This is a genomic window from Protofrankia sp. Cas8 (genome assembly GCF_963555845.1).
GTDB lineage: Bacteria > Actinomycetota > Actinomycetes > Frankiales > Frankiaceae > Protofrankia.
Window position 1 is genome coordinate 1 of record NZ_CAUVXI010000016.1, and the last position, 43,792, is coordinate 43,792.

Here is a 43,792-nt window from a genome sequence, read left to right on the forward strand (position 1 = left end):
GTTGGGGGCGTAGCAGCTCGTCCGTGGGCCGCCACGTCGGCACCTGGACCAGGCCGGGATCGAGGAGATCGGTTCCGTCGAAAAAGTTCGCGATCTCCGCCTTGGCCCGCAGGGTGAGTGGCACCGCAGCGTTGCGGTAGGTGGACACAACGTCATCCGCCGCCATGGGACGCAGATCGGCGGTCGCATGGGACAGAACGAGGTAGCTACCCTCGGGGAGAGCGTCAAGCAGGCTTTTCACGATGGTGCCGGGGTTCTCCTCGTCGGTGATGAAGTGCAGGATCGCGACGAGGAAAAGACCGACCGGCCGGGTAAAGTCGAGGGTTTCGGTCATCTCCGGCGCGGACAGGATGCGGTCGACATGGCGCAGGTCTGCGTCGAGATAGGCGGTAACGCCGTCGGGGGTGCTGGTGAGCAGGGCACGGGCGTAGGCCAGGACGAGCCGATCGTTGTCGGTGTAGACGACCCGGGACGCTGGGGCGACATCCTGGACGATCTCATGAAGATTCGGGCTGGTGGGAATACCGGTGCCGATATCGAGGAACTGGCGGACACCGCACTCGGCCGCGAGGAACCGGGCCGCGCGGGCCAGGAAACGTCTGTTCTCCCGTGCCATGAGCCGGGCCTCGGGTGCGGCGTCGAGGACCCTTTCCGCCGCTGCACGGTCGGCGGGGAAGTTATCCTTCCCGCCCAGGTAGTAGTCGTACAGGCGGGCGGGATGGGGAACGCTCACGTCGATACCGACCGGAGTCTGGTCTCCCTGGTCCTCGGGCATGGGATGGGGTTCCGTTCACTACGGGACGTCCTCGCAACCCTCATCAGGATTGTGGACCGTCCAGGATGGCAGGGACAGGCAAGGTGGTGTCACTGTCCTGGATGAACGTCTGCGGGTCATTCCCTCCCGTGGGAAGCTTCGATTCGGCCTCGCCGAGGGCCGTGACCTGTGACGACGCACCCCAAGAAGGAAGATTATTCCGCCTGGATGGTCAGGTTGGTTGCACGCCAGGATCGTGCCGCGTCGCGTGATCGCCGGTGGTCGACGAAGGGCACCCACGCATGATCGCCATTTCTCCATCGGCCACCCGCGCACCGGACGGTCCCCTTGGGCAAGCGGACGACGGTCCGCAGTTTCTGTATCAACGGCGACGGCATCAGACGAATACCACCAGGAGCTGTATCCGCAGCCTCGTGTGGCGATGGGCGTCTCCGGCGGCAGGTTGTCAGCAGGCATCGACAACCTGGTGACGACGGTCGCGTGGACGATTGCGGTCCACATAGTGAGAACGGCGGCGAGTCATCCTCGCGCGGTCCGTACTCCCCACGGTGTGATCGAGCCGCTACTGTTGACGCGTCCCGCAGGCGCGGATCCGACGCCAGGCCCGGTGGCCGGGGACGAGGAAGGAGCGTTGCGCGTCGTCATGGCCAGGCCGGGTCTGAAAGCCGAACAGGACGAGCTACGTGCCCGGATGCGCCGGGCTGGGATGACCCACGGCGAGATCGCCGTCGAGTTCGCCCGCCGCTACCGGCTGCGCCCGCGGGCCGCCTACCGGGTGGCCCACGGCTGGACCCAGCAGCAGGCCGCGACTCAGATCAACGCCCACGCCGCCCGCATCGGCCTCGATCCGGATGGCACCGCCGTGGTGACCGCCCCGCGGTTATGTGAGCTGGAGCACTGGCCGCTTCCGCTCCGACGACGCCCCAGCCCGCAGATCCTCACTCTGCTCGCCGAGGTCTACGGCACCGACATCCACAGCCTGCTCGACCTCGACGACCGCGAACATCTCACCCCCGCCGACCGGCTCCTCATCAACAGCACCCGAAGGATCGGGCCGGCAAGGCCAGCGCACCCGCCAGCCGCGCTTCCGTCGGAGACCACGATCGTCCGGAACGGAGTCGTCCCATTCGAGCCGCCCCTCGTCGCGGCGGTCACGGGCGATGCCGAGGCGGGTGGCGGTCAGAACGACCAACTTGGTGAACTGCTCGACGTGGGACTGCGCTTGCGGTATTTCGCCGCGCCGACCGTCCACACCAGCCTTCTTGACTATCTCGATAATTTCATCGGAGTTTGTGTCCACTCCTATGAAGCGCGCGGCCCGGCGGCGATGATGCTTCATGTCACCCGTCAGCGGCGGTGGGTACAGACCCTCGTCGAGGGTTGGCAGCTGCCACGGGACCGCCAGCGGTTACTCGGGATCGCGGCACGGCTGTCGGGACTGGCGGGATACATGGCCGTGAATCTCGGCGATTTTCCTCTCGCGCGGGCGTACTGCGCGGAGGCGTTCACGATCGCGGTGGCCGTGGACGACAGCGATCTCGCCGCCTGGGTACGCGGCACGGAGAGCCTGTGCGAGTACTACGCCGGCGACTATCGGCTGGCGCTGGCACATGCTCGTGATGGACAGAACTATGCCGCGGGCGGCCCGCAGGCGATCCGGCTGGCGGTCAACGGAGAAGCGCGGGCCCTCGGCCAGCTCGGTGACCGTGGGGGTGCGCGGGAGGCTGTCGGCCGGGCGTTCGACCTGGCCGAAGCGACCCGGCTGCCCGACGGCATGTCACCGTGTGTCTCGTTCGGCCCGTACAGCCTTGCGCGGATCGCGGCGAACGCCGCGACAGCTCACGTCGGGACCGGCGAAGCCGCTCTGGTCCACCACTACGCGGAGATGACCAGCGACGTGCTGCGTACCGCCCAGTCACCCTGGAGCGACGTGCTGGTAGCGCTCGACGTCGCCACCGCGCTGACGGCCGGTGACGATCCTGATCCCGAACGCAGCGCGGCTATCGGCGTCGAGGCGCTGGCTCACGCCGGTTCTAACCCGATCGAGTCCATCCGCCAACGCGGACGGGAACTCGTCCGCCGTACCGCGCCGTGGCGCTCCCTGCCCCGCGTCACCGAGCTGGCCGAGGCGTCCCGGGCGCTCACCCGTGGGCTCCGGTGAACGAGAACGACCCGGTCCACGACGACTGGGAACGGTTCCGCACCGTGACCACGATGAACAACCACTGGGACCGACCCGGCTGGGCCCCCGGCCGAAGCTCTTATCACTGGTTCCTGACCTTCGACGACGCTGCTCTCTGCGACCTCGCGATGGCCTGCCAACGACATCTGCTCGACTTCGACTGCCTCGACCCCGTGACCGGCGACGGCCTGCACCTCACCGTGCGCCGGCTCGCGTTCGTCGACGAGATCGATACCGCCGACATCGACATCATCACCGCGCAGGTCGCCGAGCGTTGCCGCACCCTGCCGGCGTTCTCCCTGCGGGTCGGGCCACTGGCAGGGTCAAGCGGGGCCGTCCGCTTCAGCGCCACACCCTGGGAACCACTGCTCGAACTACGTCACATGGTCGACGACGTGGCAACCGCGTGCGGTCTGCCCGCCATCGACCGGCGGTTCCGTCCGCATGTCGGCATCGCCTACTGCAACCGCAGTGTCGCCACCGAGCCGATCATCCGCCGTGTCGCCATGCTGCGAGATCTGCCACCCGTCGACGTCCCTGTCATCGATCTACGGCTGGTCCGGTTGTACCGCGACGGCCGCTCCTACCGATGGACCCCGCTGTTCGTCGCTCCCCTGAACGTCGTCCGTCTTACGCCACGAACCGACCCGCACATCATCGGGCCCTGCTGATGAATGGACCAAAGCACCCCACCCACACACCATGTAAGGAGAGCTGTGTCGGAGCGTTACCGCAGCATCGTCGACGTGTACGTCCTGCTCCGACGAGGCGGCAAGATTCTTCTCGTGGAGCGCGCCAACACCGGATACGCCGACGGACAACTCTGCCCACCCAGCGGCCATCTCGAACAGGATGAGTCCGTCGTAGAAGGCGCTATCCGTGAAGCTCGTGAGGAAGTAGGTGTCTCACTCATTCCGGACGACTTTCATTGCGTGCACGTGGTGCATCACCGTAACTCGGATGGGCAGGGCCGCATCGGCTTCTTTTTCGCAGCAACGTGTTGGGAAGGCGAACCGCATAACCGTGAGCCCCACAAGTGTGCCGGTCTACTCTGGGCCGACCCCGATGACCTTCCGCTGAACACCGTCGGCTACACGGCTGCGGCCGTCGCGCAGATCCAAGCTGGACACGGATTCTCGATTCATGGTTGGAACATGACTTGATCGAGGTCGAACTCGCAGAACGCGGATCTTCGGACCTCTGCGCAGATCAGGTGCGGAGCCTTCCGTCCTGGTGCGTCCAGGCGTTACTGGACCTGGCGAACGTCGGCTGCATAATAGAACTCGAGCAGGAGGGTGTTCGGGCGCTGCTCGGTCAGACCGACGAGGTGTTCCGAGCAGCCTTCAGGATGAACCCGATCGACTCGGCGACCTGCCTGCCGTCGCCCGGTGCCGGCTACTGCCCCAGACACACTTGGTTTTCTGATCACCGCGCTGGTCGCGGACGCTGTTCGCCCCGCCAGCCGGTGAACGCCCGGCGTGCAGGGGTCGGGTGCAGCTGGCCGGCACATCCTCGTCGGCGCCCAAGGGTCGTCGCTGACCGTGGTGTGACACAATCGACGTGTCGAAGCGTATGTCGCCAGGTATGGGTGGACATCGGCGCGCGGCGACCGCAGGTGGCACGATCACGGGGGGCGTAGATGAAGGAGCTCGAACTCGCGGAGACGGTGCGGGCGCTGCGCGCCGAAATCGTGCGCGCTGCTCCGGCGGCCGAGGGCGCCGACTTCTACTTCCCGGTGAAGGAGATCCAGATCGAATTCCACGTCGGGGTGACCAAGTCCTCCGAAGGGGAGGCCGGGGTGAAGTTCTGGGTGGTGGAGCTGGGTACCTCGGGCGCCCTCGCCAAGGAAGAGATCCAAACCGTCACGGTTACCCTGGGCGCGCCGGTCGACAAGGACGGCAACCCGGTCCCCGTCAAGGTCGCTGGTGGCTCGGCGAAGAAGATTTGATCGGACTGCCGGCTCTTTGGTGTCGCTGGTATGACGATCAGTCCGATCATCGGCCCAAGGCGCGCGGTCGAGGTTCTCTTTTACCGTGGACCGTCGTACAGGCCTGCTGACGAGTGTTGGATGCTAAGTTCTGGCTATCTCATCGGCGGCATGACTGACCCGATCGTCCTGACGAGCGCGCACGGCATCGACTACCATCAAAGGCTCCGCCCCGACCAGGAGCTGTCGATCCGCACCATTGAGGGCGCCGAGTTCAAGGCCCGGCCTCTGGTCGTCTGTGACAACGCGTCCCAGGTTGACCTCGCGCTGCTGGCTGTCACCGACGAGCGCATCAACGGCGAGGGCTTTTTTGAGGATCTGAAGAACCTCCCCCCTGTCTCCTACGCCCGGGTGGAGCGGGACCGCCCCGACGTGGTAACGGGATGCTGGGTGGTGGGGTTCCCCGGGTTCAAACAGCAGGCCGAACCGGTTCTACCTGGGGGGCGTCGCCGGGACACAGCCCAGGCAAACGGGACGATTTCCCCCGGTGCCGACCAGGTGAGGAATTGGCTGACGCTGGACGTGAAGGAGACGCCCAATGGACTTCATGGCGGGGGGTCCGAGTGGGAGGGTATGTCTGGGTCGGTGGTCTTCGCGCCTGACGGAGACAGCCCGCGGGCCGTTGGTGTGGTCGTGGAACATTACAAACCGCAGGGAGTGTCGGCGCTCACCGTCGTACCGATTATGGCTCTGTGCGCGCTTGACAATGCTGCGGAGTGGTGTGACCACTTTGGCGTTACCACCCTGAGTGACCTACCGAGAGTGCCTCGGCCTGCGAACCCGATGGTGTTCCGACCATTACGTCCTGGCGCCACACGGTTCCCGGACCTGGAGGACTACGTCGCCGACCAGCTCGCCGACTTCATCTCGTTACGGACGGTGGCGAAATATGTCGGATGTCCGCCCATGGGCGACGAGGAGCCCGACGACGATCGCCGCAGGAAGGTGGTCGCGAGAACGATCGCCAGCCGGATGTACTCGGGCGACACCGACCTGAACCGCGTCGCCACTGCGTTGAGCAGAGCACCCGCGATCGGCCGTGCGCGCGCGGACATCGCCGACCGCCTGGTCCCCTTCAAGGAGACGGTTCCGGACGGAGCCGCCGCCCGGCTCGCGTCCCTGGTCAAGGGTGGCTGCATGGTCGCCGCGGATGGCGAGCGGGCACCGGCCGTGATGATCCGGGCGGACGAGGTCCCGTTCGCCTTCTGGCATTTCGTGCGCGCTCGCGAGGAAGCGCTCCTTCCTCGCGCCATCCATGTGTCCGATGAGCGCCCCCCGGACTCCCCGGTCTCGGTCTCCGACTTCGTCGGGGACCAGATCAGGGCGCGTATCCTCGCGGAGGCAGGCTGGTTGGGGTCCAGCACGTCGGACGGTTCCGACCAGGATCTGGACGACGCATTGGACAGCTTCGCCGACGACGACCGCGGCCCGATCGTCGTGATCTGGCCGGCCGGATTCGACATCAGCCACGTCACCGAACTGCGGGCGAGATATCCACGCTTGTTGTTCGCGATCGTCGTCGGGGCGGACGAGACGGGACCAGACGACGCTCCTCTGCTGGAAGTTCTCCAGAACCCCAGGGCCGAGCACCACTTCTACCGCCAGTACCGCACAATGACCGGCGGCGTTCCGCCGAGAATCGGAGCGTGGCAGTGAACGTGCCGGATGTCGACTGCGACTTCACTTACGAGAAGATATTCGACTGCGGCGATGCGGGTCCGCAACCGGTTGGGGTCGGGCACGATGCCGTCACGGATGTCGCGGCGCAGGTGGCGCCCCTCGCGGCGACGGCACTCGGCGACCAAGTGCCGCCCCTGGGCTACCGTTTCACGGCGGACACCGAACTGGCCATCAACGTGGCCTTGGCGGCCCGGCGCCCGCTGCTTGTCCGCGGCGAGCCGGGCTGCGGCAAGTCCACACTCGCGCCGGCGGTCGCAAAGGTCGCTGGATGGGACTTCCTGTCCGTGACCGTCACCTCGCGTACCCGCGCGCAGGACCTGTTGTGGACCTTCGACGCGATCCGCCGACTGCGTGACGCCCAAGCCGGGCAGGGCCGTGTCGGCCGTCATCCCACAGGAGCGCGCTTGGTCGGCACGCAGCGGTCAGGTCCCGAACGGTCGAGCTCACCGCGGTTGAAAACAGGGGGATTCGGCGCTGCGGCGATCGAGAATCTGCGGCGCTACGTCCGCCCGGGGGTGTTCTGGTGGGCGCTCGCGCCCGAGAACGCGGCAGCGGTGCACGGTGGCATTCCACCAACGGGGCCACGCGACCGGGCTGTCCTCCTGCTCGACGAGATCGACAAGGCCGAGCCGGACGTCCCGAACGACCTGCTCGCTCCTATGGGCACCTTGTCGTTCGAGGTCACGGACTTGGACGGCCACACCGTCCGACACGAACGCGCGTACGCGCCGCTCATCGTCGTCACCACCAACGAGGAGCGTGACCTCCCGCCTGCCTTCGTCCGCCGATGTGTGGTCCTGTCGCTTGAGTTTCCTACGGAGGACGGGCTGGTCGACATCGGGCGGCGGCACTTCCCCGGCGTGGACGAGGACCTGCTTGAACAGGCCGCGACGGTCACCGGCACGGCACGCAAGGAGGCACTGGCCGCGAGCGCCCAGCCGCCAGGGACCGCGGAGTACCTTGACGCGGTCCGGGCCGCTACTGGACTGGGCGTCACGCCGGGCGGCACCCCGCGAGAGTGGGAACGGATCAGGCGGTTGACGCTGGCGAAGTGGGCGAGGCCCGAGCGCGCATGACCGACCTGTCGCCGGAGATCTTCATTGCCGACCTGGTCCGGGTGTTCGGCCGGTTGGGGTGTGCCGACGCTGCCACCGAGGGCGCCGTGGCGCGCCTGCTCGGCTTTGCCCCGTCCGCAGCCGACGACAAGATTTCGGCCCAATACGACTCTGAAGAGGCGGTACCGGTAGCGGAAGATCTGCCCGACGTCCTGCGCCCCGCAGGGCCGCCGTCTGCCGAGGGCCCCGGCGACGACTCGGCCGCGGACCTGCGCACCGTTGGCGCGGATACCGAGCCGTCGACATGGATACCGTTGAGTCGCCGCGAACCGCTTTCCGAGCTGCCGCCGTGGCTGGCGACCGAACCGACCGCCAGTCCAAGCGCTGCAGAGCGGTCGTCGTCCGACCCCGGGGCCATCACGGCACCCACTTCGCCGGGCGTGCCGTCCCTGTTTTCGCGCCGTGCCGCCCGTGTAATTGTTTCGACGGCGCTGGCCGTGTCGTCCAGCGACGGCGATATCGACATCGACAGGATCATGGCGTCCCTCGCCCGTGGCGAGGCTTTCTCGGACATCCCGCGGATGCCCGTCCACACGAACCGACGCGGGGTGCAGGTCCTGCTCGACATGTCAGCCGCGATGCAACCGTTCCTTCCCGATCTCGCGCGGCTACCCGCCCAGCTCGCCCGAGTCGTCGGGCCGCGGGTGCAGACTCTGCGGTTCGCGAGGTGCCCGACGGCCGGCGTCGGGCCAGGCATGCGCCCGTGGAAGCCATATCGGCCTCCAGCCGCCGGCACACCAGTGTTACTGGTCACCGACCTCGGCAGCGGCTATCCGTGGGCGCCGCCGCCCGCTCCACCGCACGACTGGGCGCGGTTTGTCGCAGTGGTCCGTCGGGCGGGCTGCCGTCCGCTCGCCCTCGTCCCCGGGTCGGAACGCAGCGTCGACCCTAGGCTGGCCAGCCTGCTGCCGGTCCTACCATGGGACAACTCCACGACGGTCCGCCACGCGATCAGGGTGGCGCGATGACCCTCTCCCACAGGCTGACCGTGGAGACTGAGCAGGAGCGTCAGGCATCCGAACTCGCCGCCAGTCTCTCGGCAGCGGCGTACATCGACATTCGCCTTGTTCGGATCTTCCGACTGCACCTGCATCCCACCGTACCGACATCCGCCGAGGCAGTGCTGTGGTTTGGCCCCCTGGTCTCACGTGCAGGCGGCGGCACCATGACGCTTGACGCCCAAGCGCTGCCGCGGCTGCGGCGCCACCTGCTCGCCCGGCCCCCAGACCACCCCGCCCATCCGACGAGGGTCCGCGAGCTGCTGGTACGGATACGGGATGCCGACGGTGCCTCCGGCTACTTGCGGGCCGAGGAGGAGCTGATCTGGCTCGGCCTGCGCGGCGCCCCACGCAGCGAGATCGACGACTGCCTGCGCGGCGCGCTGGCGGATATCCAGGACCGGTCGAAGCCGACGCTCGCCGCCAGCGTCGCAAGGTGGGCCGCCCGTGCGCTGCCCCGCCTGCCGTCGACGGTCATGGCCCACAGCGGTGCGGCAAGGCTGTTGGCGGCCTATGCCGGCCTGCGCTTTGGCGTCCCTACTACGGTGCCGCTGGATGTCGAGACGGCCCGGCTGCTACAGCGGATCTCAACCGACGGCACGACCGTCGAGGTAGGCGCACGGATCGCGGCCGGCATGGTCGAGCTGTCCTGCCCGCCCGTACCAGGCTCGCACTGGCTGACCGTGCCCGGCTCCGACCCGATCGTGGTCGATATGCTGTCGTCCGGTTCGCTTGCGGAGCCGCTTGACGGGACCGACGCCGACTCGACCATCTCCGACCAGCGCCCACATGTGGTGGTCGTTCCGGTCCAGGGTGCCTCGAGCAGGCTCGTCCAGCAGACCGTGGACCTGCTGGACGAGTATGGCTTCGCAGCGACCGTCCAGAACGAGAACGACGTGCGGACCGACCCGCCGGCAGCGGGGATCACGGTTGTCCTAATCCTGGACGCCCTCGGGGCGATGGACGGCATCGAGTCTGCCCCGACCGTGCGCGCCCTCGCCGAGGCCAACGTCCTGACCGTCCTGTTGCGTTCCGAAGCCCTCGAACGCGCCGTGGCGTCGGGGACTGATGCCGAGGCCGCGACGACCGACGAAACTGCCGCGACCGCCGACGAGGAGCGCGAGAGAGCACGAGCTAGCGTGCTTGACGTGCTCGCACAGGTACTCGCTGTTCAGACACCACGCGCTGTCGCGGCCGTTCCCCGTCACGGCTTCGTCTCGGTACCGGCCGAAGGCCCGGTCTGGCTACGGGCATCGGGCGAGCCATGGCACGTGCTTACGGCGATCCTGCCGGCCGGGGTGGCGCGGCTCGCCGCCGACGATCCGCGTGCGGTCGGACCGTTCCGGCTGCTCGGACGGATCGACAAGGACGAGCTGGGCACGCTGTACCTAACGCGCGCCCGGGACGGACAACCAGCCGTGCTCCATCTCATCGACGGCTCCGTCGCCGCCGAGTTCGCTCGGGACTTCAGAACGTTCGAGCAGCGGTGGGCGAGGATCGCGGACGACCATGTCGTGACGCTCCTCGACGCCGACGTCGACCACTCACCTCCCTACTTCCTGACCGAATACGTGGACGGCGAACAGCTCGATGAGGTGATCTCGCCGGACAGGCCGATAAGGGGGGACCGGCTCGTCCGCCTCGCCTACCAGCTCGCGGTCGCGCTTGCCGCCCTGCACGACGTAGGGATCGTCCACGGCCATCTTTCGGCGGACGCCGTGCTACTCCGGCGGGACGCACTCACCCTGATGGGGATGCACCGCTGCCGCCCGGTCGGCGACCCCGGCCCGTCCATACTCGACCAGGCACGCCCCCCGCACTTCCGTCCCGAAGGCACCCCGACGTCCTCGGACCTGCACCCGTCGGCGGACATATACGGATGGGCATCGCTCGTCTACCGCGCAGCGAGCGGTCGTCCCGACGCACAGTTCCTGTCGCGATCAGACATAAGCACCGGAAACCCGGTTGTTGATGCACTAGTCGAGAGGTCACTTGACCGCAGGCCGCCTCGTCGCCCAACCTCGCGCGAATTGGTCGATGTCCTCGGGGAGATCGTGTCGGCAGAGGAGGATTCGATCGGACTGCCCCTCCCTAAAGCCAGTTTCTATACAAACCCAGATGTCGACACCGACTCCGGCCCTGCCGCCGATGACACGGACGCATGGCGGGGCCGGATCGGCTGGTCGTTCATCCTCCCGCCAGAGCCGTCGGAGCACAGGGTCATCCTCGACGAGCGGGACACGTCGGCTTCGCCGCCAAAGCGGCGGACATCCGCAGAAACTGCCGAATCTTCCCCATCCGACAGCGCTGACGCGCAACAGCCAGCGATGAGAACCTCCCGTCCGGTTACGACGACGGCCGCCGAGCGCGACGAGGCAGGGCCGATCCGTCTCGTCACCAACACCCGTGAACACTCGCAGTCCGTCGAACTCAGCCCAGCCGACCGAGCAACGCTCGTTGATGAGCTCGCGCGGGTGTTCTCCACAGAGCGCGCTGCGAACCGGCTGTTTCGGGAGGTCGGTATCCCACTCTCCCGCCTCCCATCGTTCCGGCACACGACGTCCATAGGAACCTGGTCCGAGATCACTCTGCTATTGGATAGGGGGATCATCGCAGACCCCTATCCCCGACTGCTGCGTGCGGCGCTACAGTCTTATCCTGCGAACAGCCGCCTGCGTCAGCTCGCGAACCGATACGGCGTCGATCCGGATGCTTCGGACGAGGTAACCTCATCCGACTTCGCTGATCGTGGTCGCGTGTTCATCAGCCACGCCCAGGCGGACACCGACGCAGCACGGACGCTGTTTCGATGGTTGAGGAAAGAGGGCTTCACGCCCTGGCTTGCCATCGAGGATCTGCTCCCGGGGCAGGACTGGACGCAGGTGCTGGACAGGGCGTTACAGCGCAGCCGGGTCATCCTCGTGCTGCTGTCGAACGCCACGCCGCTGAGCGCCTGGCAGTCGCGGGAGATCCGCGCAATCACGCGTTTCGAACGACCGCCAGGCGATGCGCCCTATGTTGTCCCAGTCCGGCTCGAGCCGTGTCAGATGCCAGCGGCCCTGCAGGTCCTCCAGTCAGCAGATCTGTTCGCGCCGGACGGCTACCAGCGGCTCGTCCGAGCCCTGCGCGGGATCATGCGGTAGCTCTGGCCAGGCTGGTCGGTTGCGTCCAAGGCTTGCCAATTCAGGATAATGAGCGGAGATGGTGGGCGTCCCGCCGTGCAGGCGATCTCCGTCACGTCGAATTCCTCAGACCGGGGCCGCGGCAGCTGCCGGAAGAAGCCGACCACGTAGATGATGACCAGCGACGCGACGAGGGCATAGCCGAACTATGGCGCCGCAGGCCAGGGTCTGGTCGGCCAGCAGGTCGGTCCCGCCACCGTCGACCTGCCCGTCCTGTGTACCGGTGTCAGCCGTCCGCGACAGGGAGATCACCAGTACGCACGCGCCGCCGGCCAGGAAACCGGTGAAATGGAGCCGATCGACGAGTCCTACCCCCATGCCGACACGATCGTCATGAGTGTTGCCCTTCGACGCACGCTCGCCTCTCGGCCGATCCGATCGAACGGTTCCGACAGGTAGCTTGCCTAATGAACGGAGGGGACATTCCACTCACCATCGGCGAAACCAGTACCGGATCGCAGCGCGAGCAGGACCGCGCCGTCCCGGACGAGCAGGAGCATGACGTCGATGACGCTGCGGTACGTCATGGTGGCAGTGTCTCCCGGGTGAGCTGAGGGGGCAGTCAGCGGGTGGTCGGGTTGAGCCCAAGATCGGTGAGCCGCTGGGCGATCCAATCGACTCGCTGGCCGGTGGACATGTTCGGGGGGATGTCGAAGATGCGCTGCCCGACCCTGGCGCAGGTGCTGCGCACGACGCGGTCGGCGGCTGGCTGGATGTCGAGCACCTTCGACCGGTACGGGTCGCCGACCTGCTCCTGATCGAATTTGTCGCAGCAGTAGAACACCGCGTCATAGACGTGTGACCAGGCCCGGCAGAAGGTCTCCATCGCCCGCAGGACAGGGCCGTGGGGTCCGTCGGGGCCGCCGGGCAGGACCAGCCAGGCGTAGGCGAGGACGTTCGCGATCGTCTTGTCCGCGATGATCATCGTGTGTTGGCGGGCGGTGCGCAGCTGGCTGGACAGCTGGGCGGCGAACAGATCGACCTCGGTCTCCAGGTCGAACTCGCCGCGGCCGTGCACGACGATCTCCTCGATGAACGGGCTGTTGCGGGCCGGTTCGGGGACGCAGGCGACGTGCACACCCCGTTCCCGGTAATAGGCGGCAAGCGCATGGGTGAGGGTCGTCTTGCCGGATGCGTGGGTGCCTTCCACCGCGACGACGAGGCAGTTGCGCAACATCAGCGAGGTCCTTCCTCGACGAGTCGGCGGTCATCGCGACGGGCGTGGATGGCTTGCGGGGACGAGGGCTGTATCGGATGGGCTGCCGCGCGCGTCGATTTCATGGGACGGGCTCGGCGGGGATGTCGGTGGTCTGGTCCCAGGCGGCGGCCTCGACGATGTCGCCGAGGTGCAGGTCGTCATGCCATTGGTAGTGGCCGCTGGCCCTCGCGGCGATCAGGGCGATTGCCAGCGCTCGGATCATCGTGTGTCTGAGTAGGTCCGGCACCGGAGCGGGTCCTACGGGCCCGGTCCGGCCTGGGTGTGGGCCCGGCCGGTCGGGATCGGGGGGCATGCCCGTGAGTTGGTGGCCGGCGCAGACGGCCGGCAGCGCGGCGGGGCGGGGACCGTGCGCGGTGTCCAGAAGGCGGGCGACGCCGCGTTCGGTGTCGGCGGCCCGCCAGCAGGCGGCGACAGCCGTGATCCCTCGTAGGGGCCGTCCGCCGGCCGCTGCGGCAAGGCTGGCGAGCTCGTCGGCCAGGCGGTGCCCGGCGAGGATCGCGGCCCGGCGCCGGGCCTGGACGAGCAGGCCGTCGACCAATGCGACGACCATTGGGATCTCGCTCGGGTCGTCGACGGCGACGGCGTGGAAGCCGAACCGCAGCGTCGTGTCGGTGACCGTCATCGGACGTGGCAGGCGCAGGTAGACAGCCGCCGCGGCAGCCGGCGGAGCTCCCTCGTCGCCGACGACGGTGAAGGCGGCCAGTAGCGACATCCGCTCGGCGAAGGGACGCCGCGCGGCGCCGAACGGCGTGTCGGTCCAGCCCAGATTGGTCGCCTCACGCATGGCTGATCCGCAGCGAGCGGCGCGCTGACGGCGGTCGGTCGGCGCGCGCGATGGCGCGGATCGACTGTCCCAGGTATTTGGCGTAATGGTTGTGCTGGAACCGGTACCGCGCCCAGATCTGGGTGATCGGCTCGTCGAGCAGGTTACCCAACGGCTCCAGCAGATCGGGGGCGTCGTAGACCGGCCAGGCGCTCGCCGTCCCGCTCGGCCCGACGACGATCATGTGGCCTTCGGTGTCCGGGGTCCAGGCCGTCAGCCGTAGCGCCGGCCGCCAGTCGTGCACCGTCCGCAGCTCGGCCAGCCGGTCGAACGTCGCCGTGGCCTCCTCAACGGTGATGAACTCGTGGTCGGCGAGGTCGAGCGCGTTGCCCTTCTTCAGCGGCAGGATCAGCTTGAGTTTCCCGGCGTTCAGCAGATCGGCGATCTGGAGGGTGAACGGCAGCGCCGTCAGCGTCGAGCGGTAGACCACCGCCGACAGCGACAGCGGCAGACCGGCGTCCTGGAACGCCCGCACCCCGGCCATGACCGTGTCGTAGTCGCCACGGACCCGGTTCGTTGTCGCTCTGGGGCCCTCCAGCCCGACGTTGACGAACGCGACCTTGCCGGCCAGGCGGCGGGCGTGTTGGATGCCGCGGGTCGCGTTGGTCGGCACGCCGATGACGGTGCCGGTGAACATGTCGACGATGTCGATGAGGTCCCGGCGCAGCAGCGGCTCGCCGCCGGACAGGAACACCCGAGGCACCCCGGCCAAGTTGTCCCGCATCCGCTCCAGCGCGGCCAGGGTGGGGTCCGATTCCTGCAACGTCTCGGAGCAGAACGAGCAGTCGAAGTTGCACCGCTTGGTGACCTGAAGGATCACCGACAGCGGACCGGTCGCCACCGCGGCGACCGCCTCCAGGTTCGCCGACGCCGCGAGGTGGAAGTGGTGCCCGTCGGTGAAGACCACAGGTTCCTCAGCGCGGGAAGGCCCCTCGTCACCGGCGGACCGCGCCGTGGGATCGACGGCAGGCACGGGTGGGGAATATGCGATCATCAGGTCCTTCTCGACGTAGGCGCGTACGGCGACAGAGCCAGCCGACCGCCGCCTTCGTGACGGCGAGCTGACGCGCCGACGCTGAATGCCTCCAGCGTCCCAACCGGCCGCACGCGAGTCATTCCCTGCGGTGCGAACATCTGATTCGGGCCGGCGCAGCGCCACTGACCTGCGACAACAGTGCTGGCGGGCCGGTTGTGTTCGGCTCGAACCCGTTGATCCGTTCGGCCGATCCCACCAACACCCGACCTTGATCTTTCATCTGTGCGGGACCACGCGCAGGGCAGCACCGCCCGTCACCCTGCTTCTGCCTCCCGGAACGGGGGCGGTTGCTTACCTGCCGTCCTGGCCAGAGCGCAGCTCGCGGAGGAGCAGGTCGACCTGGGCATGCTCAATGTCTTTGTGCTCGTACCACGTCCGGAGGAGTTCTTCCGCACCGCGAAGCATCGTGTCGGGTAGTCCGACGGTCCGATAGCTCTCGGCCGCCTGGGCGAGTTCGGGTCCCCACCGCCAGGCGCGGGCCGCGACAGTGGCGAAGAAATCAGGTTCGGCGAGCGCCGGTCGGCTCCGTCTCCGGGCTTCATCGGTGAGCGCCTGCTGGACGCCGTACTCGGCAGCCAGTGCGTGCGCGAGCGCGGCGAGAACCCGCGACGTCTTCGCAAACGACGAGTGGGCGATCTTCAGGGCAGACGCCGCACCCACCTGGCCATCGAGGACGACAACCTGCACGGCCGATCCGGAGAACAGCGTCGCGATCTCGCCGGTGAGGTGAGCAGCCCCGGCCAGGTACAGGCGCGTGGTTTCCTGCCGCGTCGGGACCGGGCCGATGAGGCAGCCATCAACGATGGCGCCACCCGCCTTGGTCACGAGCCCGTCGATGACGCGCATACGTTCCGGGTTGACGGCATTGGCGTCCACGTACAGGCCCGTGAACCCCGCCGCGGCCACCGCCTGCGCCACGTCGAGCGCGGCCTCCGGCGGACACAACGACATCAGGATCTGGGTGCCTTCATAAAGTTCTTCCAGGCGGTCGACCGGCTGGAGGCCGGCATCCTGGGCCCGTCGCAGCGTCCGCGGGCTTCGTCCAGCGGGGCAGTACAGCACCTCGTGCCCTCCAGCCCGCAAGATCTCGCCGATCCGTGCCCCCATGCTTCCCGGGTGTAGCAGCCCAATCCGACGGGGCGTCACGGGACCTGGTTTCCTTCCTCGCCAGTGGCGGCGGGATCTGCCGCCGTCGGCCGAGACCGCACGGCCATGTGTGATCTGATCTGGTCGCGCAGCTCGGCGGCGAGTGCCTGCCCTCGGTAGGCCGGCCGGTCGAGAATGGTCAGGACCTGGGTGAGGCGTCGCATCGCGCTCTCGACGCGCCGGACCGACGATATCTCGATCACGATGCGGATCTCGGACACCGCACCGTCTAGATCACCGCGCAGGATGCGGGCGAGGGCAACGTCCGTGCGGGCCAGGGACTCCTCGCCGACGCGCCGTTGCCCCTCTGGCAGCGCCGCAAGGAGGGCGACAGCGGTGGCCGCGTCCCGTTCGGCTGCTTGGAGGCTGGTGCGCGTTGGGGTTAGCCACAGAGTTGCGGAACTTGCGGAGTACAGCTGTTTGGCTAGTGGGAAGGCCAGCATGCCACCAGGATCATCGTCGAGCGCGACGCGTTCCCTGGCCTCCGCCGCGCGGCCGAGGGCTGCACGTGCCTCGTGGCCGTCGCCCATCCGGGCCAGCGCCTGCGCTTCCAGCGACGCGAGACGGACCCTGGAAGTTCCCCGCTCCGGCAGGTAACGCCAACCGTCCTGGGCCAGTTCCACAGCGTCAGCCGGCCGGTCGTCCCAGTAGCCGAGCATGCTCTGGGTGCCTCGAACCCAGGCCCGCAGGCCGTTGTGACCCGCCTGGTCCGCACAGGCGAAGGCAACACGGGCATGCGTCTGCGCGGAATCAATCGAACCCAGATCGAAGGCTGCGTTGGCGAGGATGCCGCTCAGAAGCCCCGCCAGGTAGCACAGATCTCGTGACAGGTCCGGCCGATGTCTCACCGTCAACAGCGGAAAGACCCTGGCGCGCAGCGCACGTACCTCAAGAAAAGTAGGCAGCGCGGGTCTCTGCGAGTAGAGAGTGACGATCCGCCTTATATCGGCGTTGATTTGCTCCAATGCGAGCGAGCCGATGGGAGCCACGTCGATGGTGTGGAGGGCGTTCGCGGATTCCTCAGATGCGCTGCGGAGAATCTGCTCTACCGTTCTGGGCGCTGGGAGCTGCTCGACGGCGGCGGCCGGCCAGAGCGTCTCGATCGTTACCGGCCATCCCTGTGAGATCGGCAATGGCATCCCGAGATCCGCCGAAATTTCCGCGCGAGCAGCCACAGAGCCCGACTGGAGAAGCCCCGGATTGGGCGGCACAGCCCGAGGTGCGGGCAGATTGCGGCCATCGTCAGGCTCGACACGGTCGACACGGTCGATGCGGCTGATGAGGAGGACGTCGGCGGGTGGGAGGTTTGCGCGGTCGTCGAGGTCGATGAGGTTGTGGATGCTGGTGCCGTAGACCTCGGCGAGCACATTGAGGAGCTGGGGGGTGGGCCGGCGGCGGTTGTTCGGCAGCGGCCAGTTCTCCAGCTCGGATAGCCGGGGGGCGGTCATGGGCGCGGAGCCGTGAGGGTCGAGGCCGGTCCGGGCGGCGTGGGCGTTGATGCGGCCTGCGGCCTGCATCTGGGTCCAGCCGTGTGCGACGCGGTGGGCGGCGCGGGGACGGTAGTTGTAGCGGCGGGCGAACTCGATCGCGATCTCGTCATGGGACATACCGACCGCGCGCATCCGCGCCCGCAGCTCGTCCTGCTCCACGCGCCGGCCAATCTTGATCATGACGACACCGCACATCCTCTCCGGACCCGAAGGCTGGTCCCTACGCCCGCTTTCCCGTAGAACGAACCATTCCACCGTAGTCGCACAGTCACCGGTAGCGCGGCCGGATGTTACGTGCTGGCGCACGTAGGAACGCGGATTCGTGCCTTGAGGGGTGATACGCCTCGTCGAGCGTGGCGCCGGGCAGCAACAGGTGACGAGGCACCGTGCGCAGTGCCTCGTCGGCACCGTCGCAGATGCCGCGCCGACTGCCGGTGATCTTTTTGTCCGTGCGGGCGGGAAGGTCGGCGGCCGTGCCGGGTGTCGCGGTCGTCATGGACGTGTCCCTTTCGGAGCAGCAGCGGATCAAGGGTGGCGGTGGCGAGGTCGCCCCATCGAGGCGGGCGACCAAGCGGCAACGTGTGGGTCCGGCCGAGCCGGCTTCGGCCGCGGTCCGGCCCGCTGGTTCCTGCCGGTACTCGCGCTACGGGACCAGCCAAGGATGTGTGGCCCCGAAATCTCGTCAATGCTGTCGGTGCCACGCGGACACATCTCCGAAGATGGCGTCCTTCGCTGCCCGCGCGAGTGTGGCCTGTGTGGTCGCCGTGAGCCCGAGTCGGTTCCAGTGGAAGATCACATGTAGTGCGATGACCGCGCGTATCCCTCGTGTGAGCCCGGCGTTTTCCCGCAGGGTTCGCAGCGTTCGACCTGTTTCCTCGAACGCGGTGAGCCAGTCGCCGCCGATGAGGTCTGCACGGGCATCGCCGAGGAGGAGGTGGCGGACGTCGCTGGTGAACGATGCCCATACCCGTGGGTCGGATGGTAGATCGGCCAGGCCGGAGCGCTGCTCGGCGACCCGCGCCCACACGTCGCCCTGCTCGTTGAGGTCCAGTCCTGCGGCCCGCATGAGCGCGGTGCACAGCACGAGTGAGTGTTCCCGCCGGTCGGCCGGGCCGTTGTGGAGGAACGTGAGCAGGTGGCGGCTGTCGCGGTGGAACAGCGCGTGCGCGGTGTTCATGCTGGCGGGGCCGCCGAAGGCGTGGACTTCTGGTTCGTAGATGTCGCCGGTCCAGCGAACTCCGTCGGTGAGCAGTGGGTGTAGGGGGTCGGTGTTCCTGTCGGCGTGGCCGTTCGTGCCCTGCGCGATCAGGTAGCGGACGCGCCAGGCGCCCTTGCGGATGAAGAACCAGGAGGTAATGAGGCCGTCGGCCTCGGCGGCGGGCAGGACGCGGGCGAGATGGCCGACGGCGTGGCGTTCACGCTGATGGCGGTCTGGGCCTGGGTAGGTGATGGTCACCTGCTTCCAGGCTGTCTCGTTCATCGTCGGGCCTTTCGGTCAGCAGAGCAGGAGGCAGGCGTCCCAGCAGGTCGTGATCCCGGCGACGGCCAGGTCGGCGCCGGCCGCGCCGTCGAGGAACCCGGCGGGTTCGGTTGCTGACGGCTTGGTGTGCTGGTGCAGGCGCGCCAGCGGTCCGATCGGGATCGGGGCGAGCGCGTCGGCGGCGATCCGGCGCGCGGCGGTAAGAAGCCCGGCGGTTCCGTGACACAGGCCGCGGTCGATGAGGCGGCCCAGTTGCGTCGCGTCGGTGATGCAGGCGGCGAACGCGGTTTCGGCGTTGTGCTGGCGGGTGGTGTCGCCGAGGGCGCGGCCGGCGAGCTGCTGGGCGCGGGCGATCCCGGGCGTGCCGTAACACCACGACGGGCGCAGCGGACCGGGCTGCCGGGGCTCGCCCCGGTCGAGGTCGTCGAGCGTGATGAACTCTGGCCACCACGAGCCACCGCTGGCGTGGCGCTCCCAGGTGTCCAGCCACTGGCAGATCCGCGTGATCGTCTCCGCGTGCCCGTCGACCTTTACCTCGTCGATCAGGGTGAGGGCGAGGAGAGCGAGCGGGCCGCAGATGCCGTGGGCGATCCCATGATTGCTGTGGCCGCCCATTGGGCCGGTTTCGTTGCGGTTCGGGCCATGTGGGCACCACCAGCCGGGGAGGCCGTTGATGGGGTCGGTGAGGCGCACCAGATAGGTCAGGACGTCGCGGACCATGTCGAGATCGCCGATGCGGCGGAGGGCGACACCGAGTCCGGTCAGCCCGCGGATCAGGTCGTATTCGGCGTACTGCGGTCGCTGGCGCCGGTCGATGCGGCGGTGCGCCGTCGCCAGGCGGCGGCGGGTGACCGTCGCGGTCCCCGCGGCGGCGGTCGCTGTCGCGCGGGCGAGGCCGGGCTGGTCAGAGGCGGCGAGGACGAACGCGAGGGCGGGAGCGCCGTAGTAGAGGCTGGCGCTGTCGGCGGTGCTGACGCCGTCGGCGACGGCCTGCTCCAGCGCCGCGTACGCCGCCGGCCAGTTGCCGGTTTCCAGGTGGAGCAGGGCGGTGCCGGCCGCTCCCTCGGCGAGCGACTGCCCTGCGGTCACGATGCCCGCCGGGCGAGGTCGGTGTGGGCGACGGCGCGGGCCAGGCGCAGGCAGTGCCGCTCGGAGGCGGTGTCGGGTCCGATCATCCGGGCGTGGTGCAGGTGCAGCAGGTCGGCCAGCAGCTGATCGGCGTCCAGACCGTCCCGGGCGGCGAGGGTCCGGTAGGTGGCCAGCGCCGGAGCCAGGCCGGCATCTCCATAAGGGAGGCGGGCAGCTGCGAGCTGCGCCGGTTCCAGGCGGGGGCCGCCACGGTGAGGGGCATGGTCAACGAGCCAGCGCGCACCATCGCCAGTGAACCCGTCCGCGATGGCGGTCATCCCTGCTGCGGTGGCGGCCTGCCGGTCACCGGCCAGCCGCCCGAGCACGGCGCGGGAGTCGGCGGCGAACACCGCCTCCGCCGCGGCGAGGGCCGGCCCGGTCCCGTAGCGGGTTTCGGGCCGGTAGGTGGCCAGCGTGTAGTCGGTCAGCAGCCCGTCGTCGTGCAGCCGCTGCGCCCATCCGGCGAGGTCGTGGGCGACGTCGGCGAACCGGGCCGCGTCCCCGAGTGGGATGCGTAGTCGCAGGTGGGGCTCGGGGTGCGGGTACCGCAGGAACCACCAGCCCACCGGCAGGTCGGGGAAGTCGCCCAGGCGGGCGAGGATGTGATCGGACTGTCCGCGGAGGCGGGCGTCCAGCCAGCGCGACTGGCCGGGCCGGTGGGCGAGGGTGCTGACCGGACGGGCCTGCCGAGCGGCCGGGCGAGGGACGGTCGCGGTGCGGGTGAGGGTGAGCAGGAGTTCGGCGGGTCGGCCGTCGATCCAGCCAGCCGGTCCGTCGGCCTCGGTGAGGGTGGCGCGGCCGTGGCGGTCGAGGTGGCTGCGCAGGAGGGCGAGATGGGTGTTCTCGTCCAGGTCGAGGCGCAGCCGCACATCGTCGTCGCCCACCAGCACCTCGCGCGGCAGCCGGTGACGTTTCCGATGTCGCTGCCAGGCCGCCTTCCAGTCCGGCCAGCTCGCGGTACGGGAGGGAAGCGCGGTCGCGGGGATGGTCCAGCGGGCCGGGTGCAGGATGGAGCGGCCCCGCCGGACCCGTGGCAGGAACGGCAGGCCGGAGGCGTGGCCCCAGTCGAACCGGGCGCAGGGCGCCGTCCAGGCCGTCCAGATCTCCGTGAGGAACCGGACGAGCGGCTGCTGAATGGTCGCCAGGCGCACGCAGTTGAGCAGCAGCGGCTCGACCGGCCGCCCAGTGGTGAGCGACGCCAGCCACAGCCGCTGGCCGTCGCCGGCCACCGCCAGGTCCGCAAGCCGCCACTGCGGGTCGGGGTCGAAGTCGCCGACGGGCAGGACCGGCAGGAGTTCGGGCGCGCGGGCGACGGTCGCCAGCCGGGTGTCCAGCGGAGGCCCGGACAGCTGCACGGTGTCCGCGCCGGGCAGGGCGGTCGGCAGGCTGGCGTAGACGCCGCGGAAGCGCTCCAGCTCGGCGGGGGTGAGCAGGTGCAGGAACCGGGCAGCCGCGACTCCCGCATGCCGGGATCCGCTCACCACCGTCAACGTGAACGCGCCGCATTCGAGGTCGGCTGGTGTTGCGGCGGCCAGGGTGAACCGTAGCTCGGTGTGCGGGATCGGCGGCCGGTCGTCGTCGCCGCGCAGCGATCCGATCAGATCGTCATCGAGTACCACTTCGGTACAGCCGTCTAGCGCGGACTGCTGGGCGAGCGTCGAAAGTAACCGGTCGCGGGCGGTGAACGCTGCCGGATCACGGCGCGAGGAGCCGCGGTATCCGGCGGGGAACCCGAGGACGGCCAGGACGTCGCGCAGGGGCACGGCCGCACCCGGCCCCCACCGCTCACTGAACGCGGAATGATAGGCGGCCCAGCCGGGCAGGTGCGGCGCGACAGCGACGAGCACGTCGGCGGCGTCCTGCGCCTCGCAGACCACGGCGGGAGGCAGCGTCACCGAACAGTCGACCCGCAGATCGACCGCGATCTGGCCGTCTGGCGGGGCGGGGACGGTGATGTGGCGGGCCAGGTGGGCGGCCGGGTCGGTCACGGTCATCGGTGGGCGGATCGCCGAGAGCAGCACCCCGGCGTTGACGAGTGCGACCAGCAGCCGCTGCGCCGCGGCCGTGTCGCTGGCCATCTGGTCGGCGACCTGCGCGGCGAGGTCCGTGAACGGGATCGGGGTTCTGGCCGTCTCGACTGCCAACCGCACCGGGCCGGTCAGGTCGATCTCGACATCCCAGACCCGGTCGCCGTCGCCGTCGGCGCGGGCGCAGGGCAGCACCCATGCCCCGCCGCGGGGAAAGCCGAGGGCGTTCGTCATGACGCAGACGGTGCGCAGTGTCGCCAGGTCCCGTTCAGCCGCGGCGGTGTAGTCGGCGATGTGGCGGTCGTCGGGGCGGGTGACCGCGTGGTGCCGCTGGCCCCAGCGGACCGCCGCGCGCGGGCCGAATTCAACCGGAGCCACTCCGGCGAACCTGCCGAAGGGGGTTGCGCGCGTCGTCCACCTCAGCAGATAGCGGACCGTCGCTTCCGTCAGACGCCGTAGCCGGCGCGTCTGGATCGGCTCGTGGGCCAGGGCGCGGGTGATCTGGGTGGCCAGGTGCGGCGAGGCCAGGCCGACGGCGCCCGCGAACTCCGGCAGCGCCCACACCTGGCGCAGCCACGCCAGCCACTCGCCGGGCTGCTCCGTGGTCAGGTCGGGCCACGCGGGCAGCGTCAGATCTCGGGGGTAGGAGGCGGCCCTGATCAGCGCCGCGTCCACCGCTTGGAACATCTCTCACTCCGCGTTCCGAGTTGGCGGAAGGAGGGGAGGACCCCGCCAATACAGGCGGGGCCCTCCCCCAGGGTGAACGGGCGGTCAGGTGCCGGGGGTGGTCGTGCAGGCGCTCGTGCCCGTGTTGCCGGAACCGCACTCGTCGTCGGTATTGGTGGCGTGACCGCTCGCGACGGTCCCGGCGTCGACCAGGCGCAGGTTCAGCTCGTACTCGTTCTCGTTGTCCATCAGGGGGTTCCTTTCTCCTCGGGGGTGAAGGCCAGGACGAGGCGGCTGTGCCGCTTGTCCAGGACCGCCCCGTCCGGCACGTCGCCGTCCGGGGAATGCGCGGGAAGCATGTGCAGCACCGGAGGCGGGCTGCCCGCGTCTACCCACGCACGCATGTGCTCGACCATCCGCTCGGCCGCCGCCGCGGCGGCGGGCCCGTGGGCGTATGCGCCGAGGTCGAACAGCCTGCCGGTCCAGCGCAGAGCCGACCGGTAGGCGAACGTGCTGTCGTCGTCGAGGGTGGCTGGGCTGCCGAACCGCCAGCCGGGCGCGACGATGCCGGACTTGACGGCGGTCTCCTGCGCCGAGAGCACCACGAACTGTCCCGCCTCGCGGGTGAGGCGGGTCGCCAGCCACAGGTCCAGGTCGGCCAGGACGGTGATGGGCGGCAGGCTCACCCCAGCCCACGCCTCCTCGCGGGGCTGCGCCAGGAGGCCATCGAGAACGGCGGGGTCGATCTGCTGGCCCTCGTCCAGGCGCAGGTGCACACCGTCGGCGATGTCGAGGTACCGCATCTCGTGGGCTCCGTCGCCCTGCATCGAGACAAACCCGCACAGGCGCTGGCTCTCACTGACCAGACGGTCCCCGCGGCGTCGCAGCGCCCATGATCGGGTCATCCCGAACGTGCGTAGCGGCACGACAAGCACACCGCCGTCGGTGAGCTGATCACGCCAGGCGGGCGGGACGTCCCATGCCCCGGCTGTGATGATGATCAGATCGAAGCGGCGGCCCGGCATGATCGGGTGCTCGGCGTCCGCGCACACCACGGTGACGTCGTGGTAGCCCGCCGCCGCCAGGCAGGCGACCGCCCGGCCGGTCACCTCGGGGTCGATATCGACGGTCGTGACCGATCCCATCGGGCCGACGAGCTCCCGCAACAAGGAGGCGTTGTAGCCACCGCTGCCGATCTCCAACGCATGCCGACCCGCCAGGCCGCCGAGCACGTTCGCCGCCTGACCAAGCATCTCCGCGATCAGGAACGGCGCCGACACCGAGCTGATCGCTTCCTCGCCGCGCATCTTCTTCAGGACCGCGACGTCCGCATACGCCTCCTCCAGCGGAAGGCCCGGCGTGAACAGCTCACGGGGAACGGTCCGCATCGCCGCTTCCACCTCGGGCCGCAGCACCAGGCCCTTCGCCGCATGATCAGCGACCAGCTTGTCAACCAGCGCGTTACGGAGCCTCTCGCTGCCCATGGTGCCGACGCTCATCACGGTGTCCTCTCCCACTGCGTGCGGGCCGCCGCAGGTCGGGCGACCCTCATCAACATTGACGATCTTTCCAACGGGGGTGGATCAACCTGAAGACCTCCTCCACGTCACCCTTACTCCCGCACAGGCCGAGCCGACCAGCACGAGGCGTGGTCACCCTGTGTTCCTCCAGCGCGTCGCACCTCACACGAACAAGATCACACTGATGCCGGGTGTGGCGCGCCACCACGATGGCTGACGCCGGGAGGCGAGTCATTCCCCCCGCCACGAATCTTTTCTTCGGCTTCCGAAAGACGGCTGACCTGCGAGAACAGCGGCGTCAGAGCGCCTTTGTCTAGAGCGATCATGCCGATTCGTTCGGGAGGGGTCCACAAGGATGCGATCGCACTTGTCACCTGGACGGTGCCGGAGAGACAGCAGCAACCTGTGGCTCGATTCATCCCGGCAAGCGCCATGGCCGGCGGCATCCCACGTCCGGTCAGGCATCACCGACGACGCAGGTACGTCGATCCACTCGACCCCTCTGTTCTGGCCGTGAGCGGACGGCTACGGTTGTGGCGGTTCGGTCGGTGGCCGAGAGCCCGAGACCGATTGCCGTCCACGCCCAGGGAGGGAGCACCGCGGCATGGGCAAGACCAGCCAGCGCGTCGAGCAGGAGGAGTTGCGCGCCCGGATGCGCGCGGTGGGCATGGCGCACGACGAGATCGCAGTCGAGTTCGCCCGCCGCTACCGGCTGCGCCCGCGCGCCGCCCACCGGGTGGCGCGCGGATGGACTCAGCAGCAGGCGGCCGGACACGTCAACGCCCACGTCGCCCGTGTCGGCGTTGACCCGGATGGTGCCGCCTCGATGAGCGCCCCGTGGCTGTCGGAACTGGAGACTTGGCCGCTCCCGGCCCGCCGACGCCTCACCCCGCAGGTCCTCGCCGTGCTCGCCGCGGTCTACGGCACCGACATCCACAATCTGCTCGACCTTGACGACCGGGAGCATCTCGCACCCGAGGACATGCTTCTCATCAATCGCATGCGCCGGTCCGTGCCACTACCGTCCCCCACACCGGTGGGGTTGGGGATCGCCTTGGCCGCACGGGGCTTCCTGGGGAACGGCAATGTGGGCTCACCAGGATCGTCCGTCCCGCTCGCGGTGGATCATCGACACCACGATCGCTACGGAAGCAGCCGCGCAGTCGCCGGGGGCGCGGCAGCACGCCTGGTAGCCGCTGTCGGAGGCAACGGGTCGCGTCTGGACGAGCCGTCAGCGGGATGGTCTGTGGAAAGGATGGTCACCATGGCAGCTCGCGAGTCCGCCGACTTCAGCCGGGCCGCTGATCGCAGCAACGTGGGTCCGCTGACCGTCGAGCAGTTCCACGACGACGCGACGTGGTTGGCCGCACGCTACCCGCACCGCCCTGTCTCCCCGTCATTCGCCGAGATCGTCGAGCTGCGCAACCACGCATTCAGCCTGTTGGAAGACCGACAGCGTCCGGACGAGGCGCGGGATCTGTATGTGATCGCGGGCGTGCTGTGCGGGATGCTGGCCAACGCCTCCTTCGACCTCGGCTACCTCCCCGCCGCGACGACACAAGCCCGGACGGCGTTCCTGTGCGGAGAGCTGGCCGGGCACAACGGCCTGCGCTGCTGGGTCCGCGGCATGCAGAGCCTGATCGCCTACTGGCAGGGCAGGCTGCCCGAGGCCGTCTCGCTGGCCCGTGAGGGCTGGGAGTTCGTACCCGAACACGGCACCGCCCGCGTACGGGCCGCAGCCCTGGAAGCCCGCGCCGCGGGCAGGTTGGGCGACGAGGCGACGGTGCGGGACGCACTGGAGCGAGCCGGGCAGGCCCGCGACGAGATCACCGGCGACGACACACCCGGCGGGATGCTGGCCTTCCCCGAATCCAAGCAGTTCTTCTACACCGCATCGGCCTACCTCGGGCTGCACGGCCGGACCGACACCCTGCCCGCGGACAGCTGGGCGGCCCGCGCCGAACAGGCCGCCAGGACCGCGATCGGCCTCTACGAGACCGCACCCGCCGGCGAACAGCGGCTCGGGGAACTGTCGCTGGCCCGCCTCGACCTGGCCGCCGCTCATCTGGAGCGCTCCGAGCTCGACGGCGCCGCGCAGACGATCCGGACCGTCCTGGACACCACGACGCGCCGACCCACCGACAGCGTCCTCCGCCGCCTTCGCCAGCTCGTCACCGTCACCGACCGGCCCCGGTACCGGGATCTCCTGTCCGCTCAACACCTGCGCGAGGAGATTCTCGACGTCTGCGCGACCGCCGCAGGGACCACCAGCCGCTCTCACAACCCGCGCGCCGGCGCCGAATGACCCTCACCCCGCCGACGGTGGCGCTGCTGCACCCCGGAGCGATGGGCGCCGCGGTAGGCCGGCAGGCCACCGGGAAGGCGCGGGTGCTGTGGCTGCCGGAAGGCCGCAGCGCCGCGACTACAGCCCGCGCTGACGCCGCCGGATTGCAGCCCGCGTCGGGCATGACCGCCCTCGTCCAAGACGCGGACGTGATCATCTCGTTGTGCCCACCACAGGTCGCCGACCGGATCGCCGCGGACGTGCTGGCCGCCGGCTTCCACCACGGTCTCTACCTCGACGCCAACGCCCTCATCCCCGAGCGGATGGCCGCGGTCGGCGACCTGTTCGCGGGCACCATGGTCCGGGTCGTCGACGGCTCGATCATCGGACCACCACCCACTCGGCCGGGGACCACCCGGCTCTACCTCGCTGGCGCACCCGAGGACACCGCCGCCGTGGCCGGCCTGTTCGTGGGCTCCGACCTGGACGTCCTACCGATCTCCGACCAGATCGGCGCCGCATCGGCGCTGAAGACCGCGCAAGCGGTGTTCCAGAAAGCCAGCCGAGCCCTCGCCGGGCTCGCGCACGCCCTCGCCGACCACTACGGCGTCGCCGACGTCCTCACCGCCGAGGGGCGGCGCTACCACCGCCCGATCCTCGCCGAACCCGACTTCCTCCCCACCGTCGCCACCCGTGCCTGGCGGTGGTCCCCGGAGATGGCCGAAGCCGCGGAGGCCCTACGCGCCGCCGGCCTTCCCGACACCATGATCCGCGGCGCCGAAGAGATCTTCGACGCCTGGGCGGCCTGCCGCGACGCCCCACCCGACGACATCGGAACGCTCTTCAGTCGCCTGCGCCGAGCGGCCGAACAGGAGGCGAACAGCTCCGGGAGGCCGTTAGCGTGCCGAACTCGGCCGCCAGCTACGCCCTGACGCTGCTCGACGCCTCGATGACCTACCTCGTCGGCAGCGCCGCCGAGCCCGACCGAGCCGGCGCTCTCGTCTCCGAAGCCCTCATCGTCGGGTCCCAGCTCAATTCGCAGGTCGTGGCCCGCCGCGCGCAGGACTTCGTCACCAGCGCCGCCCCCTGGTCGAACGCCCCAGAGATCGCCGAGGTAGCCGACGCCGTCGCCGCATGGCGCACGCCGAGCACCTCCACACGCGCCCCGTTTTAGCCTGGCGCAGTGCCGCACTCCCACGAGGGCCAGGCCGATGCCGACGACTGGGAAGCCTTCCAACACACGGAACGGATGGCCGACCACTGGTATTGGCGCCCCGGCCACCGCCCCGGACGGACCTACCTCACGTGGTACGTCGTCTTCGACGACCAGGCGCTGCGCGACCATGTGGCCCACCACCAGAAGGCACTTGCGGATTTGGACTATCTCGACCCGGTGCCCGCGGACGGCATTCACCTGACCGTTCAAGGGGTCGGCTTCCCCGATGAGGTCGACGTCGAGACAGCCACCCGTATCGGCGAGCAGGCAGCCGCACGCACGGGCGACATCGCGCCCTTCACGTTGACGGTTGGCCCCGTTGCCGCCTATCCCGGCGGCACGTTCCTCCGCGCCGCGCCCTGGCGTCCGGTCGCCGACGTTCGCGAGCGTCTGCGCGAGGCCATCGCCGCCGAGCTTGGCGCCGACCAGGTTCCCGCCGAACCGGCGAGGTTCAAGCCGCACATCAGCGTGACGTATTGCAACGCCACCCCGCCGACCGCCGAGGTGATCCACCGCCTCACGGAACTCCGCCGGGTCCCGCCGATCGCTGTCCCGGTAATCGGCGTGAGCCTGCTCGAACTTCGACGCGAAGGCCACGCTTACCGCTGGAACGTCCGCCGCACGGTCGCGTTCACCGGCCGGTAGCGCCCGCGCGGGGCCGTGCGCTGCCGGATTGTTCGGTGCGGATAACCGCGATCGGCGAGACGTTCGCGGGGACCACGGTCCGTGTCGTCGACGGCTCGATCATCGGACCACCACCCACTCGGCCGGGGACCACCCGGCTCTACCTCGCGGGCGCACCCGAGGACACCGCCGCCGTGACGGAGCTGTTCGCCGGCTCCGACCTGGACGTCCTACCGATCTCCGACCAGATCGGCGCCGCATCGGCGCTGAAGACCGCGCAAGCGGTGTTCCAGAAAGCCAGCCGGGCCCTCGCCGGCCTTGCACACGCCCTCGCCGACCACTACGGCGTCGCCGACGTCCTCACCGCCGAGGGGCGGCGCTACCACCGCCCGATCCTCGCCGAACCCGACTTCCTCCCCACCGTCGCCACCCGTGCCTGGCGGTGGTCCCCGGAGATGGCCGAAGCCGCGGAGGCCCTACGCGCCGCCGGCCTACCCGACACCATGATCCGCGGCGCCGAAGAAATCTTCGACGCCTGGGTGGACTACCGTGACGCCCCACCCGACGACATCGGAACGCTCTTCAGCCGCCTGCGCCAAGCAGCCGAACAGGAGAAAGACAGCTCCGAGGGCCGTCTGCTGTGAGGTCGTCTGGCGAGACTCCGCGGCTCCTGGGACGGGAGTGTCGCGTCGAAATGGTGCCCGAGCTCGTTCTGTATCGGGCGATGTGCATGACGAAAGCCGCGCCTCGGATATGAGGGACCGATGGTGAAGGGCACGCCGCGCGCATCGGGCGCCGGCTGGTCAGTACCTGGGTCAGTACCCGCGGGCGCTTGGTCGGCCCTGGGCGCCGTCGACGGCGATATCGGCTCCGTTCACCCAGCTCGCCCGGTCGGACAGCAGAAAGGTCACCACGTCCGCGACCTCGTCGACGGTCCCCAGCCGATGCGTCGGAAAATCCCGCCGAACAAACTCGTTGAAATCATCCGGGTACTGTCGGGAGTACCCGTCCCAGCCACCCCCGGGAAAAAGAACAGAACCCGGGCTCACCGAGTTGACCCGCACGTGCAAGGGTGCCAGCTCTCGCGCGAAGGCCGACGCCAGATAGATCTCCGCGGCCTTGGCCGCGCCGTACTGCGCCCGCGGCGACGGCTTCGATGCCGAAATCGACGAGACGATGACAACCGACCCGCCACCATTGTTCTTCATGTGCGGGACGGCGGCCCGGATCGCCCGGACAGCATGTCCGGCGTTGAGCTCGAACGTCTGCGACCAATCGTCAGAAGTGGAGTCGAGAAGATCCCCACCGACGGTGCCGCCGACATTCGCGACAAGCAGATCGACTCCGCCGAGGGATTCGGCGGCGGCATCGACGAAGCGTTCGACCTCGCCCGGCCTGGCCACGTCGGCCACGAAGCTGAAAGCGTCGGACCCGGCGCGGTGGAGGTCCGCCGTCGCGCGGGCAAGGGCGTCGGGATCGCGTCCGCAGATCCCCACCCGGCAGCCCTCGGCCGACAGGCGGGAGGTGATCGCACGTCCGATGCCGCGGGAACCCCCGGTGACGAGCGCGACCTTACCGTCCAGATGAAGATCCACTAGAGTGTGTCCGTCCGTCGATCCTGTACTGACCCGGTCTCGGTTTCGGTAGCGTTCAGCCCCGCGCCACGAAGCTGGCGGGCGAGGTTTGCCTGGCGCTCGCGCAGGTCTCGGACCGAGGGCAGAGCCTGGTAGGGCTGCATCTCGCGCACGACCTCACCCGTGCGGCGAATGATCAGATCCACCGGGCGCTGTGTCGCGCAGATCTCCAGGGCTTCCGCGGTCACCGCACACGCCCTGTCTGGCTCGTTTTGCCGCACTGCGGCGAGCGCGAGGTCGACGCGGGCCAAGGCCCGTGCGACCGGCCAGTTCACCGCCGCGGCGTCGCACAGTGTGACCGCCTGTTGGGCGAAGGTCTGCGCCTTTGTCGGTTTCGCGAGCGCCGTGTAGGACGTGCCGGCGTAGAAGGGTAGATAGGGGTAGTCGAAGGAGAAGATGCTGTGCGACGCCTTCTCCGTCACCGACTCGAAGGAGTTCTCCGCGCGGGCGAACGCGACGCTGACGCCATCGGCGTCACCCAGACGTGCATGGGCCCGTCCCTGCTGCGCGAGGAGTCGAGTATGGACGAACGAGTTGCGGGGGGCGATGTCCAGACCGGCCAGGGCATAGCGCAGGGCGTCCACCGCATCACCCGCGTAGAAGGCGATCATCGCCTGTGTTCCCCGGACCCACGCGCCCAGCCGCGTGTCCCCGGACTCCGCGGCGAGTTGCCACGCCGTGAGACAGTGAGCGTGCGCGACGGCGCTGTCCCCGAGATCGAGCGCCAGGTGCCCTAACAGTCCCGACAGCCATCCACCGACAACGCACAGGTGCCGTCGCTGGCTCAGGGTCTGCCGTCCCGCCACCATCGACGAGACCCATTGCCGGCAGTCACGCACCTGCCCGAACAGCTGCTCAGGCGGGGTGTGCAGGTACGACAGGCCGAACCGCTCCACCGCCAGGTCGAGATGTTCCAGCGTCGCCGGTCCAAGATCGGATTCTTCCCAGCGCTGCCCGACCATCGCCGACTCCACCGCCGACTGGGCGAGCAGAGCCGCAACGGCGGACACGCCCGCCCCCACGAGAACCTCGCGACGCTTCGTCGGTGACCCCTCTCCCTCGAAGCCGACTGGCGCCGGCCTCGCCGAAGACCACGCACGAGACCCGGACACGGATGCATTGTCTACGAACGCCGGCAGAAGTGGACACGGCGACAGCGCGCCACCGCCTCCTTGCGACGGAAAGTAGTCGCTCCCCTGAGCTGCGACGTGCGGCGTAGCCGAAGGCTGCCCGCGCACAGCGCTGACTCCGACCTCGCGCACGATCCTGCCGATGAGGAGAAGATCCGCGGCGGCCAGGTGTTCGCGGTCGTCGAGGTCGAGGAGGTGATGGATGTCGGTGCCGTACACGTGCGCGAGCAGGGCGAGGACCTGGGGGGTGGGCCGGCGCCTGCCCGAGGTAGGCCAGGACTCCAGCTCAGACAGCCGCGGCATGGTCATGGTCGCTCTGCCCATCGGATCGAGCCCGAGGCTCGCCGCGTGCGCATTGATCGTGTCGGCGGCTTCCTGGAGCGTCCACCCGAACGCGTGCCGGTACGCGGCGCGGGGTCGGTAGCGAAACCGGCGCCCGAACTCGCCGGCGATCTCGTCATGGCTCATACCGAGCTCGCGCATCCGACCGCGGAGTCGCCGTTGCTCACCACGTTGACTAACAGTGGCCACTGACAGCTCACCCAACCCTCTGGACTGGGATGACGAGGCCGTCGCCTACCGCGGACGGCCACACGGCGCGATCCTATCGTTTGGATTTGTCACATCAGACCGCCCGGTGTGCCTGAATCTCGCCGACGAGCACGGTCAGCCGTGGGCGGGGGCCGTGGCGCTGCTCCCGATCCCACACACGGACTTGGTCGGCGAGTTCGGCGCCGCGCGGCGGTGGTCAGGTCGTCGTGGGCCAGGAGATGGTGACCTCGCCGTGTTTCTTGGGGAGCACGGCGGTGTTCTCGTCGGCTGGCGGGCGCCTGCTGCCGGTCGGCCAGTAGGCGAACGTGGGTGGGGCAGCGTGGCGGTCCCAGGCTCGGGTCTGCTCGATCAGGGTGGCGGCGGCGTGCTCGCCGTGCGGCCCGTAGGCGGACGCGCCGAACTCGGCGCCGTCCGGCGTTGGCCGTACGACCAGGTAGGCGAGGGAGTCGCCGCGCACGGTGCCGAACGGGAACCATCTCTTGTGGTCGGCGCTGAAGGCGGCGGCGTCGGCGGCGGTCAGCCGGCAGAAGCCGGGCTGGAAGCAGGCGAACCACAGGTGCAGGTCCGCGAACGACACCTGCTTGCCGATCGTGACTCCGGACCAGGCGGTGGTCCGTTCGCTCGTCAGTACGCCGTCGAGTCGGCTGATGTCCGCTGGCGGGTCCGCGTGGACGGTGACCGTGACCTGGCTGCCATGGTCGTCGGTGAGGATGACGGCGGGGTCGTCGTGCCCGCCGGCTCCTTGCATGGGGACGAAGCCGGCGATCTCGGTGGAGGTGCTCGACAGATGGTCGCCGTCGCGGGTGAAGCCGATGGTGCGGGTGACCCCGTTCATCCGCAGCGGCACGACCAGCGTGCCGTCCTCGGTGAGCTGCTCCAGCCAGACCGGGGCCACATCCCAGGCCCCGACGGTCACGAGCACAGCATCGACCCGTCCGCCCAGCTCGGGCACCGGGTACTCGGCGTCTGCACGCACAACCGTGACCTGGTCGGTGTAGCCCGTCGCTGCGAGCAGCCTGCGGGCGCGGTCGACGACCTCCGGGTCGATGTCGACGCTGACGACCTGCCCGGCCGGGCCGACGACCTCGGCGAGCAGCGCGGCGCCCAGCCCGCCGGCGCCGATCTCCAGGACGCTCATCCCGGGGCCGAGCCCGGCTTGCTCGATCATCCGGGCCTGGATGTAGGCGGCACTCACCGAGGACAGGGCCGCGCCGTCCGGGTCTCGTTTGACCACCACCGAGCGGTCGACGGCGTACGCGTCCTCCAGCGGGGTGCCCTCGGGCATGAACAGGTGCCGCGGCACCGTGCGGAACGCCCGCTCCACCGCCGCCGACGTGATCCTTCCCGTTGCGACGAGTTCGTCTACCAGGGCGTCGCGCCGTTCCGCGGCGGTCCGGGGGTCCTCGGATGTGTCTACCGTCAGGGTCATCGAGCCTGCTCACAGTCTGTCGTTGCCGGTCGGCCTGCGCCGCGTTGCCTCGGTCGGATTGCGTGCGGTGCTCCTGCGCCGCCAGGCCAGGCCCTGGCGGCAGCGTGGTGTCACCATTCCCTACCGCTGCGACATGGCCATTCCCTCGGCGGGGAACTTTGTGTTTCGCGCTCGATCTGGTCCGTGACCTGCGGATACGGGGATCACCGGACCTGACTCGACGATGCTGATGTCCAGCTCGAAGTCCAGGTCGTGCCCCCCGCTGCTGGCCGAGGCGCCCGGCATGACATCCGTCGTAGCCATCGACATTTCTCGATCACCATCTCTCTCTGTTGATTGAGGCAATATCCAGCGGTCGGATCTGGAAGCGATCCGTCAGGGCCAGAAGATCACAATCTTCGTGTGTCGCCTCTCGATGACGCGGCCCCGCGGAAGCTGGTCGACGGGGGTGTCGGAACGGTGGAGGGAGATCACGGCGGCGGGGCCGTCGCGGTGCTCGCGATTCCAGGTTCGGACCTGGTCGTTCATCGCCTGGGCGAGCGTCTCGGCGTCCGGTCCGTGCGCGTAGACCCCGAACTCGTAGATGCGTGCGTCGGTATCGATTTCTCGGAACGCGAGGTAGGCGAAACTGCGCCCACCCAGCAGCGTTGGCGTGCCGATCGGTGAGCACGGGTCGACTAGCGTGCGGGCAACGTCCGTCCGCGCGCGGGTCACCAGGCAGAAGTCGGACAGGCCGGTCGCCAACCACAGGAACAGGCCGTCGAACGGCTCCATGCCACCGAAGCGCACGCCCGACCACGCCTGCACGCGCGGTTGGAGCAACGCCCCGCGCAGCCCGTCGGCATCGACCGGTTCGCTGTCGTCGATACGCAGGCCGACGTCATCCCCGTGCAGCGTTACGAGTCGCTCGCGTTGCGCTCCGGCACCCTGGATGTCCACGAAGCCGGCCATCTCATGCCCCAGACTCACCAAGTGGGCACCCTCGCGCACGAACGCCACCGACCGGCGCAGACCGCGCATCCGCAGGGGAACGACGAGCCGGCCGCCCTCGGCCAACTGATCCACCCACGCCGGCGGTACGTCCGCGACCCCCACGGCGGCGATGATCCGATCGTAGGGCGCGAACTCAGCCACTCCACCTTCGGCGTCGGCGAGCACGACGTGCACCTGGTCGTACCCGGCGTCCGCCAGGCATCGGCGAGCGCGGTCGGCCACGTCCGGATCAATGTCGACGGTGGTGACCGCACCGGCCGGGCCGACGAGTTCGGCCATCAACGCGGCGTTGTACCCGCCCGAGCCGATTTCCAGGCACCGCAGACCTGGACGCAATCCGGCTTGCTCCAGCATCGCTGCCTGAAGCCACGGCGCGGACACCGAGCTGATCGTCATCCCGTGTTCGTCACGCTTGGTACGCACCACATCGTTCGCGTATGCCTCGTCGAGCGGTACCTCAGGAGCGAACAGGTGCCGCGGCACTGTCCGAAAAGCGGCTTCGATCTCGCCTGACACGATCGAGCCGGCTGTCACGAGCTCGTCCACGAGACTGTGTCGCAACGCCGCGGCACGTGCCGGGTCGGTGGTCACCTCAATCACCAGGTATTTCCTTTCCTGCGCCGTGCTATGGGGCGGTAGTGGGCTCCCTCAGTGGAACGCGGCGCGGCCGGCTCACCTCGGGAGCGACGTCGTCTGGTAGTGGAGAGATCTTCTCGGTAAAGGAACACGCGCAACAGATCGGTGCCGATAGGAGAAACGGCGTTCAGGTGGGAAAGTCGCTGTTCCCACATAACATCTCTGCGCGCGAAACTGGGTGGTATCGGAATCAGGTGCGCCCTCCTCGCGGCCGGCAACGCGGGCAAACCGGAACCGCTTCGGTCCCGTGTCGAGACCCTCAAACCCCTCAGCAAAGGATTCGACAGGCGGCTCTGCCCTCCGTGGTGCCCAAGTCTTTCAGGCGGATGTCCGCCGTGTCATTCCCCGTACCGGGAAGGAACGGTTCGGCGCCAGCATGGGGCTTGACCTGCGGAAACGTCCGTCCGCCGGGCACGGTGTTCGCAGTCGTGCGGCTGTTTCTTCGCGACCCACCCAGCCCGCTGGCCCCACGTGCCTGCCGAGACAGGGACGCTGTTCGCCGCCCGCGACCGGTGCTACCCGCGGAATCATGGTGATCTCGGCGAGACCGGGTCGCGATCAGTCAAACTCCGCTGGGGGTGGTGTGACGCCGCGGCTACTGTTGGGTCGTCCGGTGGTGCCTGTGAACCGTCGGACGGGACGCTCGCACGCCTGGGAGGGGTTGAACGTCCGACTTCAGGTCGTGGACGAGGACCTGCAGGCGGCTCGCCACGACTTCAGCGTGGACCTGATCGTCACACCCACGCAGATCATCACATGCGGTCCGCCTCGGCGTCCCGAGGGCCTGTACTGGAACGACCTGAGCGACGACACCATCGCCGCGATCCCCGTCCTCGCCGCTCGTCGTCGCCGGGCCTGAACCGTTCGGGCATCACACCCCCAGCACCGCACGGCCTTCGCCATGCGAATCGACTCATCCGAGTCTGGGAGTTATCGCTGGTCAGGACGATGAGGCCAGGCGAACGGATTCTTCGCGGCGAGGGGAATGACCCCCCGTTGCCGTCGGGACGATGGTGGAACGGCCCCTTTTGCCTACCTTCAGTGAGGACCGTCCCGATGATGAGGACCGCCTGCGCAACACGCCGTCCTGGTCCCGCCCGTTCGAGGCCCCCGCATTCCACGACCCGCGGCCACACCCCGCGGCCCGTACCGCCGCGCGTGTCCGTTGCCGGTGGCGCGCCCACGGTCCGGTGATCGCAACCGAGGGCGGGGCGGACAGATCCACGCCGACTGTTGGCCTCTCCTCGCCGGAACGCGCGTTCGAGCGGCTGCGATGCGCCGCGGCCGGTGTGCTGGAGGTGCACGTCAGGAACGACGGCGTGTGCGCCGGATGCGGGTGCGGGTGGCCATGCCGAACCGTGGTGCTCGCCGAGAACAACCTCGCCCTCGTGAACGACGCCGTTCCCATTCCGCCGGATGCCGCGTGCGCCGCGCGCGCCCGTCCCTCGTGACCGCCCGCATGGCCCCGCGCCCGAGGCGCACGCACACGCCTCGCGGGCGTGACGGTCACCCCATGCCAGATCGCTGAGCCGGGAGAGCCGTATGACCGCAGCCCTCGTCACCTTTATGTCATCGAATATGTCATCGGAGCCAGAGCTTTCTGCCCCAGCTCCGCTGCACCGCGTCTGGTACTACCCTGCGCACCCCCGCTCCGCCGGGGCTGCGCGCCGCGACGTCGCGGCGCAGCTGCGGCTGTGGGAGCTCGACGAGCTGGTCGACGCGGCCGTCCTCGTGGTGTCGGAACTGGCGACAAACGCCGTGCTCGCCAGCCATCCAGCAGACAACCAGGACGGGCACGACGAGCCGGCGTCCCGGGTCGCGCTGCGCCTCACCTACAGCCACCAAGACGTGATCGTCGAAATGTGGGACGGGGCGGCGGACCGCCCGATCCGTCGGGTCGAGGATCTCACCGCCGACAACGGCCGTGGCCTGCATCTCGTCGCAGCCCTCGCCCGGGACTGGGGCTACTACCGCGTGCGTGTCGGTGACATGACGAACGGCAAGGTCGTATGGGCGGCCTTGCTCCATGGCAAACCGCCGATCGGTGTCGTCGCGGACGCCCCGCCGGCGTCACGGGACCTGCCCCGTCGCAGCCCGTCGCCTCCGTCGAGCGACGGCGTACCCGACCCGGGCGTTTCCGACCGCGCGCTGCAACGCGTCATCGACGGCCTGCGCGCTTTGGACGGCTGGACCCGAAGAGCTACACCCGACCACGCTGACGCCCATAACCGGCCGACAGAGAACCAGGCGATTACCGAATGACCGACGACCACAACCGTTCCTGCCCACCGTGGTGCGAAAAGGCTCCCGGCCACCTGCACCTGGAGGTTGACGGCCCTGGCGATTACCACGTCGCTGCCGGACCACCCGCGCGTCAGGCCGCACGTGTCGGCGTCGCCGCTGGTCGACGCCTGATCCGAGTAAGTCCGATCTCTGGGCGGCCGATGATCGGGAATTGGGAGGAGGACCAGGCAGCCAGCCGGTCCCACCGTCTCGCGACCTGTCCCAACCCTGCACTGCCCACATCCCGCCGCCCGAGAGCAGGCCGCACAGCGGCCAGGTCGTTACCTGCTGACCGGCACGGTCCGCCCGGTCAGCAGCGCGAGGCCGTCACGCCACGGACGGGTCCGGGGTGCTGCGGGCCGCGCCCGCCTTGACCCGGAAGAGCTCGACGTCCAGCTCGGGATGAGCGTGCCGTCGGCGGCGGGCGATCGTGGGACGCGCGGTAGGGTCACCCGTCGACGTCGACGATGGGGTGGACGGGTGGACATGCAGCAGCCGGTAGGCGGCACCGCTTCGACGGACCGGTGGTGGGGGTCCTACGCCGCCCGCGCGTCGGGGATGCTCGCGTCCGAGGTCCGTGCCCTGTTCGCGGTGGCGAGCCGGCCGGAGATCGTGTCCCTGGCGGGCGGTATGCCGGCCGTCGACGCGCTGCCCCTGGAGGCGATCGCGGCCACCATGTCGGAGCTGGTGACGAGCCGGGGCGCGGTGGCGTTGCAGTACGGCTCGGCGCAGGGTGATCCGGGCTTGCGTGCGCGGATCTGCGACGTGATGGGCATGGAAGGCATCACCGACGCACATCCGGACGACGTGATCGTGACTGTCGGGTCGCAGCAGGCGCTCGATCTCCTCACCCGGGTGTTCATCGATCCCGGTGACGTCGTCCTGACCGAAGGACCGACCTACATCACCGCCATCAACACGTTCGCCGCCTATCAGGCGCGGGTCGTGCACATTCCGATGGACGGCGACGGCCTGTGCCCCGACGCTCTGCGTGAGACGCTGGGTCGGCTCGCCACCGAGGGTGCCCGGGTGAAGATGCTGTACACGGTGCCGACCTTTCAGAATCCCGGCGGGATCACTCTGACGTCGCCGCGGCGGGCCGAGGTGATCGAGGCGTGTCGGCGGGCCGGGGTACTCGTCGTGGAGGACAACCCCTACGGGCTGCTGTCGTTCACCGGTGAACCGGTGCGGGCGATGCGCGCGGACGCCCCCGACGATGTGGTCTATCTGGGGTCGTTTTCCAAGACGCTGGCGCCGGGCATGCGGGTCGGGTGGGCGCTGGCCCCGCCGCCGGTGACCGCCCGGCTGGTCCTGGCGGCAGAGTCGGCGATCCTGTCGCATTCGATGCTCACCCAGCTTGCGGTCGAGCGGTATCTGGCGACGCAGCCGTGGCCCGAACAGCTCAAGGCGTTCCGTGAGATGTACCGGGAGCGCCGCGACGCCATGCTCGACACTCTCACCGAGACGATGCCCGCCGGGACCACCTGGACCCGCCCCGACGGCGGGTTCTTCGTCTGGCTGACTGTGCCCGACGGCGTGGATGCGAAGGCGATGCTCCCGCGGGCTATCGCCGCCCGGGTCGCGTATGTGCCCGGGACCGGGTTCTACGCCGACGGGTCGGGCCGCAATGCGATGCGGCTGTCCTACTGCTTTCCCCCACCCGACCGCATCCGGGACGGGGTGCGGCGGCTCGCCCGGGTGCTGCGCGCCGAACTCGACCTCCGGCGGACCTTTGCTCCCCGCCACGCCGACATTTCCGAGCTGTGAAGGACGCGACGATGACCGATCTGGGCCGTGTGCTCGTCCTCGCCGGTGGCCTCTCACCCGAACGCGAGGTGTCCCTGCGCTCGGGCAGCAGGCTGCGGGACGCGCTGGCGCGCATCGGGGTCGACGTCGACCTGCGCGACGTCGATGCCGCGACGCTGCCCGCCCTGGCCGCCGACCCTCCCGGGGTGGTCTTCCCCGTCCTGCACGGCAGTTCGGGTGAGGACGGCACCATCCGCGAGGTCCTGGATCTTTACAACCTGCCCTACGTCGGTGCCGTACCGGCAGCGTGTCGGGTGGCGTTCGACAAGGCGACCGCCAAGGCCACCCTGCGCACCGCGGGTGTCGTAACACCGGCCGCGGTGACGCTGCCCCGCGAGGCGTTCCACGACCTGGGCGCCGCTGCTCTGATCGATCGGATCGTGGCCCGGTTGGGCCTGCCGGTCGTGGTGAAGCCCCGCGCGGGGGGATCGGCCTTCGGTGTTGGGCTGGTCGACGACGCCGGCCAGCTCGCCGAAGCCTTGATGGCCTGCTTCGGCTACCACGACTGGGCGCTGATCGAACAGGCTGTCAGCGGGGTTGAGATCGCGGTCGGCGTGGTCGACACCGGCGACGGTCCGGTGGCGTTGCCGGCGGTCGAGATCGAGCCGGTCAGCGGTGTGTACGACTACGCGGCCCGGTACACCCCCGGAGCGACCACGTTCTTCACCCCGGCCCGTCTCGACGACGCGGTGGGGCGCGCTGCCGCCGAGACGGCCCTCACGGCGCATCGTGTGCTGGGCCTTCGTGACCTCTCCCGCACGGACATGATCGTCGATGCGGGTGGGACGGTGCAGTTTCTGGAGGTGAACGTGGCCCCGGGTATGACCGACACGAGTACGTGGCCGATCGGGCTGCACGCCGCCGGCCTCGACGTCGCGGTCGTGTGCCGGGACCTCGCGGCCCAGGCCCGGGACCGCACCACCCGACGTTGATCGTGCTCGTTCGGTCAGCTATGCGTTCGGCTGGGGTGTTGGTTGCGGCAAACAACACCATCCGGTGCCTGCTGTGTTGTTTCACCACAACGGCCGAGTCAGCGGGGAACACGCCGGGATGCGGCCCGTCGGGCAACCGGACCGGTCGCGGGATGAACGTCTCGACAACCAGCGCCCCGTCGGCGCTCAGCGCCTTGGCGGCCTGCGTGAGGAACGCGGCCTGCTGCGCGCCGCGTCCGGGCACTCCCGCGCGGACCTGTTCACCGCCGCCGCGGAGGTCGCCTACCTCGCCGGGTGGATGGCCGCCGACGACCTGCAACCCGGTCTCGCGCAGCGTCACTACATCCAGTCCGTGCGGCTCGCGACCGAGGCGGGCGACCCGCTGATGCGCGCGACCGCGCTGCGCTCGCTCGCGGCGCAGGCCGTCGAACTCGGCCACTGCGCTCCCGGGCTCGCACTCGCCGACGCCGCCGCCGCCACGCTGCACGACAGCGCACCGGTGCGGGCACGGGCATGGGTGACCGGGATGGAGGCCGAGGCGTTGGCCGGGACCGGCCACGACCCGCGGCGCGCGGTACGACTACTCACAGTCACCGAGATGGATCTCGACCGGGCGGACAGCGGAACGGTCGAGGACTGGTCGGGGAACTACCCGCGAGCCGCCTACGAGGATCAGGTCGGGTTGACGTTGCGGGCCATGGGAGACCTGCCGGGCGCAGAGGAGCACTTCGCCGCGTCGGTGCAGGCGCGGCGGCCCAACGAACGGCGGACCCGGGCGCTGATCGGGACAAGGCTTGCGGCGGTACAGCTTCGGCGGCGCATGCCGGACGCCGCCGCATCGACAATCCTAGGATTGTCCGATGATCTGCTGGTAGTCAAATCCGCCCGGCTGCGCCGCAGCCTGGGTCAGATCAGCCGGCAGTGGCAGGCCGACCGATCCGATCCCCGGGTGGCGAAGGCGGATCGTCTACTGCTGTCAGCGCAGGCCGGGCCGGCGGGCCTGCCCGTATGACCGGGGCATACCCAAAGGTCGCATCGGAATGATGCCCGAGCTCATTCCGCATCGCACTGGTAGAAGTCCTCGAACGTGCGGCTTGTCCGCTCGTCGCCGCAGCCGGCGAGTCGGGCCCGCAGGTACTGGACGCGGTCGGAGGCGCGTGCCGATCCAGCGCGGGCGCCGAGGCGGACGACCTGCTTGGCTGTCTTCGACAGCGCGGTCGAGATCGCCCATCTGCACGTACGCTTCCGCGAGCCAGGAGCGGTAGAGGGCTACCTCGCGGGCGCAGTCGTCGTCCCAGCGGGCCACCGCGTCGACCAGCAGGGGCTCGGCTCGCTCGGGTTGGACGAGTTTCACGTAGGACCCGGCCGGCCATCACGTTGATCTCGTTCTCGTCGAGCCAGTAGACCCACGTGGGGTCATCGTCGGGCCGTCGACGTTCGTAGAGGTGTTCCACAGCGGCGAGCGCCTTCTCCGTGGCGGACCGGCCACCGGCCTTCGCCTGCGCCCAGGCGATCCGCTCCTGGAGGAGCGCGAGGGTGGTCGGCGTCGCGGAGTCCCGCGCCCTGCGTAGCGCCGTCCGTGCGAGGAGCACAGCGGTGTGCGGGTCGCCCTCGTTGGCGAACTGGTAGCTCAACGTCAAGATCAAATTTACTGCGACAGGCGCGTCGCCAGCGGCGTGCGCGGCGCCGACCCCGTCGCGATAGAAACGCCGCGCGGCCTGGGTGCGGCCGGCGTCCATCGCGACCCATCCCGCGAGCTGGCACAGCTCCGCGACCGCGGACAGCAGACGGCGGCCGAGCCGTTCGTCGTAGACGGCTTCGCCGAGCACCGCCGTGGTGGCGGCGAGCTCGCGTTCGACCAGTTCGTGAAGATCGTGGCCGCCGATGAAGTCATCTAGGCGGCGCAGCTGCGCGACCCGGCCTTCTACCTTGCGGTGAACGCCTCCCCGACCCGCCGGCCCGCGCGGGTCTCCACCACCTGTGGCGGCTCCGCCACCAGCCACTCATGCGCACAGCGGAGGGCCGTCGCGGCATCGATGGCCGGCAGCTCGTCGGGGGCAAGGCCCGCGGCTATCGCCGGCCACCCACGGTCCGTCCCTCCTGCGGGAGCGACGGACCGTGGGTGGTGACCGGTACGGCTTGGACGTGGACTCTCGTGACGGTGGCGAGCGTGAAGCGGTCTGCCCAGCCACCGGTTGGCGCAGCATCGGCATGGAGACCATCCGACCGGTTGTTTCCAGCCGTGATAGCCGCATCCGTTCCCTGCCCCGGCCCCGGCAGCCCCTTGCGGGTCTGGCTGACCAGGAGCTGGTCGGCGGGAGTGAGGTGCTCGCGGTCGTCGAGGTCGAGGAGGTTGTGAATGTCGGTGCCGTAGACCTCGGCGAGCAGGGCGAGGAGCTGCGGGGTGGGGCGCAGCCGGTTGGGGTGGGGCCAGTGTTCCAGTTCGCAGAGCTTCGGGGCGATCATCGCGGCTCGACCGTCCGGGTCGAGGCCGGCGCGGGCGGCGTAGGCGTTGACGCGGGGTCCCGGGCCACTCGCGAAGCGATGGCCTGGGTGCTGGTGAGCAGCCTGCTGCTGGGTCCAGCCGTGGGCTACCCGGTGTGGGCGGCGCGGGGGCGCAGCCGGTAGCGGCGCGAACTCGACGGCTATCTCCTCGTGCGTCATGCCGACCGTGCGCATCCGGGCACGCAGCTCGTCCTGTTCCACTCGCTGGCCGGGCATGGCCATGACGGCCCCTTCCACCGCAGCGGGTTCCGTCCCGCACTCCGCCGGTAGATCCACGGTAGTGGATGGGTCACAACCGCGGGGAGTAGTGGCTCCACCACCCCGAACTGACTCGCCCACCCTTCGGGTATCGCTCCAGATCAGGAGGGGTGGAGCACGACGAACCGTTTCTTCACGGTAGGGGGAATGACCACCCGCGGCCGTCGGGGCGATGGTGTAACGGTGCCCTTATGTCTACCCTCCGTGAGGACTGCACCGATGACGAGGACCGCCAGCGCGACGCGCCGTAACACTGCCTTCCCCACCTGGCCCAGACCAGGTGAACGGGTTGAGCGGGCACCCCGACGAACGTGCGACAACCGCGCAGGGGCGGAACGGCCGTCGGGGAGGTGTTCCTGATGCGTGCCGACGGGGTTCGGGTCGATCGGACCCGAAGACCCGAACATTGTGGAGATCTACGACGACCTGCTTGGCGGGCCCTACACCTTTGCGGTGGACCGGGAAGGCGCGAACGAGCGGGTCAGGACATGGCCGCAGATCCAGGACACCGCCCGGGTCCACCGCATGTTCCTCGGTGAGGCGGTTCGCTACCGCGCTGGCGCCGTCGGCGTCCGCCAGTTCCTCGATATCGGTTCGGGGGCGGAGCATGGGCAATCTGCACGAAGTCGTCCACGAAGTCGTCCACGATGTCGTGTTCGACAGGCGGGTCGTCTACGTGGACCACGACCCGCTGGTGCCTGCGTAGGTTCAGGCCTCTCACCAGCCTCTTTAGATGGTCGGGCCGATTCTTGGTCCGTCCCCGCGTTACACACGCCGGGCGGTGGGGACACGGCGCGTCCGGTACCGCACCGCCAGAGCTTCGTGGATGACCCCGTCCCGAAGCAGCCCGATTGCCTCACGGCCAATCCAAGGCGGTCGGAACGATCAGCATGTCTGATTGCCGGAAACGGCAGCGGCAATCGCGTGGATAACCTCCGAACTCACGTCGGCGACTGCGGAGAGCGGTAGACGTTTCCAGTCGCCGACGCTGAGCGCGGCGGCGAGAAGACGGTTAGCCAACGTAGGACTGTTTGCTTGGGCGAACGCCCCGGCCAC

Annotated in this window: 39 protein-coding genes and 2 pseudogenes; 22 read left to right on the plus strand and 19 right to left on the minus strand. The window is 69.2% G+C overall.

Features of this window, described 5'->3' with window-relative positions; translation table 11 throughout:
• Positions 1–775: SAM-dependent methyltransferase (locus tag U9977_RS04710; RefSeq protein ID WP_322747918.1), on the minus strand; the 775-nt coding region annotated here is incomplete at its 3' end.
• A 643-nt stretch (positions 776–1,418) separates the two neighbouring features.
• On the opposite strand from U9977_RS04710, the gene U9977_RS04715 reads away from it, so the two are divergent.
• From U9977_RS04715 to U9977_RS04750, 8 genes are all read left to right on the plus strand, one after another.
• Positions 1,419–2,936 carry a hypothetical protein gene (locus U9977_RS04715; RefSeq protein ID WP_322747956.1) on the plus strand — a complete coding sequence of 506 codons (1,518 nt, stop codon included), beginning with the start codon at positions 1,419–1,421 and terminating at the stop codon, positions 2,934–2,936.
• The gene (locus tag U9977_RS04720) at positions 2,933–3,628 is read left to right on the plus strand and encodes a 2'-5' RNA ligase family protein (RefSeq protein ID WP_322747919.1); all 696 of its coding nucleotides are present in this window, start codon (positions 2,933–2,935) and stop codon (positions 3,626–3,628) included. Before U9977_RS04715 ends, U9977_RS04720 begins: the two co-directional genes overlap by 4 nt.
• Positions 3,629–3,673: 45 nt before the next feature.
• Positions 3,674–4,120 carry an NUDIX hydrolase gene (locus U9977_RS04725; protein WP_322747920.1) on the plus strand — a complete coding sequence of 149 codons (447 nt, stop codon included), beginning with the start codon at positions 3,674–3,676 and terminating at the stop codon, positions 4,118–4,120.
• Positions 4,121–4,596: 476 nt separating this feature from the next.
• The gene (locus U9977_RS04730) at positions 4,597–4,905 is read left to right on the plus strand and encodes a trypco2 family protein (RefSeq protein ID WP_322747921.1); all 309 of its coding nucleotides are present in this window, start codon (positions 4,597–4,599) and stop codon (positions 4,903–4,905) included.
• A gap of 120 nt (positions 4,906–5,025) precedes the next feature.
• Positions 5,026–6,600, plus strand: a complete 1,575-nt coding sequence (locus U9977_RS04735) for a trypsin-like peptidase domain-containing protein (RefSeq protein ID WP_322747922.1) — start codon at positions 5,026–5,028, stop codon at positions 6,598–6,600.
• Positions 6,591–7,700: a MoxR family ATPase gene (locus tag U9977_RS04740; RefSeq protein ID WP_322747923.1), complete on the plus strand. Its 1,110-nt coding sequence runs from the start codon at positions 6,591–6,593 to the stop codon at positions 7,698–7,700. The genes U9977_RS04735 and U9977_RS04740 overlap by 10 nt, the downstream gene beginning before the upstream one ends.
• On the plus strand, positions 7,697–8,707 hold the full coding sequence (locus U9977_RS04745) for a hypothetical protein (protein WP_322747924.1): 1,011 nt from the start codon (positions 7,697–7,699) through the stop codon (positions 8,705–8,707). Before U9977_RS04740 ends, U9977_RS04745 begins: the two co-directional genes overlap by 4 nt.
• The gene (locus U9977_RS04750) at positions 8,704–11,880 is read left to right on the plus strand and encodes a TIR domain-containing protein (RefSeq protein WP_322747925.1); all 3,177 of its coding nucleotides are present in this window, start codon (positions 8,704–8,706) and stop codon (positions 11,878–11,880) included. The genes U9977_RS04745 and U9977_RS04750 overlap by 4 nt, the downstream gene beginning before the upstream one ends.
• Positions 11,881–11,985: 105 nt before the next feature.
• Here U9977_RS04750 and U9977_RS04755 read toward each other — a convergent pair whose 3' ends face one another.
• From U9977_RS04755 to fxlM (U9977_RS04815), 13 genes are all read right to left on the minus strand, one after another.
• Complete coding sequence (locus U9977_RS04755; RefSeq protein ID WP_322747926.1) at positions 11,986–12,237, minus strand: hypothetical protein; 252 nt, start codon at positions 12,235–12,237, stop codon at positions 11,986–11,988.
• Positions 12,238–12,323: 86 nt separating this feature from the next.
• Positions 12,324–12,446, minus strand: a complete 123-nt coding sequence (locus tag U9977_RS04760; RefSeq protein WP_322747927.1) for a hypothetical protein — start codon at positions 12,444–12,446, stop codon at positions 12,324–12,326.
• A 35-nt stretch (positions 12,447–12,481) separates the two neighbouring features.
• On the minus strand, positions 12,482–13,096 hold the full coding sequence (locus U9977_RS04765; RefSeq protein WP_322747928.1) for an AAA family ATPase: 615 nt from the start codon (positions 13,094–13,096) through the stop codon (positions 12,482–12,484).
• A gap of 100 nt (positions 13,097–13,196) precedes the next feature.
• Complete coding sequence (locus U9977_RS04770; RefSeq protein ID WP_322747929.1) at positions 13,197–13,922, minus strand: hypothetical protein; 726 nt, start codon at positions 13,920–13,922, stop codon at positions 13,197–13,199.
• Complete coding sequence (locus U9977_RS04775) at positions 13,915–14,955, minus strand: radical SAM protein (protein ID WP_322747930.1); 1,041 nt, start codon at positions 14,953–14,955, stop codon at positions 13,915–13,917. The genes U9977_RS04770 and U9977_RS04775 overlap by 8 nt, the downstream gene beginning before the upstream one ends.
• Positions 14,956–15,288: 333 nt before the next feature.
• Positions 15,289–16,143, minus strand: a complete 855-nt coding sequence (locus U9977_RS04780; protein ID WP_322747931.1) for an NAD(P)-dependent oxidoreductase — start codon at positions 16,141–16,143, stop codon at positions 15,289–15,291.
• Positions 16,140–17,813, minus strand: coding sequence for a hypothetical protein (locus tag U9977_RS04785; protein WP_322747932.1), 1,674 nt, complete (start codon positions 17,811–17,813; stop codon positions 16,140–16,142). The genes U9977_RS04780 and U9977_RS04785 overlap by 4 nt, the downstream gene beginning before the upstream one ends.
• Before the next feature lie 88 nt (positions 17,814–17,901).
• Entirely contained in the window at positions 17,902–18,129 is a 228-nt protein-coding gene (locus U9977_RS04790) for a hypothetical protein (RefSeq protein WP_322747933.1), read from the minus strand.
• A gap of 186 nt (positions 18,130–18,315) precedes the next feature.
• Positions 18,316–19,113 carry a thiopeptide-type bacteriocin biosynthesis protein gene (locus U9977_RS04795; protein ID WP_322747934.1) on the minus strand — a complete coding sequence of 266 codons (798 nt, stop codon included), beginning with the start codon at positions 19,111–19,113 and terminating at the stop codon, positions 18,316–18,318.
• Positions 19,114–19,128: 15 nt separating this feature from the next.
• Positions 19,129–20,202 (minus strand): lanthionine synthetase C family protein, encoded by a 1,074-nt coding sequence (locus tag U9977_RS04800; RefSeq protein WP_322747935.1) that lies wholly within the window; start codon positions 20,200–20,202, stop codon positions 19,129–19,131.
• Positions 20,199–22,955, minus strand: coding sequence for a lantibiotic dehydratase (locus U9977_RS04805; protein WP_322747936.1), 2,757 nt, complete (start codon positions 22,953–22,955; stop codon positions 20,199–20,201). The genes U9977_RS04800 and U9977_RS04805 overlap by 4 nt, the downstream gene beginning before the upstream one ends.
• Positions 22,956–23,039: 84 nt before the next feature.
• A complete protein-coding gene (locus U9977_RS04810) occupies positions 23,040–23,183 on the minus strand; it encodes an FxLD family lanthipeptide (protein ID WP_322747937.1) in 144 nt (47 codons plus the stop codon).
• Positions 23,183–24,433, minus strand: a complete 1,251-nt coding sequence (fxlM, locus tag U9977_RS04815; RefSeq protein ID WP_322747938.1) for a methyltransferase, FxLD system — start codon at positions 24,431–24,433, stop codon at positions 23,183–23,185. The genes U9977_RS04810 and fxlM (U9977_RS04815) overlap by 1 nt, the downstream gene beginning before the upstream one ends.
• 625 nt (positions 24,434–25,058) lie before the next feature.
• Between fxlM (U9977_RS04815) and U9977_RS04820 the strand changes: the two genes are divergently transcribed.
• The 5 genes from U9977_RS04820 to U9977_RS04840 are packed head-to-tail and all read left to right on the plus strand — an operon-like array spanning position 25,059 to position 29,222.
• Positions 25,059–26,759, plus strand: a complete 1,701-nt coding sequence (locus U9977_RS04820; RefSeq protein WP_322747939.1) for a helix-turn-helix domain-containing protein — start codon at positions 25,059–25,061, stop codon at positions 26,757–26,759.
• The gene (locus U9977_RS04825; protein ID WP_322747940.1) at positions 26,756–27,670 is read left to right on the plus strand and encodes a DUF1932 domain-containing protein; all 915 of its coding nucleotides are present in this window, start codon (positions 26,756–26,758) and stop codon (positions 27,668–27,670) included. The genes U9977_RS04820 and U9977_RS04825 overlap by 4 nt, the downstream gene beginning before the upstream one ends.
• Entirely contained in the window at positions 27,640–27,912 is a 273-nt protein-coding gene (locus U9977_RS04830) for a hypothetical protein (protein ID WP_322747941.1), read from the plus strand. Before U9977_RS04825 ends, U9977_RS04830 begins: the two co-directional genes overlap by 31 nt.
• Before the next feature lie 9 nt (positions 27,913–27,921).
• Positions 27,922–28,599, plus strand: a complete 678-nt coding sequence (locus U9977_RS04835; RefSeq protein WP_322747942.1) for a 2'-5' RNA ligase family protein — start codon at positions 27,922–27,924, stop codon at positions 28,597–28,599.
• Positions 28,600–28,634: 35 nt separating this feature from the next.
• Positions 28,635–29,222, plus strand: a complete 588-nt coding sequence (locus tag U9977_RS04840) for a DUF1932 domain-containing protein (RefSeq protein WP_322747943.1) — start codon at positions 28,635–28,637, stop codon at positions 29,220–29,222.
• 171 nt (positions 29,223–29,393) lie between these two features.
• Here U9977_RS04840 and U9977_RS04845 read toward each other — a convergent pair whose 3' ends face one another.
• From U9977_RS04845 to fxlM (U9977_RS04860), 4 genes are all read right to left on the minus strand, one after another.
• Positions 29,394–30,173, minus strand: a complete 780-nt coding sequence (locus U9977_RS04845; RefSeq protein ID WP_322747944.1) for an SDR family NAD(P)-dependent oxidoreductase — start codon at positions 30,171–30,173, stop codon at positions 29,394–29,396.
• The gene (locus tag U9977_RS04850; RefSeq protein ID WP_416210472.1) at positions 30,173–31,825 is read right to left on the minus strand and encodes a helix-turn-helix domain-containing protein; all 1,653 of its coding nucleotides are present in this window, start codon (positions 31,823–31,825) and stop codon (positions 30,173–30,175) included. The genes U9977_RS04845 and U9977_RS04850 overlap by 1 nt, the downstream gene beginning before the upstream one ends.
• A gap of 265 nt (positions 31,826–32,090) precedes the next feature.
• Positions 32,091–33,323, minus strand: coding sequence for a methyltransferase, FxLD system (gene fxlM, locus U9977_RS04855; RefSeq protein WP_322747946.1), 1,233 nt, complete (start codon positions 33,321–33,323; stop codon positions 32,091–32,093).
• A 375-nt stretch (positions 33,324–33,698) separates the two neighbouring features.
• Entirely contained in the window at positions 33,699–34,916 is a 1,218-nt protein-coding gene (gene fxlM, locus U9977_RS04860) for a methyltransferase, FxLD system (RefSeq protein ID WP_322747947.1), read from the minus strand.
• A 709-nt stretch (positions 34,917–35,625) separates the two neighbouring features.
• On the opposite strand from fxlM (U9977_RS04860), the pseudogene U9977_RS04865 reads away from it, so the two are divergent.
• The 8 genes and pseudogenes from U9977_RS04865 to U9977_RS04900 form a co-directional block, all read left to right on the plus strand.
• Positions 35,626–35,811 (plus strand): annotated as a pseudogene (locus tag U9977_RS04865) (5-formyltetrahydrofolate cyclo-ligase); the annotation flags it as partial.
• Positions 35,812–35,962: 151 nt separating this feature from the next.
• Positions 35,963–36,403: a hypothetical protein gene (locus U9977_RS04870; RefSeq protein WP_322747949.1), complete on the plus strand. Its 441-nt coding sequence runs from the start codon at positions 35,963–35,965 to the stop codon at positions 36,401–36,403.
• A gap of 91 nt (positions 36,404–36,494) precedes the next feature.
• Positions 36,495–37,214 (plus strand): ATP-binding protein, encoded by a 720-nt coding sequence (locus tag U9977_RS04875; protein ID WP_322747950.1) that lies wholly within the window; start codon positions 36,495–36,497, stop codon positions 37,212–37,214.
• A gap of 579 nt (positions 37,215–37,793) precedes the next feature.
• Positions 37,794–39,002, plus strand: a complete 1,209-nt coding sequence (locus tag U9977_RS04880) for a PLP-dependent aminotransferase family protein (protein ID WP_322747957.1) — start codon at positions 37,794–37,796, stop codon at positions 39,000–39,002.
• 11 nt (positions 39,003–39,013) lie between these two features.
• Positions 39,014–39,973 (plus strand): D-alanine--D-alanine ligase, encoded by a 960-nt coding sequence (locus U9977_RS04885; protein WP_322747951.1) that lies wholly within the window; start codon positions 39,014–39,016, stop codon positions 39,971–39,973.
• Between the two features lie 64 nt (positions 39,974–40,037).
• The gene (locus tag U9977_RS04890) at positions 40,038–40,985 is read left to right on the plus strand and encodes a hypothetical protein (RefSeq protein WP_322747952.1); all 948 of its coding nucleotides are present in this window, start codon (positions 40,038–40,040) and stop codon (positions 40,983–40,985) included.
• A 183-nt stretch (positions 40,986–41,168) separates the two neighbouring features.
• Positions 41,169–41,354 (plus strand): hypothetical protein, encoded by a 186-nt coding sequence (locus U9977_RS04895; RefSeq protein WP_322747953.1) that lies wholly within the window; start codon positions 41,169–41,171, stop codon positions 41,352–41,354.
• A gap of 217 nt (positions 41,355–41,571) precedes the next feature.
• A complete protein-coding gene (locus tag U9977_RS04900; protein ID WP_322747954.1) occupies positions 41,572–41,871 on the plus strand; it encodes a hypothetical protein in 300 nt (99 codons plus the stop codon).
• Positions 41,872–42,043: 172 nt separating this feature from the next.
• On the opposite strand, the gene U9977_RS04905 is transcribed toward U9977_RS04900, so the two are convergent.
• Entirely contained in the window at positions 42,044–42,700 is a 657-nt protein-coding gene (locus U9977_RS04905; RefSeq protein ID WP_322747955.1) for a hypothetical protein, read from the minus strand.
• A gap of 399 nt (positions 42,701–43,099) precedes the next feature.
• Between U9977_RS04905 and U9977_RS26840 the strand changes: the two are divergent.
• Positions 43,100–43,327, plus strand: a pseudogene (locus U9977_RS26840) (SAM-dependent methyltransferase); the annotation flags it as partial.
• Positions 43,328–43,792 lie beyond the last annotated feature (465 nt).

What these genes read in the sequence shown, in the direction of transcription:
- U9977_RS04745 (WP_322747924.1), top strand. Translation starts at nt 7,697, where the DNA reads ATGACCGACCTGTCGCCGGAGATCTTCATTGCCGACCTGGTCCGGGTG.
- U9977_RS04790 (WP_322747933.1), bottom strand. Translation starts at nt 18,129, where the DNA reads ATGACGACCGCGACACCCGGCACGGCCGCCGACCTTCCCGCCCGCACG.
- U9977_RS04820 (WP_322747939.1), top strand. Translation starts at nt 25,059, where the DNA reads ATGGGCAAGACCAGCCAGCGCGTCGAGCAGGAGGAGTTGCGCGCCCGG.
- U9977_RS04850 (WP_416210472.1), bottom strand. Translation starts at nt 31,825, where the DNA reads ATGCGCGAGCTCGGTATGAGCCATGACGAGATCGCCGGCGAGTTCGGG.
- U9977_RS04775 (WP_322747930.1), bottom strand. Translation starts at nt 14,955, where the DNA reads ATGATCGCATATTCCCCACCCGTGCCTGCCGTCGATCCCACGGCGCGG.
- U9977_RS04770 (WP_322747929.1), bottom strand. Translation starts at nt 13,922, where the DNA reads ATGCGTGAGGCGACCAATCTGGGCTGGACCGACACGCCGTTCGGCGCC.
- U9977_RS04785 (WP_322747932.1), bottom strand. Translation starts at nt 17,813, where the DNA reads ATGATCAAGATTGGCCGGCGCGTGGAGCAGGACGAGCTGCGGGCGCGG.
- U9977_RS04875 (WP_322747950.1), top strand. Translation starts at nt 36,495, where the DNA reads ATGACCGCAGCCCTCGTCACCTTTATGTCATCGAATATGTCATCGGAG.
- fxlM (WP_322747938.1), bottom strand. Translation starts at nt 24,433, where the DNA reads ATGAGCGTCGGCACCATGGGCAGCGAGAGGCTCCGTAACGCGCTGGTT.
- U9977_RS04805 (WP_322747936.1), bottom strand. Translation starts at nt 22,955, where the DNA reads ATGTTCCAAGCGGTGGACGCGGCGCTGATCAGGGCCGCCTCCTACCCC.
- U9977_RS04810 (WP_322747937.1), bottom strand. Translation starts at nt 23,183, where the DNA reads ATGGACAACGAGAACGAGTACGAGCTGAACCTGCGCCTGGTCGACGCC.
- U9977_RS04905 (WP_322747955.1), bottom strand. Translation starts at nt 42,700, where the DNA reads ATGGCCATGCCCGGCCAGCGAGTGGAACAGGACGAGCTGCGTGCCCGG.
- U9977_RS04755 (WP_322747926.1), bottom strand. Translation starts at nt 12,237, where the DNA reads ATGGGGGTAGGACTCGTCGATCGGCTCCATTTCACCGGTTTCCTGGCC.
- U9977_RS04765 (WP_322747928.1), bottom strand. Translation starts at nt 13,096, where the DNA reads ATGTTGCGCAACTGCCTCGTCGTCGCGGTGGAAGGCACCCACGCATCC.
- U9977_RS04795 (WP_322747934.1), bottom strand. Translation starts at nt 19,113, where the DNA reads ATGAACGAGACAGCCTGGAAGCAGGTGACCATCACCTACCCAGGCCCA.
- U9977_RS04750 (WP_322747925.1), top strand. Translation starts at nt 8,704, where the DNA reads ATGACCCTCTCCCACAGGCTGACCGTGGAGACTGAGCAGGAGCGTCAG.
- U9977_RS04880 (WP_322747957.1), top strand. Translation starts at nt 37,794, where the DNA reads ATGCTCGCGTCCGAGGTCCGTGCCCTGTTCGCGGTGGCGAGCCGGCCG.
- U9977_RS04760 (WP_322747927.1), bottom strand. Translation starts at nt 12,446, where the DNA reads ATGACGTACCGCAGCGTCATCGACGTCATGCTCCTGCTCGTCCGGGAC.
- U9977_RS04730 (WP_322747921.1), top strand. Translation starts at nt 4,597, where the DNA reads ATGAAGGAGCTCGAACTCGCGGAGACGGTGCGGGCGCTGCGCGCCGAA.
- U9977_RS04885 (WP_322747951.1), top strand. Translation starts at nt 39,014, where the DNA reads ATGACCGATCTGGGCCGTGTGCTCGTCCTCGCCGGTGGCCTCTCACCC.
- U9977_RS04825 (WP_322747940.1), top strand. Translation starts at nt 26,756, where the DNA reads ATGACCCTCACCCCGCCGACGGTGGCGCTGCTGCACCCCGGAGCGATG.
- U9977_RS04735 (WP_322747922.1), top strand. Translation starts at nt 5,026, where the DNA reads ATGCTAAGTTCTGGCTATCTCATCGGCGGCATGACTGACCCGATCGTC.
- U9977_RS04715 (WP_322747956.1), top strand. Translation starts at nt 1,419, where the DNA reads ATGGCCAGGCCGGGTCTGAAAGCCGAACAGGACGAGCTACGTGCCCGG.
- fxlM (WP_322747946.1), bottom strand. Translation starts at nt 33,323, where the DNA reads ATGACCCTGACGGTAGACACATCCGAGGACCCCCGGACCGCCGCGGAA.
- U9977_RS04870 (WP_322747949.1), top strand. Translation starts at nt 35,963, where the DNA reads ATGGTGGAACGGCCCCTTTTGCCTACCTTCAGTGAGGACCGTCCCGAT.